50 protein-coding genes and 3 pseudogenes (1 of these 53 running past the window's edge) are annotated in these 57,671 nt (G+C 66.5%); 25 read left to right on the forward strand and 28 right to left on the reverse strand.

The window, feature by feature from the left end; translation table 11 throughout:
• Nucleotides 1-778 precede the first annotated feature (778 nt).
• Together gltB and AWC27_RS28185 are read left to right on the forward strand one after the other, a co-directional pair.
• Nucleotides 779-5,374: a glutamate synthase large subunit gene (gene gltB / locus AWC27_RS28180; protein ID WP_085674020.1), complete on the forward strand. Its 4,596-nt coding sequence runs from the start codon at nt 779-781 to the stop codon at nt 5,372-5,374.
• Complete coding sequence (locus AWC27_RS28185) at nt 5,367-6,833, forward strand: glutamate synthase subunit beta (RefSeq protein ID WP_085674022.1); 1,467 nt, start codon at nt 5,367-5,369, stop codon at nt 6,831-6,833. The genes gltB and AWC27_RS28185 overlap by 8 nt, the downstream gene beginning before the upstream one ends.
• A gap of 351 nt (nt 6,834-7,184) precedes the next feature.
• Here AWC27_RS28185 and AWC27_RS28190 read toward each other — a convergent pair whose 3' ends face one another.
• Nucleotides 7,185-8,033 (reverse strand): LLM class F420-dependent oxidoreductase, encoded by an 849-nt coding sequence (locus AWC27_RS28190; protein WP_085674024.1) that lies wholly within the window; start codon nt 8,031-8,033, stop codon nt 7,185-7,187.
• A gap of 50 nt (nt 8,034-8,083) precedes the next feature.
• Here AWC27_RS28190 and AWC27_RS28195 point away from each other — a divergent pair, with 50 nt between their 5' ends.
• The gene (locus tag AWC27_RS28195; protein WP_085674026.1) at nt 8,084-8,530 is read left to right on the forward strand and encodes a hypothetical protein; all 447 of its coding nucleotides are present in this window, start codon (nt 8,084-8,086) and stop codon (nt 8,528-8,530) included.
• Nucleotides 8,518-9,519, forward strand: a complete 1,002-nt coding sequence (locus AWC27_RS28200) for a PHP domain-containing protein (RefSeq protein WP_085674028.1) — start codon at nt 8,518-8,520, stop codon at nt 9,517-9,519. Before AWC27_RS28195 ends, AWC27_RS28200 begins: the two co-directional genes overlap by 13 nt.
• On the opposite strand, the gene dinB is transcribed toward AWC27_RS28200, so the two are convergent.
• From dinB to AWC27_RS28215, 3 genes are read right to left on the reverse strand one after another with little or no spacing between them, the layout of a single operon-like run.
• Nucleotides 9,516-10,718 (reverse strand): DNA polymerase IV, encoded by a 1,203-nt coding sequence (gene dinB / locus AWC27_RS28205; protein ID WP_085674030.1) that lies wholly within the window; start codon nt 10,716-10,718, stop codon nt 9,516-9,518. The two genes, AWC27_RS28200 and dinB, sit on opposite strands and share 4 nt — an antisense overlap.
• Before the next feature lie 33 nt (nt 10,719-10,751).
• Nucleotides 10,752-11,399, reverse strand: a complete 648-nt coding sequence (locus AWC27_RS28210; RefSeq protein WP_085674032.1) for a TetR/AcrR family transcriptional regulator — start codon at nt 11,397-11,399, stop codon at nt 10,752-10,754.
• A gap of 52 nt (nt 11,400-11,451) precedes the next feature.
• On the reverse strand, nt 11,452-14,700 hold the full coding sequence (locus AWC27_RS28215; RefSeq protein ID WP_085674240.1) for a PE family protein: 3,249 nt from the start codon (nt 14,698-14,700) through the stop codon (nt 11,452-11,454).
• Nucleotides 14,701-14,856: 156 nt separating this feature from the next.
• On the opposite strand from AWC27_RS28215, the gene AWC27_RS28220 reads away from it, so the two are divergent.
• Complete coding sequence (locus AWC27_RS28220; RefSeq protein WP_085674034.1) at nt 14,857-16,326, forward strand: flavin-containing monooxygenase; 1,470 nt, start codon at nt 14,857-14,859, stop codon at nt 16,324-16,326.
• Between the two features lie 7 nt (nt 16,327-16,333).
• On the opposite strand, the gene rraA is transcribed toward AWC27_RS28220, so the two are convergent.
• From rraA to AWC27_RS31410, 9 genes and pseudogenes are all read right to left on the reverse strand, one after another.
• Nucleotides 16,334-16,819: a ribonuclease E activity regulator RraA gene (gene rraA / locus AWC27_RS28225; protein ID WP_085674036.1), complete on the reverse strand. Its 486-nt coding sequence runs from the start codon at nt 16,817-16,819 to the stop codon at nt 16,334-16,336.
• A gap of 3 nt (nt 16,820-16,822) precedes the next feature.
• Nucleotides 16,823-17,212, reverse strand: a pseudogene (locus AWC27_RS33450) (Rv3852 family protein); the annotation flags it as partial.
• Between the two features lie 133 nt (nt 17,213-17,345).
• Nucleotides 17,346-17,570, reverse strand: a complete 225-nt coding sequence (locus AWC27_RS28235) for a hypothetical protein (protein ID WP_085674040.1) — start codon at nt 17,568-17,570, stop codon at nt 17,346-17,348.
• Between the two features lie 2 nt (nt 17,571-17,572).
• Nucleotides 17,573-18,229, reverse strand: a complete 657-nt coding sequence (locus AWC27_RS28240; RefSeq protein WP_085674042.1) for a DUF6474 family protein — start codon at nt 18,227-18,229, stop codon at nt 17,573-17,575.
• Between the two features lie 104 nt (nt 18,230-18,333).
• The gene (locus AWC27_RS28245; protein ID WP_085674242.1) at nt 18,334-18,732 is read right to left on the reverse strand and encodes a transcriptional regulator; all 399 of its coding nucleotides are present in this window, start codon (nt 18,730-18,732) and stop codon (nt 18,334-18,336) included.
• Between the two features lie 460 nt (nt 18,733-19,192).
• On the reverse strand, nt 19,193-19,900 hold the full coding sequence (locus AWC27_RS28250) for a TMEM165/GDT1 family protein (RefSeq protein ID WP_085674044.1): 708 nt from the start codon (nt 19,898-19,900) through the stop codon (nt 19,193-19,195).
• 228 nt (nt 19,901-20,128) lie between these two features.
• On the reverse strand, nt 20,129-20,662 hold the full coding sequence (locus tag AWC27_RS28255; RefSeq protein ID WP_083115027.1) for a peptidase: 534 nt from the start codon (nt 20,660-20,662) through the stop codon (nt 20,129-20,131).
• A 197-nt stretch (nt 20,663-20,859) separates the two neighbouring features.
• On the reverse strand, nt 20,860-21,483 hold the full coding sequence (locus AWC27_RS28260; RefSeq protein WP_085674046.1) for a superoxide dismutase: 624 nt from the start codon (nt 21,481-21,483) through the stop codon (nt 20,860-20,862).
• Between the two features lie 161 nt (nt 21,484-21,644).
• Entirely contained in the window at nt 21,645-21,800 is a 156-nt protein-coding gene (locus tag AWC27_RS31410; protein ID WP_169726885.1) for a hypothetical protein, read from the reverse strand.
• A gap of 506 nt (nt 21,801-22,306) precedes the next feature.
• Here AWC27_RS31410 and AWC27_RS28265 point away from each other — a divergent pair.
• The gene (locus AWC27_RS28265; protein WP_085674047.1) at nt 22,307-23,347 is read left to right on the forward strand and encodes a DUF4328 domain-containing protein; all 1,041 of its coding nucleotides are present in this window, start codon (nt 22,307-22,309) and stop codon (nt 23,345-23,347) included.
• Between the two features lie 5 nt (nt 23,348-23,352).
• Nucleotides 23,353-24,177, forward strand: coding sequence for a glycerophosphodiester phosphodiesterase (locus tag AWC27_RS28270; RefSeq protein ID WP_085674244.1), 825 nt, complete (start codon nt 23,353-23,355; stop codon nt 24,175-24,177).
• Nucleotides 24,178-24,183: 6 nt separating this feature from the next.
• Here AWC27_RS28270 and AWC27_RS28275 read toward each other — a convergent pair whose 3' ends face one another.
• The 3 genes from AWC27_RS28275 to AWC27_RS28285 all read right to left on the reverse strand — a co-directional run bounded on the left by AWC27_RS28275 (nt 24,184) and on the right by AWC27_RS28285 (nt 26,867).
• Nucleotides 24,184-24,729: a ferritin gene (locus AWC27_RS28275; protein WP_085674049.1), complete on the reverse strand. Its 546-nt coding sequence runs from the start codon at nt 24,727-24,729 to the stop codon at nt 24,184-24,186.
• Between the two features lie 114 nt (nt 24,730-24,843).
• The gene (locus tag AWC27_RS31685) at nt 24,844-26,040 is read right to left on the reverse strand and encodes an LCP family protein (protein ID WP_085674051.1); all 1,197 of its coding nucleotides are present in this window, start codon (nt 26,038-26,040) and stop codon (nt 24,844-24,846) included.
• Between the two features lie 29 nt (nt 26,041-26,069).
• The gene (locus AWC27_RS28285) at nt 26,070-26,867 is read right to left on the reverse strand and encodes a DUF2470 domain-containing protein (RefSeq protein ID WP_276075338.1); all 798 of its coding nucleotides are present in this window, start codon (nt 26,865-26,867) and stop codon (nt 26,070-26,072) included.
• Between the two features lie 81 nt (nt 26,868-26,948).
• Between AWC27_RS28285 and pheA the strand changes: the two genes are divergently transcribed.
• Complete coding sequence (gene pheA, locus AWC27_RS28290) at nt 26,949-27,890, forward strand: prephenate dehydratase (protein ID WP_139837279.1); 942 nt, start codon at nt 26,949-26,951, stop codon at nt 27,888-27,890.
• Nucleotides 27,887-28,576, forward strand: coding sequence for a histidine phosphatase family protein (locus AWC27_RS28295; RefSeq protein WP_085674055.1), 690 nt, complete (start codon nt 27,887-27,889; stop codon nt 28,574-28,576). The genes pheA and AWC27_RS28295 overlap by 4 nt, the downstream gene beginning before the upstream one ends.
• Here the strand turns inward: AWC27_RS28295 and AWC27_RS32505 are convergent.
• The 3 genes and pseudogenes from AWC27_RS32505 to AWC27_RS28310 form a co-directional block, all read right to left on the reverse strand.
• Nucleotides 28,553-28,765, reverse strand: coding sequence for a hypothetical protein (locus AWC27_RS32505; protein WP_085674057.1), 213 nt, complete (start codon nt 28,763-28,765; stop codon nt 28,553-28,555). The two genes, AWC27_RS28295 and AWC27_RS32505, sit on opposite strands and share 24 nt — an antisense overlap.
• A pseudogene (locus AWC27_RS28305) lies at nt 28,762-29,181 on the reverse strand (metallopeptidase family protein). Before AWC27_RS28305 ends, AWC27_RS32505 begins: the two are co-directional and overlap by 4 nt.
• A 4-nt stretch (nt 29,182-29,185) precedes the next feature.
• Nucleotides 29,186-30,550 (reverse strand): septum formation family protein, encoded by a 1,365-nt coding sequence (locus AWC27_RS28310; protein ID WP_139837280.1) that lies wholly within the window; start codon nt 30,548-30,550, stop codon nt 29,186-29,188.
• A 109-nt stretch (nt 30,551-30,659) separates the two neighbouring features.
• Between AWC27_RS28310 and serS the strand changes: the two genes are divergently transcribed.
• Nucleotides 30,660-31,919, forward strand: a complete 1,260-nt coding sequence (serS, locus tag AWC27_RS28315; protein WP_085674063.1) for a serine--tRNA ligase — start codon at nt 30,660-30,662, stop codon at nt 31,917-31,919.
• Here the strand turns inward: serS and AWC27_RS28320 are convergent.
• A pseudogene (locus tag AWC27_RS28320) lies at nt 31,916-32,756 on the reverse strand (AraC family transcriptional regulator). The gene serS and the pseudogene AWC27_RS28320 overlap by 4 nt on opposite strands.
• 56 nt (nt 32,757-32,812) lie before the next feature.
• Between AWC27_RS28320 and AWC27_RS28325 the strand changes: the two are divergent.
• Nucleotides 32,813-33,388 (forward strand): class I SAM-dependent methyltransferase, encoded by a 576-nt coding sequence (locus tag AWC27_RS28325; protein WP_085674066.1) that lies wholly within the window; start codon nt 32,813-32,815, stop codon nt 33,386-33,388.
• Here AWC27_RS28325 and AWC27_RS28330 read toward each other — a convergent pair.
• On the reverse strand, nt 33,385-33,864 hold the full coding sequence (locus AWC27_RS28330) for a DUF2834 domain-containing protein (protein ID WP_085674068.1): 480 nt from the start codon (nt 33,862-33,864) through the stop codon (nt 33,385-33,387). The two genes, AWC27_RS28325 and AWC27_RS28330, sit on opposite strands and share 4 nt — an antisense overlap.
• A gap of 70 nt (nt 33,865-33,934) precedes the next feature.
• On the opposite strand from AWC27_RS28330, the gene AWC27_RS28335 reads away from it, so the two are divergent.
• Nucleotides 33,935-34,561, forward strand: a complete 627-nt coding sequence (locus tag AWC27_RS28335; RefSeq protein ID WP_085674070.1) for a TetR/AcrR family transcriptional regulator — start codon at nt 33,935-33,937, stop codon at nt 34,559-34,561.
• Between the two features lie 35 nt (nt 34,562-34,596).
• Entirely contained in the window at nt 34,597-36,153 is a 1,557-nt protein-coding gene (locus tag AWC27_RS28340) for a phytoene desaturase family protein (RefSeq protein WP_085674072.1), read from the forward strand.
• 72 nt (nt 36,154-36,225) lie between these two features.
• On the opposite strand, the gene AWC27_RS28345 is transcribed toward AWC27_RS28340, so the two are convergent.
• From AWC27_RS28345 to AWC27_RS28355, 3 genes are read right to left on the reverse strand one after another with little or no spacing between them, the layout of a single operon-like run.
• Nucleotides 36,226-36,564 carry a hypothetical protein gene (locus AWC27_RS28345; protein WP_085674074.1) on the reverse strand — a complete coding sequence of 113 codons (339 nt, stop codon included), beginning with the start codon at nt 36,562-36,564 and terminating at the stop codon, nt 36,226-36,228.
• The gene (locus AWC27_RS28350; RefSeq protein WP_085674076.1) at nt 36,561-38,120 is read right to left on the reverse strand and encodes an MBL fold metallo-hydrolase; all 1,560 of its coding nucleotides are present in this window, start codon (nt 38,118-38,120) and stop codon (nt 36,561-36,563) included. Before AWC27_RS28350 ends, AWC27_RS28345 begins: the two co-directional genes overlap by 4 nt.
• A gap of 37 nt (nt 38,121-38,157) precedes the next feature.
• Complete coding sequence (locus AWC27_RS28355; RefSeq protein WP_085674078.1) at nt 38,158-38,892, reverse strand: phosphotransferase; 735 nt, start codon at nt 38,890-38,892, stop codon at nt 38,158-38,160.
• A 72-nt stretch (nt 38,893-38,964) separates the two neighbouring features.
• Here AWC27_RS28355 and AWC27_RS28360 point away from each other — a divergent pair, with 72 nt between their 5' ends.
• The 7 genes from AWC27_RS28360 to AWC27_RS28390 all read left to right on the forward strand — a co-directional run bounded on the left by AWC27_RS28360 (nt 38,965) and on the right by AWC27_RS28390 (nt 44,602).
• Nucleotides 38,965-39,744, forward strand: coding sequence for a lysophospholipid acyltransferase family protein (locus AWC27_RS28360; RefSeq protein ID WP_085674080.1), 780 nt, complete (start codon nt 38,965-38,967; stop codon nt 39,742-39,744).
• A 3-nt stretch (nt 39,745-39,747) separates the two neighbouring features.
• On the forward strand, nt 39,748-40,503 hold the full coding sequence (locus AWC27_RS28365; RefSeq protein WP_085674081.1) for a lysophospholipid acyltransferase family protein: 756 nt from the start codon (nt 39,748-39,750) through the stop codon (nt 40,501-40,503).
• Between the two features lie 20 nt (nt 40,504-40,523).
• A complete protein-coding gene (locus AWC27_RS28370) occupies nt 40,524-41,318 on the forward strand; it encodes a lysophospholipid acyltransferase family protein (RefSeq protein WP_085674083.1) in 795 nt (264 codons plus the stop codon).
• Entirely contained in the window at nt 41,311-42,147 is an 837-nt protein-coding gene (locus AWC27_RS28375; RefSeq protein ID WP_085674085.1) for a Cof-type HAD-IIB family hydrolase, read from the forward strand. The genes AWC27_RS28370 and AWC27_RS28375 overlap by 8 nt, the downstream gene beginning before the upstream one ends.
• A 76-nt stretch (nt 42,148-42,223) precedes the next feature.
• Complete coding sequence (locus AWC27_RS28380; RefSeq protein ID WP_245847565.1) at nt 42,224-42,907, forward strand: hypothetical protein; 684 nt, start codon at nt 42,224-42,226, stop codon at nt 42,905-42,907.
• Nucleotides 42,904-44,070, forward strand: a complete 1,167-nt coding sequence (locus tag AWC27_RS28385; protein WP_085674087.1) for a glutathionylspermidine synthase family protein — start codon at nt 42,904-42,906, stop codon at nt 44,068-44,070. The genes AWC27_RS28380 and AWC27_RS28385 overlap by 4 nt, the downstream gene beginning before the upstream one ends.
• 73 nt (nt 44,071-44,143) lie before the next feature.
• Nucleotides 44,144-44,602 (forward strand): DUF350 domain-containing protein, encoded by a 459-nt coding sequence (locus AWC27_RS28390; RefSeq protein WP_085674089.1) that lies wholly within the window; start codon nt 44,144-44,146, stop codon nt 44,600-44,602.
• Nucleotides 44,603-44,614: 12 nt separating this feature from the next.
• Here the strand turns inward: AWC27_RS28390 and AWC27_RS28395 are convergent, their stop codons facing one another.
• The 4 genes from AWC27_RS28395 to AWC27_RS32515 all read right to left on the reverse strand — a co-directional run bounded on the left by AWC27_RS28395 (nt 44,615) and on the right by AWC27_RS32515 (nt 51,014).
• Entirely contained in the window at nt 44,615-46,141 is a 1,527-nt protein-coding gene (locus AWC27_RS28395; RefSeq protein ID WP_085674091.1) for a PE family protein, read from the reverse strand.
• Between the two features lie 164 nt (nt 46,142-46,305).
• On the reverse strand, nt 46,306-48,225 hold the full coding sequence (locus AWC27_RS32510; protein WP_245847567.1) for a spermine/spermidine synthase domain-containing protein: 1,920 nt from the start codon (nt 48,223-48,225) through the stop codon (nt 46,306-46,308).
• 21 nt (nt 48,226-48,246) lie between these two features.
• The gene (locus tag AWC27_RS28405) at nt 48,247-49,878 is read right to left on the reverse strand and encodes an LGFP repeat-containing protein (protein ID WP_211281725.1); all 1,632 of its coding nucleotides are present in this window, start codon (nt 49,876-49,878) and stop codon (nt 48,247-48,249) included.
• A gap of 167 nt (nt 49,879-50,045) precedes the next feature.
• On the reverse strand, nt 50,046-51,014 hold the full coding sequence (locus AWC27_RS32515) for a hypothetical protein (RefSeq protein WP_085674095.1): 969 nt from the start codon (nt 51,012-51,014) through the stop codon (nt 50,046-50,048).
• Nucleotides 51,015-51,233: 219 nt separating this feature from the next.
• On the opposite strand from AWC27_RS32515, the gene glf reads away from it, so the two are divergent.
• The 5 genes in view from glf to aftB are tightly spaced (each overlapping or abutting the next) and all read left to right on the forward strand, a layout consistent with a single transcriptional unit that may run on beyond the window.
• On the forward strand, nt 51,234-52,442 hold the full coding sequence (gene glf, locus AWC27_RS28415) for a UDP-galactopyranose mutase (RefSeq protein ID WP_085674096.1): 1,209 nt from the start codon (nt 51,234-51,236) through the stop codon (nt 52,440-52,442).
• Nucleotides 52,439-54,334, forward strand: a complete 1,896-nt coding sequence (locus tag AWC27_RS28420) for a glycosyltransferase (protein ID WP_085674098.1) — start codon at nt 52,439-52,441, stop codon at nt 54,332-54,334. The genes glf and AWC27_RS28420 overlap by 4 nt, the downstream gene beginning before the upstream one ends.
• Nucleotides 54,327-54,860 (forward strand): phosphatase PAP2 family protein, encoded by a 534-nt coding sequence (locus AWC27_RS28425; protein WP_085674100.1) that lies wholly within the window; start codon nt 54,327-54,329, stop codon nt 54,858-54,860. Before AWC27_RS28420 ends, AWC27_RS28425 begins: the two co-directional genes overlap by 8 nt.
• Nucleotides 54,860-55,774 (forward strand): decaprenyl-phosphate phosphoribosyltransferase, encoded by a 915-nt coding sequence (locus AWC27_RS28430; protein ID WP_085674102.1) that lies wholly within the window; start codon nt 54,860-54,862, stop codon nt 55,772-55,774. Before AWC27_RS28425 ends, AWC27_RS28430 begins: the two co-directional genes overlap by 1 nt.
• Nucleotides 55,761-57,671, forward strand: partial view of a terminal beta-(1->2)-arabinofuranosyltransferase gene (gene aftB, locus AWC27_RS28435; RefSeq protein WP_372516867.1) — the 5' portion only. Its footprint extends 75 nt past the window's final position; the window shows 1,911 of its 1,986 coding nt (coding positions 1-1,911); the start codon lies at nt 55,761-55,763; its stop codon lies beyond the right edge, outside the window. Before AWC27_RS28430 ends, aftB begins: the two co-directional genes overlap by 14 nt.

The raw sequence follows: 57,671 nt of genomic DNA on the forward strand, positions 1-57,671 counted from the left end.
GCTGTGCCGGGGGGGGCGGTACCGGGGGGAGCGGCGGTGGTGTCGGGGAAGGGGGTGCCGGGGGAAGAGGCGGTGGTGTCGGGGAAGCCGGTGGCGGAGCTGGCCGGGGTGCTACGGGGCGCACCCTGTCCCGCAGGTATTCCTCGCGCTCGTTCATGGGCTCCTCAGCTGATGGGTGACCAGAATCTCGGAAGGTCTGAGAAGGGCTAGGCACCAGTATCGGTCAGGTCCAACTCGATTTAGAGTCCTATTAATATTGTGCAAACTCAGGTAGTCCGAAGGCTGTGGTGCTTTCGGTGCGCCCGGCGCGGCTGCACGCGCGATTCGGGCGGCAGTGCTGCCACGTCTTATCGCAGGCCGTGTTGCCGGTGTGACTGATGCACCCCACGCCGGCGATCGCCGCGGCAGACGGCCGGCCAAACTTGTAGCAAACTCGTTTAAGCGCATGGTGTGTGGCCACCCGGCCGACCGGCCCAGTGTGTGCCGCGATACCGTCGATGACCGGTAACCGCGAATTTACGTTGCTGCCAGCCCGCGGGTTAGTATTGGGAAGTTGGCATGTCAGGCGGGTTTTGTCATATCGTTTTACGACTTGTCGAGATCGGTTAAAAGGCCGCCGTTCAACGCTGCACGGACGAATCAACAACCGAACCGTCTCCGCCTGTCGAACAGCCTATCGACAGGACCGAAGGGGTCAAGCCCGCAACCTCCGGGTCGCGGCCCAGTCGGAGCCGATGATGAGGCCGTTGCAAAAGTCTGGTGAAGGGTTAGGTGGGGAATGACGCCCAAGCGCGTCGGGCTGTACAACTCCGCGTATGAACACGATTCATGCGGTGTTGCCATGGTCGTCGATATGCACGGCCGGCGTAGCCGCGACATCGTGGACAAGGCGATCACCGCGCTGCTCAACCTCGAACATCGCGGCGCTCAGGGCGCCGAGCCGCGCAGCGGTGACGGCGCCGGCATCTTGATCCAGGTCCCGGACGACTTCCTGCGCGCGGTGGTGGACTTCGAGCTGCCCGCCGCGGGCAGCTACGCCACCGGTATCGCATTCTTGCCCCAGTCATCCAAAGACGCCGCCGCGGCATGCGCGGCAGTGGAGAAGATCGCCGAAGCCGAAGGGCTGAAGGTGCTGGGCTGGCGCCACGTGCCCACCGACGACTCGTCGCTGGGTGCGTTGTCGCGGGACGCGATGCCCACCTTCCGCCAGGTGTTCATGGCCGGGGCTACCGGCATGGCGCTGGAGCGCCGCGCCTACGTCGTCCGCAAGCGCGCCGAACACGAACTCGGCACCAAGGGCCCCGGCCAGGATGGGCCGGGCCGGGAAACGGTGTACTTCCCGAGCCTGTCCGGCCAGACGCTCGTATACAAGGGCATGCTGACCACCCCGCAGCTCAAAGCGTTCTACCTTGACCTGCAGGACGACCGGATGACCAGCGCCCTGGGCATCGTGCATTCGCGGTTCTCCACGAACACCTTCCCGTCGTGGCCGTTGGCCCATCCGTTCCGCCGCGTCGCCCACAACGGCGAAATCAACACGGTCACCGGCAACGAGAACTGGATGCGGGCCCGGGAGGCGCTGATCAAGACCGACGTCTTCGGCTCGGAAGATGACGTCGAGAAGCTGTTCCCGATCTGTACCCCCGCCGCCTCCGACACTCAGCGCTTCGACGAGGTGGTCGAGCTACTGCACCTAGGCGGGCGCAGCCTGGCGCACTCGGTGCTGATGATGATCCCCGAGGCATGGGAGCGCCACGAGTCGATGGACCCCGCGCGACGGGCCTTTTACCAGTACCACGCATCGCTGATGGAGCCGTGGGACGGCCCCGCGTCGATCACCTTCACCGACGGCACCATTGTGGGCGCGGTGCTGGACCGCAACGGCCTGCGGCCGTCCCGCATCTGGGTCACCGCCGATGGCCTGGTCGTGATGGCTTCCGAAGCGGGCGTCCTGGACCTGGACCCGTCGACCGTGGTGCAGCGGATGCGGTTACAGCCCGGCCGGATGTTCCTGGTGGACACGGCCCAAGGCCGCATCGTCTCGGACGAGGAGATCAAGTCCGAACTGGCCGCCGAGCACCCGTATCAGGAATGGCTCGACAAGGGCCTGGTGCCGATCGACAAGCTGCCGGCTAACAAGTACGTTCGCATGCCGCACCACCGACTTGTCATGCGGCAGCAGACTTTTGGCTACACCTACGAGGAGCTGAACCTGCTGGTAGCGCCCATGGTGCGCACCGGCGCGGAGCCGATCGGGTCGATGGGCACCGATACCCCGATCGCGGTGTTGTCGCGGCGGCCGAAGATGCTGTACGACTACTTCCACCAGCTCTTCGCTCAGGTGACCAACCCGCCGCTGGACGCCATCCGCGAAGAAGTGGTGACCAGCCTGCAAGGCACCACCGGCGGTGAGCGCGACCTGCTCAACCCGGACGAGAACTCCTGTCACCAGATCATGCTGCCCCAGCCGATCCTGCGGAACTACGAGCTGGCCAAACTGATCAACCTCAACCCCGAGGACGAGGTCAACGGACGCCCACATGGCATGCGATCCAAGGTGATTCGCTGTCTGTACCCGGTGGCCGAGGGCGGCGCAGGACTGGCAGCCGCGCTGGACGAGGTGCGGGCCCAAGCCTCAGCGGCGATCGCCGACGGCGCCCGGATGATCATCTTGTCCGACCGTCATTCCGACGAGCAGATGGCACCGATACCGTCACTGCTCGCCGTCGGCGCGGTACACCACCACCTGGTGCGCGATCGCACCCGCACCCATGTGGGCCTGGTCGTCGAATCCGGCGATGCCCGCGAGGTGCACCACATGGCGATGCTGGTCGGTTGCGGCGCCGCCGCCGTCAATCCCTACCTGGCGTTCGAGTCGATCGAGGACATGCTCGACCGCGGCGTCTTGGAGGGTGTCGGCGACGGGATCGACCGCAACACCGCGTTGAAGAATTACGTCAAGGCGGCGGGCAAGGGCGTGCTGAAAGTTATGTCCAAGATGGGCATTTCGACGCTGGCGTCCTACACCGGGGCGCAGCTGTTCCAGGCCGTCGGCGTCTCCGAGGAGGTCCTCGACGAGTACTTCACTGGATTGAGCTGTCCCACCGGGGGAATCACCCTCGATGACATTGCCGCCGACGTCGCCACCCGGCACGCACTGGCGTACCTGGACCGGCCCGACGAACGCGCGCACCGCGAACTCGAAGTCGGCGGCGATTACCAGTGGCGCCGCGAAGGCGAATACCACCTTTTCAACCCCGAGACGGTGTTCAAACTCCAACACGCCACTCGCACCGGCCAATACAAGATCTTCAAGGAGTACACCCGTCTGGTCGACGACCAGAGCGAGCGCATGGCATCGTTGCGCGGGCTGCTCAAGTTCCGGGCCGGGGTACGTGCTCCGATTCCGATCGAAGAGGTCGAGCCGGCCAGCGAGATCGTCAAGCGCTTCTCCACGGGGGCGATGAGCTACGGCTCGATCTCGGCCGAAGCGCACGAGACCCTTGCCATCGCGATGAACCGGCTGGGTGGCCGGTCCAACAGCGGTGAGGGCGGCGAGGATGTCAAGCGATTCGAGCGCGACCCCAACGGTGACTGGCGCCGCAGCGCCATCAAGCAGGTTGCGTCCGCCCGGTTCGGCGTCACCTCGCATTACCTGACCAACTGCACCGACATTCAGATCAAGATGGCCCAGGGCGCCAAACCCGGTGAGGGCGGCCAACTTCCGGGGCACAAGGTGTACCCGTGGGTGGCTTCGGTGCGGCACTCCACCCCGGGCGTCGGCCTGATTTCGCCGCCGCCGCACCATGACATCTACTCCATCGAGGATCTGGCGCAGCTGATCCACGACCTGAAGAACGCCAACCCATCAGCACGGGTGCACGTCAAGCTGGTCTCCGAGAACGGAGTCGGTACGGTCGCGGCCGGTGTTTCCAAGGCGCACGCCGACGTGGTGCTGATTTCCGGCCACGACGGCGGCACCGGCGCCACCCCGCTGACGTCGATGAAGCACGCCGGCGCACCATGGGAGTTGGGTCTGGCCGAGACACAGCAGACGTTGCTGCTCAACGGGTTACGCGACCGGATCGTCGTCCAGGTCGATGGCCAGCTCAAAACCGGACGCGACGTCATGATCGCCACGCTGCTGGGCGCCGAGGAGTTCGGCTTTGCCACCGCCCCGCTGGTGGTGGCCGGCTGCATCATGATGCGGGTGTGTCACCTCGACACCTGCCCGGTCGGTGTCGCCACGCAGAATCCGGTGCTACGTGAACGGTTCACCGGCAAGCCTGAATTCGTGGAGAACTTCTTCCTGTTCATTGCCGAAGAAGTCCGCGAATACATGGCGCAGCTGGGTTTCCGCACCGTCAACGAAGCCGTCGGTCAGGCCGGCGCGCTGGACACGACGCTGGCGCGGGCGCACTGGAAGGCGCACCGGCTGGACCTGACGCCCGTTCTGCACGAGCCCGAGTCGGCGTTCATGAACCAGGACCTGTACTGCAGTTCCCGCCAGGACCACGGCCTGGACAAGGCGCTCGACCAGCAGTTGATCGTCATGAGCCGGGAGGCGTTGGATTCGGGTAAACCAGTGCGTTTCTCGACGACCATCAGCAACGTCAACCGCACGGTCGGCACCATGCTCGGCCACGAGGTGACCAAAGCTTATGGTGGCCAAGGGCTTCCGGACGGCACCATCGACATCACCTTCGACGGGTCGGCGGGCAACAGCTTCGGCGCCTTTGTGCCCAAAGGCATTACGCTGCGGATCTACGGTGACGCCAACGACTACGTGGGCAAGGGACTGTCGGGCGGCCGGATCGTGGTGCGCCCGTCGGACAACGCGCCCCAGGACTACGTGGCCGAGGACAACATCATCGGCGGCAACGTGATTCTGTTCGGCGCCACCAGCGGAGAGGTTTTCCTGCGCGGCGTGGTCGGCGAGCGGTTCGCGGTCCGCAACTCCGGTGCACACGCGGTCGTCGAGGGTGTGGGCGATCACGGGTGTGAATACATGACCGGTGGCCGGGTGGTGATCCTGGGCCGGACCGGACGTAACTTCGCCGCGGGTATGTCTGGAGGCGTCGCCTATGTCTACGACCCCGACGGCGAGCTAACCAACAACCTGAACATTGAGATGGTCGAGGCGGAAACCCTCGACGAGGAGGATGTGGATTACTTGCACGGCATCATTGCGGCACACGTCGATGCCACCGATTCCGCTGTGGGACAGCGGATCCTGGCAGATTGGTCCGGACAGAAACGGCACTTCGTCAAGGTGATGCCGCGCGACTACAAGCGGGTGTTGCAGGCGATCGCGGAAGCCGAGCGCGACGGTGTCGATGTCGACAAGGCGATCATGGCGGCCGCACATGGCTGATCCGAGCGGCTTCCTGAAATACACGCATCGGGAACTGCCGAAGCGCCGACCTGTCGAACTGCGCCTGCGCGACTGGAACGAGGTCTACGAGGACTTCGACGAAGAGACCTTGCGCCACCAGGCAACCCGTTGCATGGACTGCGGTATTCCCTTCTGCCACAACGGCTGTCCGCTGGGCAACTTGATCCCGGAATGGAACGACCTGGTGCGCCGGGGCCGGTTCCGTGACGCGATCGAACGGTTGCATGCCACCAATAACTTCCCGGACTTCACCGGCCGGCTGTGTCCGGCCCCGTGTGAGCCGGCGTGTGTGCTCGGCATCAACCAGGATCCGGTCACCATCAAACAGATCGAGCTGGAGATCATCGACCGGGCCTTCGATGAAGGCTGGGTCGAGCCGGTCCGGCCGCACTGCGAGACCGGGAAGACCGTCGCCGTCGTGGGCTCGGGCCCGGCAGGCCTGGCGGCCGCTCAACAGCTGACTCGCGCGGGGCACAGTGTCACCGTATTCGAGCGCGACGACCGCATCGGCGGTTTGCTGCGCTATGGCATTCCCGAGTTCAAGATGGAAAAGCGCGTCCTGGACCGGCGGCTGGAGCAGATGCGTGCCGAAGGCACCGAATTCCGGGCCGGCGTCAACGTGGGCGCCGACCTCACCGTCGAGCAACTGCGAGCTGATTTCGATGCGGTGGTATTGGCCGGCGGTGCCACCGCCGCGCGCGACCTGCCCATTCCCGGCCGGGATCTGGATGGCATCCACCAGGCGATGGAGTACCTGCCCTGGGGCAACCGGGTTCAGGAGGGCGATGACGTTTTGGGTCCCGACGGGCAGCCCCCGATCACCGCACACGGCAAGCGGGTCGTCATCATCGGCGGCGGCGACACCGGGGCCGACTGCCTGGGTACCGCACACCGCCAGGGTGCGGTCAACATCCACCAGTTCGAGATCATGCCGCGCCCGCCGGACACTCGCGCCGAATCGACACCGTGGCCGATGTACCCACTGATGTACCGGGTTTCGTCGGCGCACGAGGAAGGCGGCGAGCGGGTGTTCTCGGTAAACACCGAGGAGTTCGTCGGTAAGGATGGCCACGTAGCCGCACTCAAGGTGCACGAAGTGACCATGCAGGACGGCAAATTCGTCAAGGTCGAGGGCTCAGATTTCGAGTTGGAGGCCGACCTGGTTTTGCTGGCGATGGGGTTCGTCGGCCCGGAGCAGCCGGGGCTGCTCACCGATCTCGGGGTCAAGCTGACCGACCGCGGAAACGTCGCCCGCAACGACGACTTCGAGACCTCGGTCCCGGGTGTGTTCGTTGCCGGTGACATGGGTCGCGGCCAGTCGCTGATCGTCTGGGCGATTGCTGAGGGCAGGGCGGCGGCGGCCGGTGTGGACCGCCATTTGATGGGCGCGAGCGCGCTTCCGGCGCCGATCAAACCGACGGCCGCTCCCATACACTAGTCACATCAGTAACACCAGAAACATTTGATAAATTGCTCGGCGCGCCGTCGACCGTTTGCCAGAACCGGGGTGTCTAATAGCTCTCTGTGGGCTGGATCACATAGACGTCAGATGTGAAGCCCGGATGAGTTATCGGATCGCAGGAGTGCCACTGTGCATAGCAACCCAGTACCCCGGTCACGCATGGGGCGAATCGCCTGGTCATGGTTTCGCCACCCGGTGAAAAGCCACGAGTTTCCCGCCAAACACGAACGTCTGGTAACCGCCGAAGAGCTACTGCGCTTCGCCGTGTAGGAGTGCGGGCCCGCGTAGCCGCGGGCCCGCGATAGTTTGCTCGCCTTAATCGACGTGTTATCTGCAGAGCCCGGAGTCCCGTATCTTCTCCGCCAACGGCTCCAGGACGGCCGGATCGTGCGGAGGCGTGATGTAGACGATTCCGAGGTCCAGACCTTCGGCGGCCAGCGCGGCCGCGCCGTCGATCACCTTCGAGTAGTCGCGGTCCGGCTCCAAGCGCAGATGGGCCGACAGCGTGATCTCTTTCGGATCGCGACCTATGTCTGCGCAATGCGACGCCAGGACGGCGCGCTTGCGCGCGAATTCCTCAGGCGGACCACCGACGAAGTTCCAGTGCTGGGCATAGCGTGCGGTGATCCGTAGCGTGCGCTTCTCCCCGCTGCCGCCGATGCAGATCGGCGGGTGTGGGCGCTGCGGCCCCTTCGGTTCGTTGCGAGCACCCTTGAGCTGGTAGTACTTGCCGTCGAAGTCGGTGGTGTCCTGGCTGAGCAGGCTGGTCAGCACCTGACAGGCTTCCTCGAACCGATCGAACCGTTCCCTGATGGTGCCCAGTTCGATCCCGTAGGCGCCGGATTCCTCCTCGTTCCAGCCGGCGCCGATACCCAGCTCGAGCCGGCCGCCCGAGATGACGTCGAGTGCGGCCGCCATGTTGGCCAGCACGGCGGGATGACGGTAGTGGATGCCGGTCACCAGGGTGCCCAACCGCAGCCGTGTGGTGGCCTGGGCCAGCGCGGTCAGCGTTGTCCAGCCCTCCAGGCACGGCCCGGTGGAGTCGCTGAAAATCGGATAGAAGTGATCGAACGTCCACCCCGACTCGTAGACGTCGATGGCGTCGGCGGCTTGCCAGACGGCAAGCATGTCGGCCCAGGTGGTCTCTTGCGGTGAGGTCTTGAACGCGAATCGCATTAGTCCGACCGTAGTCGCAGTTTGTGAAGCGCAACTAAACTCGGGTAACGATGAACTTCGCCATACACATCGAACGCATCGATATTTCACTGACCCTGGCTGCGGCCGGCGTGATCTTTCTTTTGGCGCTTGTTCTCGGGGTGTGGAAGTACCGGCAGATCATGGTGTCCGACGATCACCGCGCGCACCCCTACGTGGACATCGCTCATCGGGCGGCGCTGCTCTACTCGTTTGCGACGCTGCTGATCGCGGTCTTCGTCGCATTCAGCGCCTGGCCGGTCTGGGTGAACCTCTCCGCCGCCGCGGTGGTGGTGTTCTTTTTCGTCGCGGCCATCGGAAGTTACATCGCGCACGGCGCCCGCCGGGACACCGAAAACCAGTTCAACCCTCCGGCGCGGGGAACGGGAACGGCGATGGCCCTGCTGATTCTCGGCGAAATAGGCGGCTTCGCAGTAATTTTCGCAGGATTTATCGCGGGGCAGCTGTGGACCCAGTAATTGCGCTGCGGCAAATCGCTTACTACAAAGACCGTAGCCGCCACGACGCGCGACGCGTCATGGCTTATCGCAACGCCGCCGACATCGTCGAGAAGCTGGACGACGCGCAGCGTGAGCGGCACGGCCAGGCCAACAGCTGGCAGTCGTTGCCGGGCATCGGTCCCAAGACCGCGAAGGTCATCGACCAGGCCTGGTCCGGTCGCGAACCCGATCTCCTGATCGAATTGCGTTCTGCAGCGCAAGATCTCGGCGGCGGCGATATCCGGGCCGCGTTACGCGGCGATCTGCACCTGCATTCCAATTGGTCGGACGGTTCGGCGCCGATCGGTGAGATGATGGCCACCGCGGCCTCGCTGGGGCATGAGTACTGCGCACTGACCGACCACTCGCCGCGGTTGACCATCGCTAACGGCCTTTCTCCGGACCGGCTGCGCAAGCAGCTCGACGTAATCGATGGGCTGCGTGAGCAATTCGCGCCGCTGCGCATCCTCACCGGGATCGAGGTCGACATTCTCGACGACGGCAGCCTGGACCAGGAACCCGAGCTGCTGGAGCGGCTGGACATCGTGGTGGCCAGCGTGCACTCCAAGCTCTCCATGGATGCCGCGGCAATGACCCGCCGCATGGTCAATGCGGTCGCCAACCCGCACGCCGACGTGCTTGGTCACTGCACCGGGCGGCTGGTCTCCGGCAACCGGGGTATCCGGCCGGAATCGGCATTCGATGCCGAGGCGGTGTTCACCGCATGCCGTGACCACGGCACCGCCGTGGAGATCAATTCCCGTCCGGAGCGCCGGGACCCACCGAGCCGTCTGCTGGACCTTGCGCGCGACATCGGCTGCGTATTCAGCATCGACACCGATGCGCACGCGCCCGGACAGCTGGACTTCCTGGGTTACGGTGCGCAGCGCGCACTCGACGCCGAAGTCCCGGTGGACCGCATCATCAACACCTGGCCGGCCGATCGGCTGCTGGAGTGGGCTCACTAGTCGGGAAGGCGGGGCATCTCCAGTCCGGGGTCACGCCCGACCAGTACCGCGCGCGTCACCGCGGATTTGCCGTAGCGCCGGCGGATCTGGTCGACGGCGGCGTCGATGGAATCGGGCGTCTCGCCGGGCAATGGCAGCATGAGTTGCTGGGAGCCGCTGCGGTCAATGCCCGACACCGCGAACCCGACCAGCGTCAGGCCACGCTCGGCGATCACGGGGGCGGCCGAGGCGACCAGTCGCCGGGCCGCGGCCAGGATGGGCTGTGTCGAGGACGTGGCCCACGGCAGCGTGTGAGAACGCGTTGCGCGGGTGAAGTCGTCGAACCGCAGCCGCAGCACCACGGTTCGTCCGGTGCGTCCGGCGGCGCGCATTCGGCCGGTGATGCGGTCGATCAAGGTGACAACAACGGCATCGATTTCGCCTGGTGACATGGTGTTGCCGACGCGGCCCAGTGCGCGCTGCGCGCCCACCGAGCGGCGCCGCACACTGGTCGTGACTCGGCGTTGGTCGATGTTGCGCGACAGCGCATACAGTTGGCGGCCCATGGCGCCGCCGACCATCGAGGCCAGCGTCGACTCGCCGAGTTCGGCGACTTCGGCGACGGTGGTGATGCCGTGAGCGTGCAATTTGTCGGCCGTCTTGGCGCCCACGCCCCACAGCCGGCGCACCGGCAGCGGATGCAGGAATCCCAGTTCCTGATCGGGCGGTACCAGTAGCAGCCCGTCGGGCTTGGCCTCCTGGCTGGCTACCTTCGCAAGGAACTTGGTTCGCGCGATTCCGACGGTGATGGGCAGACCCACCTGGTCGCGCACATCGGCGCGGAGCCGGGCGCCGATCTGGACCGGCGTGCCTGACACCCGCCGCAGGCCGCCGACGTCGAGAAACGCCTCGTCCACCGAAAGCGGCTCGACCAATGGCGTGCAGTGGCGAAACACCTCGAACACCGCGTCGCTGGCCTGCTGATAAGCGGACATTCGCGGGCGCACCACCACGGCATGCGGGCAAAGCCGACGCGCCTGCCCGCCGCCCATCGCGGTACGTACGCCGTAGGCCTTGGCTTCATAGCTGGCGGCCAGCACAACTCCGCCGCCGACGATCACCGGGCGGCCCTGCAACGTCGGGTCGTCCCGCTGTTCGACGGAGGCATAAAACGAGTCCAGATCCGCGTGCAGGATGGACGCCTCGCACCGCACGAACACATGTTCGCATGGCGGGGTGACAAGCCCAGGACGCTAGCGGGCCTCGCCGTAGATGCTGTTGACCCAGACATGGACCAGTGCGTCGAGGACTTGGGCTTCGGGCACCGAGGGTTCTTCCCCGGCGAACGACGCGAACAACGACCGTTCGTTCATCAGGTTGAGGACGGTGGCCAGTTCATGGCTGGGCAGGGTGTGCGGAGCGGCACCACGGTCGCGCTCGTCGTCGATCTTCGTAGCCGAGAAGGTGATCCACTTTTGCATGAACGTCGACCACAGCTCCCGCAGCTCACCGCTGGTGTCCCGGGCGGCCATGCTGGCGCGGGTTACAGCTTTGTGCGATCCGAACGCTTCGAAGAAGACGCTGATGCCGGTGCGCCACATGTTCTCGTGGTCGGCGTCGCTGGTTTCGGCCAGAGCCTGCAACGCGGAGTCTGCTTCGTTGACCACGTGGTCGAGCAGCGCCAGCAGCACCGCTTCCTTGGACGGGAAATAGAAGTAGAACGTGGGCCGCGAGATCCCGGCGCCCTTGGCCAGGTCGTCGACCGAGATGTCGGCCAGCGGACGATCCTGCAGCAGTTGCTCTGCGGTTGAAAGGATTGCCAGCTCACGTTCGTCGCCGGATGGGCGTGCGCTACGCCGGCCACCTCTGAGCGGGGTTCTGCTGGCAGGGGAAGTGGCCACGACGGCAGGTTACACCGTGTTGAGAATCTCGACATCTTGTCGAGGCTGGCCGTTACGGCAGCCCGTTGCGTCCGTCCGCACCAAGCAGCGAGCCGCCGGTTCCGCCCAGACCTGCAGTCCCGGAGCCGAGACCGCCGGTACCGGCGTTGCCGCCGTTCCCGCCGTCTTCAATCAGCACAGCGTTGCCGCCGGCACCACCATTGCCGCCCTTGCCGGTGCCGTCGGGGCTGCCCTGCCCGCCGGCGCCGCCGTTGCCGCCGTCGCCAATCTGCCCGGCCTTGCCGCCGGCACCGCCATGGCCGCCGGTGTCGACGCCGAAACCGCCGGCCCCGCCGTCGCCTCCGTCGCCCGAGAGCAGGCCCGCATCGCCGCCGGCGCCCCCCGCGCCGCCGGCCTTGCCGCTGGACCCGCCGGCGCCGCCAGCGCCGCCAGCGCCGTAGTAAGTGCCGCCATGGCCGCCGCTGCCACCGGCTCCGCCTTGACTGGTGCTGAACCCGCCCGTGCCGCCGCTACCTCCTGCGCCGAACAACCCGCCAGCCCCGCCGGTACCGCCGGCCCCGGCGGTCGTCCCGCTGCTACCTCCGGTACCGCCGGCGCCGCCGCTGGCGCCGAAGAATCCGGCGGCCCCACCGGCTCCACCGGCGCCGCCGAGTGTGGGCCCGCGACCGCCGGCTCCACCGGCGCCGCCCGAGCCGAACAAGCCACCTGCGCCGCCGGCACCGCCTGCCGCGCCCTTACTGAAGAGGCCGAATCCACCGCTGCCGCCCGCGCCACCGGCACTGAACACTCCGCCGGCACCGCCGGTGCCACCCGCGCCGCCGTTGACGCCGCCCTGACCGCCGTCGCCACCAATGCCGGCGAGGCTGAACAGCCCACCAGCTCCGCCTGTGCCTCCGGCGCCCCCGGTCCCGTTGCCGTACGCCCCGGCACCGCCGCCGCCGGCGGCCCCGAACATCCCGGCGGCTCCGCCGTGGCCACCGACACCGCCGGTGTTGGCGTAGCCGCCGTGGCCGCCGGTGCCGCCATGGTTGCCGAACAGTCCGGCGCTGCCGGCGTCCCCGCCGGCTCCGCCGATGCCTTTCGCGAAGTTGAGGCTGACCCCGCCGATCCCGCCGCTGCCGCCGTCGCCGAACAATCCGCCGGCTCCGCCGGCGCCGCCGGCCCCAGCTGCGACGGTCGCCGTGGTGCCGGCCGCCCCGCCGCCGCCCCCGACACCGCCGGTGCCGAATAACAGGCCGCCGCGACCCCCGGCGCCACCTGCCCCGCCAGCTCCGGCGGTGAGGCCGGTCGATTCCCCGCCGGCCCCGCCGGCGCCGCCGTTACCGAACAGTCCACCGGCCCCGCCGGCACCACCGGCTTGGCCGACGGTGCCGGGCGCACCGGACCCGCCCGCACCGCCGTTGCCGAACAACCACCCGCCCGGGGTGCCGTCGTGTCCGGTTCCCGCGGCGCCGTTGCTGCCGTTGCCGATCAGCGGGCGTCCGGTGAGGGCTTGGGTGGGCCCATTGACCGCGTCGAAGACCCCTTGCAGGGGTCCGCCGGATCCGGCGGCGCCGATGGTGCCGTCGGTGGCGCCGGTTCCGGGATTGCCGGCGTTCCCGCCGGTGCCGAGCAGCACGCCGTTGCCGCCGTTGCCGCCGTTGCCACCTTGGCCGCCAAGGCCGGTGATGCCCTGGCCGCCGGCGCCGCCGCTACCGGAGTCGCCGACAAACCCGGCCTTGCCGCCGTTGCCGCCGTCGCCTCCGACTTTGCCGAAGCCGCCGGCGCCGCCGGCGCCACCCGAGCCGCCGATCAGGCCGGCGTTGCCACCCGTACCGCCGGCGCCGCCCGTGGCGGCGAAGCTGACACCGCCCGCGCCGCCAGCACCGCCTGAGCCGAAGACGATGCCGCCGTTGCCGCCATTGCCGCCGCTGCCCGCCTTATCGCTGGAGACAAGCGAGGTGAGGTTCGTCCCGCCGGTTCCGCCGTTGCCTCCAGAACCGAACAGCCCGCCGTTGCCACCGTTGCCGCCTGCCCCGCCGGCAGACAGGATGCCGGTGTTGCCGCCGTTGCCGCCAGCGCCGCCGGTGGCACCGAAGTAACCGGCGGCTCCGCCGGCACCGCCGACGCCGCCGAGTGTGATGCTGTATCCGCCGTCGCCGCCCGAGCCGCCCGAGCCGAACAGGCCGCCGGCACCCCCTGCTCCACCGGTGCCTCCCTCGACGGCGCCGGCGGCGCCGGCTCCACCGGCCCCGCCCGCGCTGAACAATCCACCTGCACCGCCGGCGCCACCCGCACCGCCCACACCGGCGGCGCCGTTGGCAACGCCACCGTCGCCGCCGCTGCCCCCAGGGGTGAACAAGCCGCCTGCCCCGCCCGCGCCACCGGCGCCGCCAACGCCCGCGCCGCCGGTGGCGAGGCCACCTAAACCGCCATCGCCGGCGGCGCCCAACAGGCCGGCCGCGCCGCCGGCCCCGCCGGCACCTCCGCTGGCACCGAATCCGCCGCCACCGCCGGTGCCGCCGTGATTGCCGAAGAATCCGGCGGCGCCACCGGTACCGCCGCCGCCGCCATTAGCCGCAGCGTTTCGGGCGTATCCGCCGGTGCCACCGGCCCCGCCGTTGCCGAACAGCCCGCCGGCGCCGCCGGCCCCGCCGGCCCCGGCGGTCACGGTGGATGCGGCCCCGCTGGTCCCGCCGGTTCCGCCGGCGCCGCCAGTTCCGAACAACGCGCCGCCGGCCCCGCCGGCTCCGCCGGCTCCAGCCGTGCCGGTGGTCGATTCGCCGCCGGCTCCACCCGCGCCGCCGTTGCCGAAGAGACCGGCAGCCCCGCCGGTGCCGCCGCGTTGGCCGTCGGCGCCGGACGCGCCGGATCCGCCCGCACCGCCGTTGCCCCACAACCAGCCGCCCGGCGTGCCATTGCCGCCGGTGCCGGGAGCTCCGTTGGCGCCGTTGCCGGTCAACGGTCGCCCGGTCAGCGCCTGTACTTGCACGTTGATCGCGTTGAGCAGTTGTTGCACCGGGTTGTTGGCAGCCGCTGCGTTGATGGCCTCCGCTGAGGCATACGCCGCCGAGCCGGCAGTCAAGCCGCGTTGGAATTCGGCATGGAAGGCCGCCGCTTGTCGGCTGAGCGCCTGATATCCCTGACCGTGGGCGGAGAACAACGCTGCGACGGCCGCCGAGACCTCATCCTCGGCTGCGGCCGTAAGCCGGGTTGTTTGCGCCGCCGCGACGGTGTTTGCCGCGCTCAGCGCCGAACCGAGACCGATCAGATCGGTCGCCGCTGTTGCGAGCGAGTCCGGCAGTGCGATAAGGAACGACATCTCACCCACCTCCTGCAATTGCGGCGGACTATAACGCGGTGAGCGGGCTGCAGTGACCAGGTTCGCAATATCCATTTGCTTGGCGGTTAATTTGCCGGAAGGGCCTTATTCGACATACCGTTGGCGAACTCGACACACTGTTGATAACTTGGTTCCATGACTGAGCACCTAGACGTCGTCATTGTGGGCGCCGGCATTTCGGGGGTGAGTGCGGCCTGGCATTTGCAGGATCGCTGCCCGACCAAGCGCTACGCGATCCTGGAGAAGCGCCAAGCCATGGGCGGCACCTGGGATCTGTTCCGCTACCCGGGCATTCGCTCGGACTCCGACATGTACACGCTCGGATTCCGCTTCCGTCCCTGGACCGACCGCCAGGCCATCGCCGACGGCAAGCCGATCCTCGACTACGTCAAGAGCACGGCGGAAATGTACGGCATAGACAAGCACATCCGGCTCAACCAGAAAGTGCTCAGCGCTGATTGGTCGAGCAGGGAGAATCGCTGGACCGTCCAGATCGAATGCGACGGCGTACCGAGTTCGATCACGTGCTCATTCCTCTTTCTGTGCAGCGGCTACTACAACTACGAGGAGGGCTACTCGCCCAAGTTCCCCGGTGCCGAGGATTTCAGCGGCCCGATCATCCATCCCCAGCACTGGCCCGAGGACCTGGACTACGCCGGCAAGCGGGTGGTTGTCATCGGCAGTGGGGCCACCTCGGTCACTCTTGTTCCAGCACTGGCGAATTCGGGCGCGCAGCATGTCACCATGCTGCAGCGCTCGCCCACCTACATCGTGTCCCAACCCGAAGAGGACACCATTGCCGAGCGGCTCAACCGCTGGCTTCCGGAGAAGATGGCGTACACCGCCGTGCGGTGGAAGAACGTTCTGCGTCAGCAGGCTGTGTACGGGGCCTGTCAGAAGTGGCCGCGCCGGATGCGAAAAATGTTCATGGGCCTGGTCCAGCGCCAGCTTCCCGAGGACTTCGACGTCCGCAAACACTTCGGGCCGCACTATAACCCGTGGGAGCAGCGGTTGTGCCTGGTGCCCAACGGAGACCTGTTCCGGGCCATCCGGCACGGCAAGGTCGACGTGGTCACTGACACCATCGACCGGTTCACGGCGACCGGAATCCGGCTGAACTCGGGGCGGGAACTGCCGGCCGACATCATCATCACCGCAACGGGTTTGAACCTGCAGCTGTTCGGTGGCGCGAGCGCTACCGTCGACGGACAGCCGGTGGACCTGACCAAGACGATGGCCTATAAGGGCATGATGCTGTCCGGCATTCCGAACATGGCCTACACCGTCGGCTACACCAATGCGTCGTGGACCTTGAAGGCCGACCTGGTTTCGGAGTTCGTCTGCCGCCTGCTTAATTACATGGACGACAAGGGTTTTGACACGGTTGTGGTGGAGAATCCGCCCGCGGATGTCGACGAGCGCCCATTCATGGAGTTCACCCCGGGTTATGTATTGCGCTCACTCGACGAATTGCCCAAGCAGGGTTCGCGCACCCCGTGGCGCCTGAACCAGAACTACCTGCGCGATATCCACCTCATCCGGCGCGGCAAGATCAACGACGAGGGTCTGCGGTTTGCCAAAAAGCCTGTCCCAGTGGGAGTTTAGGGGCAGTTCAGGACCCTGCAGCGACGACGACAACGCCGTCGTCGTCGCTGTAGGCGATGTCCCCGGGAACGAATGTCACACCGCCCAAGGTGATTTCGACGCCGCGTTCGCCGGCGCCGGTTTTGGTGCTTTTGCGGGGGTTGGTGCCCAGCGCCTTGATGCCGATATCGATGCCGCGCAGTGCGGCGGAGTCGCGGACCGCGCCGTTGACCACCAGCCCGGACCAGCCGTTGGAGCGGGCCAGCTCGGCGATTACGTCACCGACCAATGCCGAGTGCAGGGAGCCGGCACCGTCGATGACAAGCACGCCGCCCGCGCCGGGCTCCGAGAGTACGGACTTCAACAACGCGTTGTCCTGGAAGCAGCGCACGGTGCTGATCGGCCCGGCGAATTCGGTGCGGCCGCCGAACTGCCGGAATTGCAGGTCGCAGCTACGCACGTCCGGCCCGATGTCGTCGACGAGATCGGCCGTCGGCCGAAATGACAAGGTCATCGATCAGCGGCGCCGCAGTTGGCGGACCAGCAGCAGCGCCAGCAGGCTGAGCGTGATGGCGACGAGCACCGGCACCGGCGACTGTAGCGGCGACGGTGCCGATGTTTCGCGGGGGAGTGGGTTGTTCGCGTGGTCAACCGTCGACTTCGCTTGTGCAGCTGCGTCTTTGGCGGCAGCGGCCAGCTGACCGTTGGTTTCGGCTCGATGTGCTACGCCGAGCACCTCGTCGGCCAGCTTCGGGGGCGCGGGTTCAGCCGCCTTGGCCGGTGCCTTCTTGGCCGGCGCCTTTTTCGCGGGTGTCTTCTTGGCGGGTGCCTTCTTTGCGGGGGCCTTTTTCGCGGGCGCTTTGGCGGCCTTCTTAGCGGGTGCCTTCTTGGCCGGGGGTGGCGGTGCGCCTTCGGGTTCGCTGTCGGGTCGATCCTGCGGGTCTGCCATGCGGCCGCTCCTTTGCAGCTTTATCGTCTTTGTCGTCGCTTACTAGGTCGGTGAACAATCGGGTCCCATCATGCCAGCCCAGCCGGCTGCGCTAAGGCTTGCGCCGCATGGCCCACAGGGCACCCGCGCCGACCGCGATGATCGTGCCCAGTGCGAACGGCCAGACCGGGACATCGTCGCCCTCGTTCGGGGGCGCGGCTACGACACCGGGGGTTGTAGCGCCGCGGGCCCACACCGGCTGCGCGGTCACGGTGGCCGTCATCGTCAGGGCGGTCAGTACCACGGCCAGCCACACGATCGGTAGTGAGCGCCTCATCGTCAGCTCAGCCCCAGACGGGCCATCAGGTCGGCCTCGACACCGTCCAATTGGGACGAGATCGCCGCGTGAGCGGTGCGGCGCCGAGCGGCCGGCATGTGCTCTGCGGCGGTGATAGCCGCCGATAGATCGGCGAGCCGATCGCTGACCGCCGCCACGAATTGTTTGGTCTCGGCGTCCTTGGGCTTCTTTTCTTGCACCGTCCGCAGCGACTGCTCGCATCCGGCGATCCGGGCCGACAGTCGCGCGCCGTGTCCGGAGAACTGGCCGACCTGAGCCAGCGGGATGCCGAGTTGGTCGGCGCGACGCTGATCCATCATCCCCCGGGCGGCGATAGCCGCGCGGTATATCACCGGCGTCAATATCGGCGCGAGCAGCCGTGAGACCGTCAGCGCGCGGCGAATTCGAGTGGGGGATAACAACTTACCTTCACGCACCGCCTTGAGTTCAGTCTCGGCGACCTTCACTGCAGCGCGATCGCTGTCGCGTTGCGCTTTGAGTTCCGCCTTGAGGGCCTTGTCCTGGGCCTTTTGGGCGGCCTTGAAGCGGCGCGCCTCGTTCTTGGCCGACAGCTTGGCTTCGAGCTTGGCGCGGGTCTTGAGAGCCCGGGCCTCGGCGCGACGGGTCGCGCGGCTCTTTCGCTTGCGGAACAGGCCCATTGCCGGCCGCCTCCCGGTATCTCGTGGACTATCGCGTGTGCGCGAGCGCTGGGCCAACCCTAATCGGAGCGGGCCGACCCCCGGCAGATGGGGCGTGGATGGGATTAGGCGTCGAGCCGCTCTGCGCGGCGCAACTCATCGATCCGGTCCACGACTTCCTGCTGTGCCTGGGCGGACAATCCCTGGGCCCGGACCGCTATGCGGCGGATGCTGTCCTCACGGCTGGTGGCCAGCCACTGCAGTTCCTTGTCGAGTTTTTCGTAGTAGTCGTCGTCGGTGAAGTAGGCGGGCTTGATCCGGAAGAAGTTGGCAAGGGCGGCCATGGTCGCTGTGGAGGGGTTCGTACGGTTGCCGGAGCGTAGCTGCGACAGGTAGGGAGCCGACATCGTGATGCCTTCCGCCTTGAGTGCCGCGATGACCTCCGCGGAGGTGTGCGGCCCTCTCCCTGGTGGATACACCGTGTCAAACAGGCGGTTAAGGCGAGCAGCGAACGTCGTGCTCATCGATATGACCTCCACTGGGCGGTAGCGCGAACACTTGTCTAGTTGTATTTGCTGATCATGGTAGCGACAGTTATGTCGCCAACCAAGTGCAAACCTACCCGGATTTGGTACCCGCGTGCCGGGCGGACGGTCGAGACCCCTCCGACGAGCATCCAAACGATTCGGCTAGGTGTCCACAAAATGAACGGATTTCACAGGTTATCCGCAGAATACACGTCGAGAACGCGCGCGACGACGGGCCCTGGCGGTCACCGCTGAAACACCGCGGTGGCCTGTGCAGGTCGCACGCACACGACCTCGGGCAACCAGCCGACGGCGCCGATTCGTCAGCAGACTCCTTTGCTGTCTGCCTTTGCTCGGCCGATCTCTGATGACCTGCGGCGCGCTTCGAAGCTCACCGGGACGGCTCCGGGGACGCCGCTCGGCGAACCCAGAAGGTTCGGCCGCCACCGGTCACCGCTCAGGTGGCATTCGGTGATCTTCCGGCGGCGAATACCGCCGCGCGCCGGCCGCGGCGAGTTTGCGCCACCTTGACCGAGACGGCAGCTGCGATCGTGGCCAGTGCGACCGCGGCGGTCACCGCGACGGCAACCCAACGCCACCCCAGCGCGTTGTCGAACAGCATCCACAGCCCGAATTCCAGGAACAGCAAGCTGGCCAGGACATGCAGCAGGTGCTCGGGGAGCCGCTGGTGCAGCAGCAGTCCGGCTGCGATGGCGAGCCCGTCGGCCAGGATCATGCCCAAGGTGGTGCCCACCCACACGCCGACCCAGTCGTGATCGCTGGCCAGGGTGACCGTCGCCAACGTCGTCTTGTCGCTGAGCTCGGCCAGCATGAACGAGGAAACCACGGTGAGCAGCGCGAATCGGGGTTGGCGGGGAGCCGAGACGTTCTCGTCGGCCGCTGCCCCCTCGCGCCACGTCCAGAGCGCGAAGATAAGAAAAGCGAAGGCGGATACAAACGCCATCGGCCGGGCCGGCAGGGCGGTGCCTAGAAAGTGTCCGATCGCAACCGAAACCCCGTGCACGGTGACCGAGGCGATCGCCACCCCGGTCAGCACCACCCACCAGCGGTAGCGCAGCGCGTAAGTCATCGTGAGCAATTGGGACCTGTCGCCGAGTTCGGCCAGGAATACCACTCCGAGGCTCAAGAGTGTGGCGGCGAGCATATGGGACGACCTTTCGACACGTATTCGACGACGTCAATCGCCGAACATCGGTCGAAGGTCTCACCCACCGTTCGAATAAACGGTTCGCCGGCCGGGCTTTCGCCAGTATGTCGACACGACGATTGGGGGCTACTCCCCTTCGCTAACGACACCAGGCTAGCGGCCGTATCGGGTGTGCGCCAGAAACCCGCGAAGTTCGGGTAGCCGTATCAATCGGTTTGAATTTCCTTATGCGGCAAGCAGCATCGCCAGAATCGCGGTGTCGGGATGGCTGATCGGGTCCACGCCGACCCGGCTCACCATCGACGTGATGGTGCCGTCGGCTTCGGCTTCGACCCACGCGGCCCGGTGCTCCAAGCCCAGGTAGGGCAGTCCCGGCAGCAGGACACACCCGGAGGCGGCGCCGGTGCATTCCGGCAGCGACGGCATCGTCTCGGAGGGCGGGTGCAGCATCAGCAATGCCGGAGGCTGGTGTTCGGCGAAATATCCTGGCTTGATTGCGGTTTCGCCGAAGACCGTGCCCTCGGCCAGGACCAGGCCGACGGTGCCCGGCTCGGGTTCGTCGGGCAGCTCCTCGCGAGCACCGAAAACGGTTGTGGTGGAGAGCAATCCCGGTAACGAGGCGACGCGGACCGCGACCATTAAAAGCTGGGCCCACTCTTTGGTGGAATCGGGCCATCTTCCGGAGATGACAAACCCTTTAAGCGCACCACGAGCATGAAATGGAGCGACACCTATAGGCCCACTTGATGCTGTATCCATCTCGCTCCTCCGCGAATGCCTCCGTCCGAAATACCGACACTGGTAACGCGAATGATTAAGCATGCGCGCGGTTTCGGCGCCTTGCAACTCGACACGGCTACTGGTGTTCGTATTCACAAAATGCCCGGAGAAACACCCGGTTAAACGCAAGGGCGCCGCGCGATCTCGCACGGCGCCCTTGCCCTGATGTCGGGGAGTCAGCCGAAAATGAGCCCCTGGGTTTTCGAGGTCGCGGCCTCGTAACGCGATTGCACATCGGCCCAGTTGACGACATTCCAGAATGCTTTGGCGAAATCCACCTTGACATTCTTGTACTGCAGATAGAAGGCGTGTTCCCACATGTCGAGCAGCAGTAACGGAACGATGCCGAGGGGGAAGTTGGTCTGGTGGTCGTAGACCTGGAAGATCAGCAGCTTGTTACCCAGTGTGTCCCATCCCAGTGCCGCCCAGCCCGAACCCTGCACGGTGGTGGCGGCGGCGTGGAACTGCGCACGGAACGTGTCGAATGAACCGAACGCGTCATCGATGGCCGCGGCCAGCTCGCCCGTTGGCTTGTCACCACCGTTGGGAGACAGATTCTTCCACCAGATGGTGTGATTGACGTGGCCGGCCAAGTTGAACGCCAGGTTCTTTTCGCTCAGCAAGATCGACGAAAAGTCCTCCTGAGCGCGCGCCTCCTCGAGTTTGGCGACAGCGTCATTGGCGCCCTTGACGTAGGTGGCGTGGTGCTTGCTGTGGTGAAGCTCGTTGATCTGGCCGGAAATGTGCGGTTCCAGTGCTCCATAGTCCCAGTCCAGATCGGGCAGGGTGTATTCAGCCACGGCATTCCTTCCTTGGTGAACGTTGGTGGTAGTCGGACGCGTCTCTCCCGCGGCTTACGCCGCGCGGCGGGGCTGCCGTCTTCAACCCTGCTCCATGACTGCGCGCGCCGCAAGGACGACCACGATGGGTGACCGGCCGCGAGTACCCCGTCGGCCCGGTTTCAAGACAACGCGATTACGGCGAGAACCGCCAACAGCGCCAGTGCGATCAGTGCGGCACGCAAGGCGGCGATCACGTAGGCGTGGTTCCACGCAGGCGAACCGGAACCCGGGTCCGACGGTCTCGTCGACCCCGGACCGTACGAATGCGTGGCCATGAGGTGCCTTTCGCCTGCACATTCACCTCAGTGAGGTGAGTCACAATGAAGTCTAGTGCCGCAGATCATATCGCCAAGTCGCGAGGTTGGGAAACCGAACGGAATCTCGCATGAGGGCGGGCCAAAATGGGTTGCTTAGCGCGACAATCCATTTCGCTCGGAGTACCCGCGAGGCTGTCGATTGACAGGTGTCGTGATCGCATCGTTATCCACAGTCGCGGTCTAACCGGGCCGATAGATACGGGTGCCAACGATGCGAAGTCCGCTCAGCGTGTTGTGGATAAAGCTGTGGAAACTGTGGATAGCCGAAGTAGCTGTGCGGCCCCGCGCTGGTTCGCCGGAGGCCGCCTGCGCCGACTCGGCAAAAAGCGCTCCGCCGACAGGGACTGCTGTTGTGGTACCGCACTTGCGCGTTGGGTGCGCCGACTCGTCGTGGTGTTGGCGTGGCTGGTGTTACTCGATGCCGTGGGGCGCCGGCGCATCGTCGCCCCGGTTAGGCTGGTGCGGTGATCCAGGTGTGCTCCCAGTGCGGCACTCGGTGGAACGTGCGCGAACGGCAGCGCCAGTGGTGTCCGCGCTGCCGCGGCGCGCTGATGGCCCCCCTGGCCGACATGCCCCAGGCCGATCCGCGCTGGCGCACTCCGGCTGCCCCGCAGCAGCCGACGGTTCCTGCAGTGCGGATCACCGCACCACGACTGCCACCGGGGTTTCGCTGGATAGCCGTGCGGCCCGGCGCCGCGCCGCCACTGCGCTCGGGGCGACGCTCGCGTGGACCCACTCCGCGGTATGCCGTCATTCCCCGGTGGGGCCTAGGCGATCGCGTCGACCAGGCCGGGCAGGCGGCGGCGCTGGCCGCACCCCCGAAATCAGGTCCATCGGCCGTGACGGTACGCACCATGTTGTTCGCCACCCTGCTGACGCTGTCCGCGGCGGCACTGGTGTTCGTGGTCCGGTATGTGCTGCTGATCATCAACCGCAACATCTTGCTGCCTTCGTGGGTGGCCGGCGCGTCGGTCTGGCTGGGATACCTGGTCAGTGTGGCGGCGCTGGTGGCGGTGGGCGCCAGCGCTGTGCTGCTGATCCAGTGGCTGATCGCGCGGCGGGCCGCCGCTTTGCACCACGCCGGCCTGCCCGAGCCGCGTTCCGTGCGCTCGTTGTGGGCCGGCTGCCTGGTGCCGCTGGCCAACCTGCTCTGGGCGCCGGTGTACGTCATCGAGCTGGCGAGCATCGAGGACCACCACCGCCGGCTGCAGCGACCGATCGTCGTGTGGTGGCTGGTGTGGGTTCTGAGCAACGCGATCTCGATCTTCGCCATCGCGACCAGCTGGGTTTCCGACGCCCAGGGGATCGCCAACAACACCGTCACGATGGTGCTGGCGTACCTGTGCGCGGCGGCTACCGTCGCCGCCGTCACGCGGGTTTTCGAGGGCTTCGAGCTCAAACCGGTCGAACGCCCGGCCCATCGGTGGCTTGTGGTTCCCGACGACCGGCCAGCCCCGGCATCTGCCCGTGCGGTTGAGCTGGAGGGGCAGGAACCGGCAGCATAGTGAACATGACGCCGGCCGACGAGGTGCTCACCGGGCATCCGTTTGTGGTTGCTCACCGCGGGGCCTCGGCCGCGCGACCGGAACATACGCTGGCCGCCTACGACCTAGCCCTCAAGGAGGGCGCCGACGGTGTGGAATGCGATGTGCGGCTGACGCGCGACGGCCATCTGGTTTGCGTGCACGACCGCCGCCTGGACCGGACCTCGACGGGCGCCGGTTTGGTCAGCACGATGACGCTGGCGCAACTGAGTGAGCTGGAATACGGGGCGTGGCACGACAGCTGGCGTCCGGACGGCGCTCACGGCGACACCAGTCTGCTGACGTTGGATGCGCTGGTTTCGCTGGTCCTGGATTGGCACCGGCCGGTGAAGATCTTCATCGAGACCAAGCACCCGGTCCGGTACGGCTCGCTGGTGGAAAGCAAGCTGCTGGCACTGCTGCACCGCTACGGCATCGCCGCGCCGGCGTCCGCCGGCCTGTCCCGGGCGGTCGTCATGTCCTTCTCGGCGGCCGCGGTGTGGCGGATCCGGCGGGCTGCGCCGCTGCTGCCCACGGTGCTGCTGGGCAAGAACGCCCGTTACCTGGCCAGCACGGCGGCGACGGCGGTCGGGGCCACCGCGGTCGGGCCCTGGATGCCGGCGTTGCGCGAGTATCCACAACTCGTCGACCGCGCCGCTGCCCAGGGCCGGGCGGTGTATTGCTGGGATGTCGACGAATACGAAGACATCGACTTCTGCCGCGAGGTCGGGGTGGCGTGGATCGCCACTAACCACCCCGGCCGCACCAAGGCCTGGCTGGAAAACGCGCGCGCGGACGAGAGCAGCGGCTGATCCCGTTTACAGCTGCCCGCCGGCCGCATGCGGCGCGCCGGAGCCGGCCGGTGCCTTGCCCACCTCGCGAGCCACGAAGTTCTCCAGCTCGAACAGGTTGGACCCGGCCCGATCGGCGACGCGCACCAGGGTGGACATCAGCGCCACCTCTTCGACCTGCTCCTGCAGGAACCACTGCATGAATTGCTCGCCGAGGAAGTCATTCTCATCGCGGGCCACCGCGGCCAGCCGGCTCACTTGTTCGGTTACCGTGCGTTCCTGGTCCAGGGCCAGCGCGAGCGCATCGCGGGGCTGGTCGAATTGGTTGCGCACCGGGTCGACGCCGGGAATTTCGACCCGCACACCGCGGTCGAGCAGATGCTGCACGAGCATCATCGCGTGATTTCTTTCCTCGACCGCCTGACCGTAAAAGTGTTTCGCTAACTGTGGCAGATCTTCGCCATCGAAATAAACTGCTATCGCAACATATTGTTGAGCCGCGGTGAATTCATTGAATATTTGTTCTTGAATTAGGGCGTGAAATTTTGTTTTAGGTCCGTCGTATTCAGTCATGAAACGCAGGCTAGCCCAGGTAGAGGCAGGTCTGCAACGAAGGTATGACTTAGTCAGGAAAGCGTTTCCTAACAACCCGGCGCCGACAAATTAGCCGAGGTTTCCCTAAGTAATTTATTGCTGCCCGTCGAGCGCGGCGGTTGGCACCGGGTTATCGGAATTCAGCGCTTCGAACAACTCGCGGGCCGCGTCGCGGTTCCACACCACGACCGATCCGGAGTCGCTTTCGGTGAACTCTCCGATGGGCACGGTCATCGAGACCGGGTGCCCGTGCAAGGCCCAGCCGAGGCGCGCCAAATCCCAGGCATGGCCACCCTGGTCGACGGTCAATGCCCCGGCGGCCGCCCGCGGCACGGTGTACCAGCGCCACGGATTGAGCCACACCGCCGGGCTCGCGGCGCGGTGCAGTAGCGCCGACATGAGCTGGCGTTGGTTGATCATCCGGTCCAGGTCTGCCCGCGGTGTGGCCCGCGTCCGGACGAATCCCAGCGCACCGCGGCCATCCAGCTGCTGGCAGCCGGCGGGCAGATCGATACCGGCGAGCGGGTCGCTGATCGGCTCCGACGGGCACACGGTCACCCCGCCCAGCGCGTCGACCAGGACGGCGAAACCGCTGAAACCCACCTCGGCGTAGTGATCCAGGCGTAGGCCGGTAGCCTGCTCGACCGTCTGCGCAAGCAACGGCGCGCCGCCCATGGCAAACGCGGCGTTGATCTTGTCGCGGCCATGGCCGGGTATCGGCACATAGGAATCGCGGGGGATCGACACCAATGTCGGTGGGGTGCTGGAACCAAAACCCGGTAGATGAACCAGCAGGATGGTGTCGGTGCGACCGTCGCCGATGTCGCCACCGGTGGCTAGTTCCTGTTGCTGTTCAGCGGTCAGGCCCTGGCGGCTATCGGAGCCGACCAGCAGCCAATTCGTGCCTCGGCCCGATGCCGGCCGATCGGCATAGTCGGTGAGCACCGGCTGGCGGCGCAAAGAGGTGTCCAGCCACAGCGCCTCACCGAGGATGCCGGCGCTGATCAAGAGAACGACGATCAGCAGACTCAGCGCCAGGATCCGCCCCCAGCGGCGCTTGCGGCGCTTCTTCGGGACAACCGGACGTGGCGGCGGCATAACCTGGCGTGGCGCTGAAGCAGGCGGTGGCGGGGGAATTGCCGGCGGCGTGCGGGAACGCAGGGCCCGCCGCGGCACTGTCTCCTCGGGCGCCGGCGGCGGTGTGGTCTCGCGGCGAATCACCTGGGAGGGTTCCGGGCCAGGTGGGATCGGTCGTCTTGGTCGCCGAAAATCCGGTGACTCGTCGTTCACCCGGATAACGTACGTGCCCGGGCGGCCGGTTACTTGCGGGCGCGCAGGCCGTTGACGAACGGGCATCCCATCAGCACCCGGATGGCTTGGCCGAGTCCGTTCATGTCGTCGACGGGCTTGTGAAACGGCAGCCGGATGTCGCGGTCGCCGTCGTTGCCCTCGACGCGGAAGCGCACGCCGTACCGGTCGAGACCAAGGGGCCGGACCTGTCCGCGTCGCAACGCCGCCGGCAGCCGGGACACCAGCCGCGCCACGACATCGTTGTGCCTGGTGGCCAGGTGCCACAGCAACGTCGACTCGATCTCGCAGAACGGATCGGGCCGGGCCGTAAGCAGATCATCGACGGTGACCGGCTCTGCGCCGGTCGCGTCGGTCACCACCACCGACGCGATCTCCAACCGCAGCAGTGTGTACCGCGCGCCGTCCTCCTCGTCGGGCGGGCTGGACCTCGGCGTCTCGACTTGCAGCAGAACAGGATTGGGATCCTCGGTCGCGATCAGGTCGAGCAGTGTGGTCACCGCTTCCGTGGGGATTCGGTGCAACCTGCCGCGCACCCACACCAGCGAGCGGACCGGCTCTCGCACCGGCAGCGGCGCGTAGTCGGTCAGCTCCAGCACCGCCTGCGACCCGCACCCCATTGCCTCGCCGCGCTCGGCCGGGACCACCACGGCAAACGTCCCGTCGTAGAGCAAGTGGTGCAGAGGCGTGGCTATCGGCTCCGCGCCCTCCACCGCCAAGAGGGCCCCGCCCGCCCGGGCGCAGGCACTGCGGATGCGCTCTGCGGTCGTCGGCGTCGGATTTGTGACCGGCAGCACAATTACCTCCATCGTGATTAGGTAAGCCTAAGTTAACTTAGATCGATGGGCGTGGCAAGGACCGATCGCCGCCGCGCCGTTAGGGTTGTCAGCGTGGCCCGCATCGCTTACCTCGGTCCGGCAGGAACGTTCACCGAGGCGGCGCTGCTCGAAATGACGGCCGCCAGACTGGTGCCGGCGCATGATCCGGTGAACCTGGACCGAGTGCCGGTGGAGAGCACGCCGGCGGCGCTGGACGCCGTCCGGGATGGGACGGCGGACTATGCGTGCGTGCCGATCGAGAACTCGATCGACGGCTCCCTGGCGCCGACTCTGGACAGCCTGGCCATTGGCGCTCCGCTGCAAGTGTTCGCGGAGACGACACTGGACGTGGCCTTCAGCATCGTCGTCCGGGCCGGCCGCAGCGCCGGCGACGTGCGCTCGGTCGCGGCCTTCCCGGTGGCCGCCGCACAGGTGCGGCGCTGGCTCATGGCCAATCTGCCCGGCGCCGAGTTGCACCCGGCCTATTCCAATGCCGACGCCGCGCGTCAGGTCGCCGACGGTCATGTCGATGCCGCGGTGACTTCGCCGCTGGCCGCCGCGCATTATGCGCTTGCCGCCCTGGCCGAAGGTGTTGTAGACGAGTCCAGCGCGCGCACCCGCTTCGTCCTGATCGGCTTGCCGGCGCCGCCGCCGGCGCGCACCGGGGCCGATCGCACTTCGGCGATATTGCGCATCGACAACGTGCCCGGCGCCCTGCTGGATGCGCTCACCGAGTTCGGTATGCGCGGCATCGATCTCACCCGGATCGAATCGCGGCCCACCCGTACCGAATTGGGCACTTACATGTTCTTCGTCGACTGCATCGGTCACATCGACGACTACGCCGTAGCCGAGGCACTCATGGCGCTGCACCGTCGTTGTGCCGATGTGAGATACCTGGGTTCCTGGCCGACCGGACAAGCTGGTGGCCTGGAGCCGCCGCCGCCGGACGAGGCTTTGCACTGGCTGGCGGGGTTGCGGGACGGAAAGCGAGTTACGGAGACGGGGGAATGAGCGGTCGTTTGGTATTGCTGAGGCACGGCCAGTCGTATGGAAATGTCGAGCGGCGATTGGACACGTTGCCGCCGGGGGCGGCGTTGACCCCGTTGGGTCACGATCAGGCCCGAGCCTTCGCGCAGGGCTGTTACAGCCGGCCGGCCATGCTGGCGCACTCGGTGGCCACCAGGGCTTCGCAGACCGCCGCGGTGATAGCCGCTGAGCTCGATCTGCCGCCCATCGAATTCGCCGGCATCCACGAGGTACAGGTCGGCGAGCTGGAGAACCGCAGCGACGACGAGGCGGTCGCCGAATTCAACGCCATCTACGAGCGCTGGCATCGCGGTGAGCTGGACGTACCGCTGCCCGGCGGCGAGACGGCCAACGAGGTCCTGGACCGTTACGTCCCAGTGCTCACCGACCTGCGGCTGCGATACCTGGACAACGACGACTGGGACGGCGACATCGTGGTGGTCAGCCATGGCGCGGCGATCCGCCTTGCGTCGGCGGTGCTGGCCGGGGTGGACAGCAGCTTTGTCCTGGACAACCACCTGGAAAATGCCGAGTCGGTGGTGCTGAGCCCGATCACCGATGGGCGATGGAGTTGTGTGCGGTGGGGCGCCCGCACGCCGCCGTTCTACCCCGAACCGGGGGCAACCCCGGTGCCGGACGCGGTGGCCTCAGGCACCGACCCGATGGGCTGACCACCGGGCCTCTTCAGCGTCGGCGCACCTGCAGCCGATGGCATTGCAGTCGATGACGAAGGTGTGCGCGAACAACTCCGGGGCGACGCAATCCGCCTCGGTGCACTCAGGACGTCCCTCGATGTGGCGAATGATGGTGCCGTGGCAGTGATCTAAGCCTGCCCGGCAGTCGCGGCAGGGGGTATTCATATGCCGTTCATAGCATTAGTCCCCGACAAATGCGGGATGCCGCGCCTGTTGCCGCCGGCCCAAAATCAGCCCCAGCCCAGTTCGTCTAGCCTGTCGTCGTCGATCCCGAAGTGGTGGGCGATCTCATGGACCACGGTGATCGCCACCTGATCGACCACCTCGTCATCGGATTCACAGACGTCCAGCAAGGCGTCGCGATAGATGGTGATGGCGTCCGGCAACGCCCCGGCGTAGTCGGAATCGCGCTCGGTCAACGCCACACCCTCATAGAGGCCGAGCAGGTCGTCGTCTTCGGGATGGCGGTCGGCGACCAGCACGACAACGTTGTCCATCGCGGCGGCCAGCTGGGGCGGGATCAGGTCGAGTGCATCGGAGACCAGCTCGTCGAATCGCTGCGGGTCCATCCCAACGGCCACCGCGTTAGCCCGCGGGCGCCGGCTCGGCGGGTGCCTGTCCTTCTGGCGCCGGCGCAGGCGCTGGCGCAGGCGCTGGCGCGGGGGCGCCGGCGCCGCCGTCCGCTGGCGGCGGGTTCTCCGCCGGCGGTTGGGTGGCCGTGGGCGCCTGGGAGGCCGGGGCTGCCGGCGCCCGCGACGGCGTGACCACCGGCTGCTGGTTGGGCAGGTGCTGGTTGCCCGGGGGAGTCGTGGGGACCTGCTGTGCCGGGGCCTGGGGCACCTGCGGAGGCAACTGGACCGGAATCGGCGGCAGGGTCAGCCGCTCTTCGGGGATGTCCGGCGGGGGGACGGGCGGCTGGCCATTGATCAGCAGCTGGCCCTTGGCGCTGCCGACCAGCGTGGCCCAGCCGCCGTTGCCGAGGGTCGCGCCGATGCTGCAGGCGACTTCGCGGCTGCCGGCCGACCAGCTGGGCAGCGAAAGTGTGGGGTAGATCAGGGTCAGCGTGGTGGTCCGCAGCTTCAGCGGCGCCAGGTACGCGTCCGTCATCCGGGTGCAGGCGTCCTTGATGAACCCGTCCTGTTCCTGTTCGGCAGGCAGGGCGTTGGGGAACTTCTCGGCCAGGTTGACCGTGCCGGTTACCTCCATGGCGTGCGGCGCCGCGCAGTCGACGGGCACGTCGACCGGTTGATTGGTGGTCGGGTCGATACCCAGGCAGGTGCCCGCCGGCCACACCTTGGACTGGTCGATGTCGGCGACCTTGCCCTTGAACGCGAGCTGCTGGTTGTTCGGGCCGGGCAGCTGCAGGCCGCACAGCATGCGGCGTTCGCCGGCCTGGCGCCAAGCGCGGTCGCCCGACCACAGCATGCTGACGGTGAACTTGCTGTTCGGATCGAACTTGGGTCCCAGGTAGCGGCGTACAGCGGGATCGCACTGCTCCTGGCTGATCTGCTGGATGCGCGCCGGCGAGGGCGGGGCGGCGTTGGGGCCATACTCCGAGCCGGGGAAGGTCCGCATGTCGATGGATTCGGCGACTTCGAAGCGGTGGTCGTCACTGCAGTTGACGATGGTCGCCGACTCCGGGGTGCCATCCGGCCAGTTCAGGCAGTTGCCACTGGTGGCGCGGTTGAAGGCGGCGTTGCTCTTGGCGCCGGTACTGGGCACCGGATTGCTGTCGATGTAGCCGGCCAGCCGGCCCGGTCCGGTGCCGACGGTGGGCAACGCCGTCACCAGCCCGGCGATCAATAGGCCACCCAGGGCGGTTAGCAGCAGCCCGCGCCGGGTCGCCGAGGCCTGTAGGCCGCGCGGCCACCTCAGCTTGCGCGCCGGCTGTGCTGCCCCGTCGGTTTCGGGGTCGGCCGGTAGCAGTTCCGTCTCGGGCGCATCCAACATCCGCTCCATTCTGACAGGCCCTACACAGGGGCGTTACAAATGTTGCCGATGTGAGACCCGGTACGGGTGCTGTGCCGTGACGGCGCCGTCAAAAAGTAGTCTGGCGCCCGTGATCGACCTGAAGCTGCTCCGGGAAGACCCCGACGCCGTCCGCCGTTCTCAACTCAGCCGTGGCGAAGACCCGGCGTTGGTCGATGCGCTGTTGACGGCTGACGCCGCCCGCCGCGCCGCGATCTCCTCGGCCGACACGCTGCGCGCCGAGCAGAAGACCGCCAGTAAGAGCGTGGGCGCCGCGTCTGCCGAGCAGCGACCGGCGTTGCTGGCGCGGGCCAAGGACCTCGCCGAGCAGGTGAAGGCCGCCGAAGCGGGCCAGGCCGAAGCGGAGGCGGCGCTTACCGCGGCACACATGGCGATCTCCAACGTGGTGATCGACGGGGTCCCCGCCGGTGGCGAGGACGACTACGCGGTGCTCGACGTCGTCGGTGAGCCCGCTGCGCTGGATCACCCGAAGGACCATCTGGAACTCGGCGAGTCGCTGGGTTTGATCGACATGACGCGCGGCGCGAAGGTATCCGGCTCGCGGTTCTACTTTCTGACCGGACGGGGCGCGCTACTGCAGCTGGGGCTGCTGCAGCTGGCGCTGGGGGTGGCCGTCGACAACGGCTTTACGCCGATGATTCCGCCGGTGCTGGTGCGTCCCGAAATCATGGCCGGCACCGGATTTCTGGGTGCCCACGCCGACGAGGTGTACCGGGTGGAGGGCGACGACCTCTATCTGGTGGGCACCTCCGAGGTTCCGCTGGCCGGATATCACTCCGACGAGATCCTCGACCTGTCCAATGGGCCGCTGCGCTACGCGGGCTGGTCGTCATGTTTCCGGCGCGAAGCCGGCAGCTACGGCAAGGACACCCGCGGCATCATCCGGGTGCACCAGTTCGACAAGGTCGAGGCCTTCATCTATTGCCAGCCTGGTGACGCTGAAGCCGAGCACCAGCGGCTGCTGGGCTGGCAGCGCGAGATGCTGGCCCGCATCGAGGTGCCGTATCGGGTGATCGACGTGGCCGCGGGCGACCTGGGCTCCTCGGCCGCGCGCAAGTTCGACTGCGAAGCCTGGGTTCCGACGCAGGGCGCCTACCGCGAGCTGACCTCGACCTCGAACTGCACCACGTTTCAGGCGCGCCGCCTGTCGACGCGCTACCGGGACACGGCAGGCAAACCGCAGATCGCGGCCACGCTGAATGGCACGCTGGGCACCACCCGCTGGCTGGTTGCGATCCTGGAGAACCACCAGCAGCCCGACGGCAGTGTCAGGGTTCCCAGTGCGCTGGTTCCGTTCGTCGGTGCCGAGGTGCTGGAGCCGGTTGGTTAGTGGCGATCGCGAGCGCGGCGGAGCCGGGCGAAGCGGGTCGTCACCATCGGGCCGTGGCGATCGCGAGCGCGGCGGAGCGGGCGAAGCGGGTCACCATCGGGCAGCGGCGTGACCCGGCGTGTGTCCGAAGGCGCGCCGGTAGGTGTCGATGAAGGCGCTCGGGCTGGACCAGCCGCATTGCGCGGCCACCGAAGTGACGTCGCGTCGCTCGGCGAGCAGCATCAGCGCGTGTTGCAGGCGCAGCTGAGTCCGCCATTGCGGGAACGTCATCGCCATCTCGTCGCTGAACAGCCGGCTCAGCGTGCGCTGGCTGACGCCGATTCGATTGCCGATCTGTTGCAAGGTCAACGGCTCGGTCAGGTTGTCGGCGATCAATGCGCACGCTTGGCGTAGCCGGCTATCGGCCGGAGTGGGAATCCAGAACGACTCGCGGATGCTGGTTGTTCGCAATTGATCGTGCAGCACGGCCAGCATCCGGTGATGCTCGTCGGTGTCGGTTCCATCGGTTTGCGAACACGCGACGATCAATTCGCGCATCAAGGGTGTGATCGCAAGGACCGCCGGTGCGGTGGGTCCCGCTCGGTAGCGCCCCGGATCCAGTGCCACGCCATGGAATTGGGTGTGGCCGTGGAACTTGTGTTCGTGCCAATAGCCCGCCGGTATCCAGATCGCTCGATTGGCCGGCGTGATCCAGGTTCCCGCGGGAGTGGTTACCGACACCGCACCCGCCGACGGATAGACGATCTGGTGTAGCGGATGTCGGTGCCGTTCGATCCGCGCGCCCGGCGCGAGCGCCTGCGAAGAGGTCGCTCGCCCATGGTGGCTGTTTTCCGACATAATGAGGCAGAATATCGGAAGCCTGCCGCGACGGTAGCCGCCTAGTCTTCTGCGGTATGAGTATGAATCTCCTCCACCGCCGCCGGTGCAGCTCGGCGGGATGGGCCACCATGGTGGCCGACCAACTGTTGCCCTGGTCCTTACGTCACGTCGAATTAGGCTCGCGCACACTGGAAATCGGCCCCGGCTACGGCGCGACATTACAGGCACTCCTGGGCCGGACCGACTCGCTTACCGCCGTCGAGGTCGACAGCTCAATGGCCGACCGCTTGGACCGGTTGTACGGCGAGCGGGCACACATCATCCACGGCGACGGCGCCAACACCGGACTGCCCGACCGCCACTTCTCCTCGGTGGTGTGCTTCACGATGCTGCACCATGTGCCCAGCACCGAGCTGCAGGACCAACTGTTCGCCGAGGCGTTTCGAGTGCTGCAACCGGGCGGCGTTTTCGCCGGCAGCGACGGTGTGCCGACACTGCCGTTTCGGCTGATCCACATCGCCGACACCTACAACCCGATTGCCCCGAAGGACCTGCCTGGCCGGCTTCGAAGCGCAGGGTTCACCGACGTCCACATCGATGTGGCAGGCGGCCGACAGCGCTGGCGGGCCACCAAACCCGGTGCCGTTTAAGCGTTTATCGCCTGGCGGGATTGTTCGTGGCGGCGTTGCCGCTCGATGGTCGCGAAGTAGAAGGCAAACGGGAAAGCGAAGCTGGTGAAAAAGCTGGACAGAAAGAACAGCCACGGACGCCGCAAACCACGCCGGTAGCCGTCGATGATGGTGAACACCGGCATCAGAATGACATTGGCGATCATGTAGTCCTGGTTACCCGAGCCGCACGCCGGGGTGGCGAACTGCCCCTTGATGAAATTCGGGTAGCTGGCGGGGCCCGAGATGATGTTGCCTTGCCCGTGCGCGTCGAGCACGAAGTGGATGTTGAAGTAGTAGCCCAGCGCGATCGACGCGATGCCGGCAGCGTAAAACACGCATTCCAGCGGCGATAGCCACGGCCCGTTGGCCGGCTTGGCGTAGACCTTCGGGTTGGACGCGATGATCCATCCGATGCAAGCCAGCCCGAGCAGAAAGTGGACGATGATGGAGACCATGGCCGCAGTTTGGCTCGCTGCTTAAAGTTTTGTCAATAGTGACAGAACTTGTGCTGGTACCTTAACTGCCATGGTCCGGCCGGCTCAGACGGTGCGCAGTGAACGCACCCGGGAGGCATTGCGACAAGCTGCGCTGGTGCGATTTCTGGCCCAGGGGGTTGAGGACACCTCGGCCGAACAGATCGCCGCCGACGCCGGCGTTTCGCTGCGTACCTTCTATCGCCACTTCGGCTCCAAGCACGATCTGTTGTTTGCCGACTACACCGGGCTGCACTGGTTTCGCGCGGCGCTGGATGCCAGGCCTGCCGACGAGCCCGTCATCGATTCGGTGCAGGCGGCTATCTTCGCCTTCCCCTATGACGTTGAGGCCGTGACCAAAATCGCCGCGTTACGGGGTGGCGAGCTCGACCAGGGCCGCATCGTCCGCCATATCCGCGACGTGCAGGCCGACCTCGCCGAAGCTATCGAGGCACAACTGCACAAGCGTAGCTGCGCGGCCAACCCCGCGCCGGATGCGCGACTGCGCACCACAGTGATCGGCCGCTGCATCGCGGCCGCGGTGTTCGGTGCCATGGAGGCCTGGATGGTCGGCGACGACCGATCACTCGGTGAGCTGGCCAGGATGTCGCACGTGGCGCTGGAGTCGCTGCGGGCCGGCATCAGCGACAGCTGGGTGAGCCACCAAGTTTCGTCATAATTGACAAAACTTTGGGCTCGTGCCAGCCTCCGAACATGGCCGATTACGACGCGATCGTCATAGGTGCCGGACACAACGGGTTGACCGCGGCGGTGCTGTTGCAGCGGGCGGGACTGCGAACCCTGTGCCTGGACGGCAAGCTGTACGCCGGCGGTATGGCCTCGACTGTGGAGCTGTTCGACGGCTATCGGTTCGAGATCGCCGGTTCGGTGCAGTTCCCGACGTCCGCGGAGGTAATCAACGAGCTGGGCCTGGACACCCTGCCGACCGTCGACCTGGACGTGATGGCGGTGGCGCTGCGTGGCGTCGGCGACGTCCCGCTGGTCCAGTACACCGACCCGATGAAGATGTTCGGCCACCTCAACGAGGTGCACGGGGCCGACGCCGTCACTGGTATGGCGGGGCTACTGGCGTGGAGCCAAGCGCCGACCCGGGCGCTGGGCAGGTTCGAGGCCGCCACGCTGCCGAAGACCTTCGACGAGATGTATGCCTGCGCCACAAATGAATTCGAGCGCGCTGCGATCGACGACATGCTGTTCGGCTCGGTCACCGACGTCCTGGACCGCTACTTTCCCGACCGTGAGAAGCACGGCGCGCTGCGGGGTTCGATGACCGTGCTGGCGGTCAACACCCTGTACCGCGGGCCGGCGACGCCGGGCAGTGCCGCCGCGCTCGCCTTCGGGCTGGGCATGCCCGAGGGCGATTTCGTGCAGATGAAGAAGCTGCGTGGCGGCATCGGCGCGCTTACCGCCCATCTGGCCCAACTGCTGGAAAGCAGCGGCGGCGAAATCAGGCTGCGGACCAAGGTGACCGAGATCCTCGTCGCCGATGGCCGGGTGACCGGGGTGCGCACCGAAGCCGGTGACACCCTGAGCGCCCCGGTCGTCGTCTCGGCGATCGCGCCGGACGCCACGCTCAATGACCTGATCGATCCCGCGGCGCTGCCGTCTGAAATCCGGGACCGCTATGCGCGCATCGACCACCGCGGCAGCTACCTGCAGATGCACTTCGCGCTGGAGGAAGCCCCGGAGTTCGCCGCGCCGTACGAGGCCCTCAACGACCCGAGCATGCAGGCGTCGATCGGCATCTTCTGCACGCCCGAGGAAGTCCAGCAGCAGTGGGAGGACTGCCGGCGCGGGATCGTGCCGGCCGATCCGACGGTGGTGTTGCAGATCCCGTCGGTGCACGACCCGGACCTGGCTCCGCCGGGCAAGCACGCCGCGTCGGCGTTCGCGCTGTGGTTCCCGATCGAAGGCGGCGCAGATTATGGCGAGGCGAAAGTCGAGATGGGACAACGGGTTATCGACAAGATCACCCGCCTGGCCCCCAACTTCGAGAAAAGCATCATCCGGCACACCACCTTCACCCCGAAGCACATGGGCGTGATGTTCGGTGCTCCCGGCGGCGACTACTGTCACGGGCTGTTGCACTCGGATCAGATCGGGCAGAATCGGCCCGGCCCGAAAGGCTATATCGGCCAGCCGATTCCGATTCAAGGCCTGTATCTGGGCAGCGCGGGATGCCATGGCGGGCCCGGCATCACCTTCATACCCGGCTACAACGCCGGCCTGGCGGCGCTGCAAGACCGCTAGCCCTTCGCCGAGTGTGTGCTCAGCGCGAAAAAACGCGCTGGATTTGACAGCCAGTGCACGCTCGGCGCGGGTCTAATCGCGCTTGGCGAGCAGATCGTCGAGCAGCGCGATGAAATCGTGCGGACGCGCCGGGGTACACGCGGGCACCGGTCGCAGGCCGGGCACGTCGAGGGTGATCAGCGTCGACTTGAGTGGACGGTACACGTCCAGCGGCAACCAGCGCCGAAGGTCGAGGTCTGGACTGCCCCAGATGTTGAACCGGGCCATGATCAGCCCCAGCGACTCGGCCTGGTAGCCCTGGACCTGGTCGAGTGCGATGACCTTCGACGTGCCGGACGGAAAGTGATAGCGCCGCAACGTGATCGCTTGGCGATCGAGCTGGATCACGCCGTCGTCGTAAAACTGCATCATGTGTCCGAACCCCGCGAACTCCGTAGTTGATGTCCTCGGGTGGTGAGGCACCGGCCGTCGTCCAGCCGCCACTGCCACCCATGCAGGTTGCAGGTCAACGTGTTGCCTTCCACCACACCGAATTTCGACAGGTCGGCCTTCAGGTGCGGGCAGCGGCGCTGAATCTCCCAGCCGTCCAGCGTGATCGATGCGGAGTCGTCATGGGTTTCGGCGAACCAGCCGTCGGCGTAGGCGATTCGTTCGTCGGTCAGGCACTTGAAGAACGTGTACAGATATTCGTTGTATCCGCCTACCCGCCACGCCGTGAACCGGGTGGACAGGAAGACGGTGTTGACCCAGTCCGGCTCGTGATCGCGCAGCACGGTGCGCACCAGCTCCGGCGCGACGGCGAACCCGTAGCGTACCTTCTCGTCGGGAATGCGTTCTCGCACCGAACGTTTCGGGAAGTCCAGGATAACCGTCTCCGGGCCCATCACCAGTTCGACCGGATACCCGATGCCGTCGCAGATCTCGTTGCTCTGCAGCATGATCGGCTCGAACAGCGCGCGCAGCGGCTCCAGCAGCGGCTCACCGGTGGCGGGGGCCCAGGTGGCCTTCTCCGCGGCCAGTACCGGGGCCATCCGCTCGGCGTACTCGGCGATGTAGTCGGCCTTACCGGTGGTGAAGATCGCCTCGGCCTGATCGACGGACATCGGGTGCTGTAGCGAATTCAGTTCGGAGCCGGTGAAATCGGCGGTCGACCCGGGAATCATCAGCAACCCGCGGTCGTGGCCGTGGGTGCGCATCTGGTCCAGGAACACCATCTGATCGGGGAAGATGTTGGCCGGGTCGCTGCGGTCGTCATTGAGGTGACGCAGTTCGGCGTCCAGAAAGCACGGCGGCCCGGCCGACGGCACTACCCAGGTCGCCCCCACCTGGGCGATGTACTGGCGGGCGCGGTCCATCCCTCGCTGTCGCTTCTGGGTGCCGAACGCCTCCTTGGCGCGCTCCGGCATGTCGTAGACCATCGGATACCAGATCGCGCCCGAGTACTGCAGCATGTGGACGTCGATGTGACCGAACTCCGACGCCAGCATGTCCAGATCGACCGGCCGGGCGTCGTTCATGTTGAAAGCCGTTGTCTGGCCGTCGGAAACGACCAGTGCCGAGTCGCCGATCGGGCCGTCGGCGGGGGCGCGCAGCGCGACGATCATGATGTCCAGCTCGCCGCGCGGGCTTGACAGCCGGTGCTTGACCGAGTCGGTGGTCTCGAAGAATCGGTGAAACCCTAACTTCTCCAATTCATTTCGCAGATCCGGTACCGGAAAGTCGGGCAGCAGAACCACCGCGTCCTTATTGACGTGCGCATCGAGCAGCTTGGCGTCGAAGTGGTCCTTGTGCAGGTGCGAGACGTACAGATAGTCGCAGCGCCCCAAGGCGTTCCAGTCCAGCGTGCTGTTGTCGGGAAACGGGAACCAGGATGCGAAGTAGGCCGGGTTGACCCAGGGGTCACACAGTATGCTGCCCGCCTGGGTCTGGATCAGAAAGCCGGCGTGGCCGACGCTTGTGACCTGCACATATACCTTTCAAGAGTCAGTTCGAGTGGTCTCGAGCTTAGCTTGAGTCCACATCTTCGGCTTGCCACAGCCGCCGGTAGTAGTCGATGCGCGATGGATCCGGATCCACACCGTAGGCCGCGAAGAACTCCGCTTCCCAGCTTCGGCCAGGGTAGTTCCAGCTCAACGACAATGTGGCCACCGCCAGGTCGGCCCACCGATCGGCCACGCCGAGATCGCCGAAGTCGACATGTCCGCAACAGCGCCCGTCATCGCCGATCAGGGTGTTGGGTGAGCACGGGTCGCCGTGGCAGACCACCAGTCGGTCGACCGGCGGTGGCTCGTCCAGACCGGCGCGCTGGGCCGTGGTCAACAGCGCCAGCCGGCTCGGCACCGACCAGTCGAACGGGCACGACTGCACCGGCAGCCGGTCGTGCAGGGCGCGCAACCCCGCACCGATCGCCGGCACCGCCAGCTGCGGTGCCGCCGTCCACCGCGGGTGCACCGCACAGAGCCCGGCCAGGCCACGAGTCCGCAGCCACGTCCAATCGCGGTCGGCGCCGACGTCGAGCACCTCCGGCACCGTCAGGTACTGCGCCGCCCAGCGCAGGCGGCGTGCCTCGTCGGCGAAGTCGGCCGAGCCTGCGCTGGCCACCTTGATGTACTCGGCCCCCGAGTCGACCCGGAAGGTGACGCCGCCCAGCTCGTTGATCCAGACGGCGTGCACGGGTCTGGCGCCGGCAAGCCGCCGCACGACCGCGGGCACCTCGGGCGGTGACGGTGGGAAAGTCACTGCTCACCTTTCTGGCCGGGGTTTTTAACCACTCCAGCAAACTGGCAGCTGGGAGCACTAGGCTAAATAGCTGTGGAACCGGTATACGGGACGGTCATTCAGCTTGCCCGCTTGATGTGGCGCATACAGGGATTGCGGATCACCGTGACCGGTGTGGAGAACATTCCGGCCAGCGGCGGTGGCGTCGTCGCCATCAACCACACCGGCTATCTGGACTTCACCTTCGGCGGTTTGCCTGCCTACAAGCAGGGTCTGGGCCGCAAGGTGCGCTTCATGGCCAAGCAGGAGGTATTCGACCACAAGATCACCGGCCCGATCATGCGGTCCCTGCGACATATCCCGGTGGACCGGCAAAGCGGCGCTGCCTCCTATGACGCGGCGGTGACCATGCTGAAGGCCGGTGAGTTGGTGGGGGTGTACCCCGAGGCCACGATCAGCCGCAGCTTCGAGATCAAGGAGTTCAAGACCGGAGCGGCCCGGATGGCCGTCGACGCCGGGGTGCCGATCATTCCCCACATCGTGTGGGGGGCGCAGCGAATCTGGACCAAGGGCTACCCCAAGAAGATCGTTCGCCCGAAGGTGCCGATCGCGATCGTCGTCGGCGAGCCGATCGAACCGACGCTGCCCACGCCCGAGCTGAGCGGGCTGCTGCACTCACGGATGCAGCATTTGCTGATCCAGGCGCAAGAGCAGTACGGACCGCATCCCGCGGGTGAGTTCTGGGTGCCGCACCGCCTCGGTGGTGGTGCCCCTTCGCTGGCCGAGGCAAGCCGGATGGATGCCCAGGAGGCGGCCGAGAAGGCCGCCCGCCGCGCGCAAGGTACTCACCCGGCCGGGGCGCCGGAGCAGTGATCGATGGCCGAGCCCACCTACCGCGCCTGCGAGATCCTGGCCAAGCTCTTGGTCCGGGCCACCCGAACCCAGATCTCCTACCTCGGCGAGGAGAACATCCCCGAGCAGGGCGGGGCCGTGATCGCCATCAACCACACCAGCTACGTCGACTGGCTGCCGGCCGCACTGGCGATGAACCGGCGGCGGCGCCGGCTGCGCTTCATGATCAAAGCCGAGATGCAGAGGGTGAAGATCGTCAACTTCTTGATCAAGCAGAACGGAGCGATTCCGGTAGACCGAAGCTCCGGGCACGGGGCCTATGCCGCCGCAGTGGAGGCGTTGCGCCACGGCGAGGTGGTCGCCGTCTACCCGGAGGCCACCATCAGCCGCAGCTTCGAGTTGAAGGAGTTCAAGTCGGGTGCCGCCCGGATGGCCGTGGAGGCCGACGTCCCGATCGTCCCGTTGATTGTGTGGGGCTCCCAGCGGATCTGGACAAAGGGCCATCCAAGACAGCTGGGGCGCAAGAAGATACCGGTCGTCGTGGCGGCCGGTCCGCCGATACATGCCACCGCGGACATCGCGGCGACCGACGAGGTGCTGCGCGAAACGATGACCACGCTGCTGCACAAGGTGCAGCAGGACTATCCCCAGCCCGCGGGGGCTCACTGGCTGCCGCGGCGCCTCGGTGGCGGTGCACCGACGCTCGACGAGGCAGCACAAATGGACGCTGAAGACGCCGCGGCGAAAGCCGCGAACCGGAACCCGCATCAGTCCGGGTAGGCGGAAGGAGTATCTACACGATGGCAGAGCCGTTTTTCCGATTCATGGAATTCTTCGTTCCGTCGGTAGTCGCGCTGAACGGGAACAAGATCACCTACCGGGGCCTGGAGAACATTCCCGCCCGCGGTGGCGCTCTGATTGCGCTGAACCACACCAGCTATGTCGACTGGATTCCCGCTTCGATCGCCGCCAAGGAACGCCGTCGGCGGCTGCGGTTCATGATCAAGGCCGAAATGCAGGACGTGAAAGCGGTCAACTACGTCATCAAGCACACCCAGCTGATTCCGGTGGACCGCACGGTAGGAGCCGAGGCTTTCGCGGTGGCCGTGCAGCGGCTCAAGGAGGGCGAACTCGTAGGGTTGCACCCCGAGGCGACCATCAGCCGCAGCTACGAACTAAGGGAGTTCAAGACCGGGGCGGCCCGGATGGCGCTGGAGGCCCGGGTGCCGATCATTCCCATGATCGTGTGGGGTGCGCACCGGATCTGGCCGAAGGACCACCCAAAGAATCTGTTCCGCAACAAGATTCCGATCGCGGTGGCGATTGGAACGCCGATGTGGCCGCAGGGCGACGTCGAGCAGTTCAACAGTGCGCTGCGCCAAGTCATGAACACGATGCTTTACCGGGTGCAGGAGGAGTATCCGCATCCGGAAGGGGAGTACTGGGTACCGCGGCGGCTCGGCGGCGGCGCACCGACGCCGGACGAGTCGAAGGAGTTCCGGTTGGCCGAATTGGCCGAGCGGATGCAGAAGCAGGGATACGACGGCGTGACGGCACGGCGCCCGGAGGAAGGCAGACGACGCCTCGGTGACTGAGTCGACCGTCAGCCCAACGCCGCCGGCCCTCATCGCATGCGATGTCGACGGCACCTTGTTCGACGACGACGAGAGCCTCACCCCGCGCACCCGGGATGCGGTCCGGGCAGCGGTTGCCGGCGGTGCGCAATTCATCCTGGCCACCGGCCGGCCACCGCGATGGATCCGGCCGGTGGTGGAGGCGCTCGGGTTCGCACCGATGGCGGTGTGTGCCAACGGCGCGGTGATCTACAACCCCGCGACCGACCGGGTGGTGTCGGCGCGCACCCTGGGCGTCGATGCCCTGGCCAGGCTGGCCCAGGTTGCCCTGCGCGTCATCCCGAACGCGGGCCTGGCGGTCGAGCGGATCGGCGAGCGCGCGCACGACACGGTGACCCCGCAGTTCGTCAGCTCACCTGGCTACGAGCACGCCTGGCTCAACCCCGACAACACCGAGGTGTCGATCGAAGACCTGCTCAGCACGCCGGCGATCAAACTGCTGATCCGAAGCGCCGGTTCCCGCAGCGCCGACATGGCGGCCGAACTGGCCAAATACGTCAACAGCGAGGGCGATCTCACCTACTCCACCAACAACGGTCTGGTGGAGATCGTGCCCCGGGGCGTCAGCAAAGCCACCGGCGTCGCGGAGATCGCCCGACCGCTGGGGATCGCCGATGCGCAGGTGGTGGCATTCGGCGATATGCCCAACGACGTGCCGATGCTGCTGCAGGCCGGGCTGGGCGTCGCGATGGGCAACGCCCATCCCGACGCCGTGGCTGCCGCCAATGAGGTGACCGCTCCCAACAACGAGGACGGCGTCGCGCGGGTGCTGGAGCGGTGGTGGTCTTAGCCTCAGGCGCCTCGGACTGGAGCGCGATGTGGGACACTGCCCGCGTGCCTGCGTTTAGCCGACCGGAGGACCGCTAGTGGGTTCCGAAGAAGACCCACCGGTAACCGGCGCGCCCGGGGACGGCGAGCCGAGTACTGGCGAGCCCGAGTCCCGGGCCGTGTTCGAGGACGAGCAGGACAAGCAGGACGAGCAGGACAAGCAGGACGAGCAGGACAAGCAGGGCGAGCCGCCCAAGAAGCGGCCCGGCAGCGTCAAGTATCAGGACGCCGCGACCACCAAGCCACGGCCGCCCACCCCCGCCGAGTTGCGCGCACGCCAGAAATTCGAAGACAAGCAGCGCGAGCTCGAAGAGGCCCGGCAGGAGGCAGAAGCCAAGCGCCGCAAGCAGAAGCGGGTGCTGATGGGCGCCGCCGCCGGCGTCGGGATAGTGGGTCTGGTGGCCGGCCTCGGGTATTGGCTGCTGACGCCCGACACCGTCACCGCCCAGTGCGTTCAGGAGGATCCGAACGGCCAGCCGGTCATCGTCCCGGACAGCTATTGCACCGGCCACACCGCGGGCCTCAACGGCTTTTTCTTCTACGGCGGCCATCAGTACCGCTATTACTACGGCAGCTCGGGGTCCGTCGGATCGCGGCCGATCGGCGGATCCACCACCGCACCCAAGGGCGCGACCGTCAAGACGAAGTCGGGTACCACGATTTCGCGCGGCGGCCTCGGTGGCAGCGGCGGCAAGGGCGGCGGCGGGAGCGGCGGCTCGTGAAACGCGGCAGGATTGCGCCGCGGCCGAATTGGCAATCGATCGTCGAATCGCAGGGATTGGTGTACGGGACACCGGCGCGCGATGCCCGCGGCGCGGACCGGCCGTACTGGGACGAGTCGGTGTACTACGAGTTCGAGATGGACGAGATCCTGGCCATCGAAGCCGACGTCGAGCTGCTGCACTCGATGTGCCTGAACGCCGTCGAACAGGTCGTCTTGATGGAGCGGTACGCGGATTTCGGTCTGCCCGAATGGAGTTGGCCCTTCATCGCCGAATCGTGGCGCCGCAGTGACCCGCATGTATACGGCCGCTTCGACATTCGCTATGACGGGCGACGGCCCGCGGTGCTGCTGGAGTACAACGCCGATACACCCACCACATTGCTGGAAGCCGCGATCCTGCAATGGTATTGGCTCAAAGACAAGTTCCCCGGCGACGATCAGTGGAATTCGCTGCACGAGCAGCTGGTCGAACGGTGGAAGGTGGTGGGCGATCTGCTGCCCAGCAATCAGCTGCACTTCGCCTGGTCGGGCGTGGAAGCCACTGGCGAGGACCAGATTACGACGACGTACATGCAGGAGACCGCGGCCGAGGCGGGGTTTGAGACCATCGGCCTGACGATCGAGGACGTCGGCTGGGACTCCGCGCTGCAGCGGTTCGTCGATCTGGAAGAAGATCGGATCGACGCGATCTTCAAGCTGCACCCGTGGGAGTGGGTGCTCGACGACCAGTTCGGCCGGAATGTGGTGTCCAGCCTGCCGCAGACAATGTGGATCGAGCCGCTGTGGAAGACGCTGCTATCCAATAAGGCAATCCTGGCCGTGCTGTGGGAGATGTATCCGGGTCATCCAAACCTGTTGCCGGCCTACATCGATGACCCGCACGAGCTCACCGAATACGTTCGCAAACCCAAATTGGGTCGCGAGGGTGCCAACGTCACCGTCGTGGGTGCCGGGTTGGAGACGGCCACCGGCGGGGTCTACGGCGAAGAGGGATTCGTCTACCAATTGCTCGATCCGCTACCGGAATTCGACGGCATGCGGCCGGCGCTGGGGGCGTGGATCGTCGGCGATTCGTCGGCCGGCCTGGGCATCCGGGAAACCGCCGGGCTGATCACCGACGACGGCGCGGCCTTCGTCCCACACCGGATCCCGCAGCAGTGACTTCCACCGACACGACTTCCACCGACACGACTTCCACCGACACGACTTCCACCGACACGAACGGAGATCTTCGATGACGACAACCATTGTGGCGGCCGCGCATTCGGACTATTGGAGTTACCTCGGCCGGGGATCCGGAGCCATCGTCCTCTACTCCATCCTCGGTTTGGTGTTGATGATCATCGGTTTTTACGCCATCGACCTGACCACGCCGGGCCCGCTGCGCAGGATGGTGAACGCGGGCAAGCCGAATGCGATCATCGTGGCGGCCGCCGGAATGGTGAGCATGGCGCTCATCGTGGTGCTGGCGATCTACTCCTCGATGGGAAACCTCAGCGAGGGGCTGCTGTCGTCGGCGGTTTTCGGGCTCATCGGGATTGCCGCGCAGGTGGTGATGATGCGGATCGCAGCGCTGGTGATCGGTATCGACATTCACGCGCTGTTCGACTCCGACGACTACAGCTATGACTCGCTGATGGTGGCCGCCGCGCAGTTCGCGCTCGGCATCGTGGTGGCGGTCGCGATTCTGTAAATAGCGCCGCGCTTACGCGGCGGGTGCGATTGCCAGGGCGAGCTGTTGGGGAAGGTAATTGATCAGCAGCGGAGCCAGTCCCATGAATGGTGTGCCGTAGATGGTTGCGCCGAATGGGATACCGGGAATGGGGATTTGACTATTCGTGTCTACCGTTGCCGTGAGGTTGGCGGGAGGCACCAGAATCCCGTCGAAGGGCAAGTGCAGCGTGACCAATATTTGTGTCGGCAAAGGTGGCGCCAGGAACGACGGAAGACCCGATGGCACCGATATCAGCACATCTTTGATGACGTGGCCATTGAGGAAGCTGTCCGCGACGACGGCCGGGGCATCACCGATTGCGCCTAGCGCTCCGACGAAATTACCGGCCGCGAGGGCTTGCTGAACCGCGGTGGCGCTGGTGGCCAGCCCGGTCAGGGTGGTGATCGGCGGCCCCAGTGCCGAATAGGTGAGGACTTCGGGCAACGCGAAGAAGCCGCTCAGTGATCCGGTGGCGCTGGGGGCGAGTACGTCGATCGATAACGTGGCGACCGCCGTGATGTTCGGGTTAGTAAGCGTATTGAGCACATTGGTGAAGTTCTGGGAGATCTGTCTTGGAACCGATCCCGCGGGCATCAGGTTGGTGATGTACTGCGCGTCTTGGCCGAAAACGCCGACGGCGGTGAAGAAATCCGGCAGCGGGCCAAGTGCCACCGGATACGCCGTGGCAGTGATGTCAACGACTGGGAAACCACTCACGGCGACCGTGTAGTTGCTGGTGTTGAACCCGGTGACCAACAGATTGGCCAGAGCCGTCCCCGCATCTTCCACCGCGCCGTAATAGTCGCCCGCGAGAAGCGCTTGGAAGGCCACCTGAAGCCCCGAGCCGAAAGCGGGCAGCCCGGCGACGATGCCGGTTGCCGCACTGTTGAGTGCGGTGAAGAAGGTTTGGGCGAAGCCGATCTGGGTGCTGACGAACTGTTGCGTGTAATACGCCCATGGGAAGGTCGAAAGCTCTCGGATGCCGGCTTGGACGGTGGCAGGCAAGTTGGCTAGGGCGTTGGGGATGTTCTGGATGGAACTGACGATCTCGGTGCCGATCTGCTGCCAGTACCGCTGCTGGTTGGCGAGGACCTGGCTCAACAACGGGAAGGGGTGCGCGGCCCAGGTGCGCCCGAGGAGTTGCAGATTGGTCGTCGTGTTTACGAAGAGTCGTTCGTATGCGCCACCCGGCGCCGCCGGGGCGGCAGCCGGCGGGCTCAGCAGATTCTGTTCGGCGTTGGCGATTTCGGCGCTCAGGTACGCTGCGGCGCCACCGTTGAGCAGGCGGACGAACTCGCCGTGAAAAGCCGCCGCTTGCGCGCTGACGGCTTGAAATTCGTTTCCGAAGCTGCCGAACAGTCGCGAGATCGCCAGCGACACCTCGTCGGCGGCCGCGGGCGCGACCCCGGTCGTCGACCCTGCGGCCGCCCAAGCTGCGTCCTCTACTGCCGAACCGATCGCGGCCAGATTCCCAGCCGCGGTCGTCACTAGCTCCGGCGTGGTGACCACGTACGACATGGCCGTCCCTCCCGACTGAACTCCTGCTGATCGGTGTGATCAGAAAGACCAATCGAGCGTAATCCCACCCGACCCCGGTGTGCTCCGGATTTGGCGTGTCGCTTTCTCCGGCCTGCTGGGTCGTTCGGCAAGCAGGGCCCTTGGTTGCCCGGTAATCGCGCCCGCTAGCCGCGCAGTGCCTTTGGCGGGATCGTGGCCGCCGCGATCGTCAAGGCGTCGATGGTGCGCGGCCGGTAGGCCAGCGCCGGTAGCCGGGCTGACATGATGGCGACGGCGTCTTGGTATGTCGTGTCCGATCTCGACAGGCCAGTCAGGAAAGCCCACTCGTGCTCATCGCTGCCGAAATAGACGACGGTGCCGAAGATTTTGTGAAAGCGCTGCCAGGACGAACGCAGCGATTTGTTGCGCCACAGTGTCGGGCAGCCGGCCTGGGCTACGACCACCCGCGCAATCTTGTGACAGCGCTGCAGGAACTCGGCCTCGTAGAGCCGGTTGTGCTGTGCGGGGTCGGATCGCTCGTCGGGCAGGTCGATCACGGCCAGGTCGTAGGTCATGGACGATTGGCTGACAAAGTCCCAGCCGTCGCGGTAATGGACATGAACCGGGCCCAAACCTCCTTCGGCCCTGAGCAATTCGTCCATTGCGTAGCCGTAGGGCAAGTGTTCGGCGCACAATCGAACGGCGTCACGGTCGATATCGACGTGGTCGACATGCGTCGCCCCGGCCGCTACCGCCAGCTGACTCACCACACCTTCGCCCGACCCGATGACCAGTACCCGCTCGACCGTGCCGGCCAGCAGCAGCGCCGGCACCAGCAGTGCCTCGTGATAGACGAGCTGACTGAACTCGGTGCTCTGCCGTTCGCCGTCGCTGAACAATGCGACACCCTGTTCGGTCCGGCCGATCATCAGCTCCTGGTACGGAGTGCGCACATCGCAGATGACTTCGGCGACGCGCCAGTGCCGGGTAAGTCCCGGCGCCAGTGGCTCAACGATCACCGCATCTGTACTCCGCCCGTCGAAATACGTTGGCAGCGGCGGGAACCCGTTGAACGCGGTAGAGGCGTAGCTGGCAGTGTAGGCACCGGCATCGGCGAACTCGACCCGATCGCCGGGCCGCAGGGTGACCGGCAGCGGATAGCTTTGGTAGAGCACGTCGTCGCCGTCGCAGGTCGGACCGGCGATCACGGCTTCGGCCACCGGGTCGCCGTCGCGGTCGGTGCGCAGCCGGTAGCGGATGTACTCGTTTTCGGTTTCGGCCAGACCGCTGTAGCGGCCGATGTCGAGATACACCCAGCGTCGGCCATCGGTCCCGGTTCGAACGGAGACCACCTCGCTTCCGATGGTGCCGGCAGTACCCACAATCAGCCGGCCGGGCTCGACCACGAGTTGGGGATGCGTGGCGCCGAAGTGACGGTCCAGTGCCGAGCCGATCACGTCGGCGATGGCCTCGAGTTTCGGTGCGCCGGCCGCATAGTCGATCGGGAACCCGCCTCCGAGGTTGAGCGTGGTGAGATCGCCGAGGGCGTCGAATATCGTTGCGGCACAGCGAATCCCCAGTTCCCAAGCCATAGCGTCGAGCTGCTGTGAGCCGACGTGAAAGCAGACGCCTTCGGGTCGCAGCCCGAGTTGCCGGGCCCGGTTCAGCAGGACGGTGGCGTCGGCGGGCGGGCAGCCGAATTTGTGCCCGAACGGCGTCACCGACGACGGAAACCATGGCGCCACACGGCATTCCACGCCCGCGCCAGGGGCGTGCTCGGCCATGGCGGCGGCATCGTGTTCGGTATCGAACGCAAACCGCCGCACCCCCTGCGCATACGCGGTTGCCACGGCGGAGGGCTTCTTGATGGTGTTGCCGAATGTCAGCAGTTCCCCGCCGATGCCGGCAGCCCGACATGCTTGGATCTCGCCGACGGAGGCGACGTCGAACGCGGCCCCTTCGGCGGCCAGCAACCGCAAGACCGGTTCGGCCGGATTTGCCTTGACCGCGTAGCGGATCTGCGCGTCGGGCAAACAGGCGTGCAGGGCACCCAAGTTGTCGCGCACGCGACCGAGATCCATCCGCAGATACGGTGTGTCGGCCACACCGGGCAGAGTAACTCGACGTCAGTTGGGCGGATGCGTGGGCAGCGAGAAGTGTTCGGGGGGCACCGTCGGTCCACTGGCGGTCTGGGTGGACAGCGGCGTCCTGATCCCGTCGACCACTTCGGTTATGATGCCGGTGAGCCGTTCGAAGTTGAGGGTGCCGTGCTGGAAGTTCTGCGCGATATACAGCGGCTCTTGGATTTCCGCGCTGGTCGGCAACCCCAGCGGGCCGCGTTCATAGCTCAGCGAGGCCCAGGCGTCGTAGATCGCGCCGGTGACCGGCTGGGCACCAGTCGCCGGCGACCAGTACATCGCGCCCTTGGCGAACGTTGCATACCGCGCCCCGTTGTCGGCGTCCAGCTCCGGTGACGTCGGTGCACCCAGCACGCTGTTCATCCCACCCAGCGCCTGCCAATGCTCGTAGATCGCGCCACCTTCCAGCGCCTTGATCAGTTCCTCGGGCGGATCGTTGAAATGCGATGCGATGTCGCGGATTTCGTCCATCAGTGCATAGGCGGCATTGCCCGGACAGTCGGTGTTCCCGACGTCGCGATGGGTGAAGATGGTCGGCAGTTTCGCGACGGCGGCGGCCGGGAAGTTGGTGTAGGAGCCGCCCGCGGACTCCAGTTCGACGCTGCCCTTGGGGTCGACGTCGTCCATGCCGAGTCGCCAGCCGAGCAGCCGGCCGACGGTCCGCAGCTGAATCGGCGTGGGCGGTACGTCATCGAAATTGCCCAGCATGGCCACGCCCCAGGTGTCGCGGTTGAAACCACCGGTGTGGAAGCCTTCGACGGGTTTGGTCAGCCCGCCCGCGCTGCCCTCGAACACCTGGCCGTACTTGTCGACCAGTGCGTTGTAGGCGATGTCGCACCAGCCCAGGGTTTTGCTGTGGTAGGTGTAGATGGCTTTGACGATCCCGGCCGATTCCAGCGGCGAATAGTCGTTGCTGCCTGCGGTGTGGTGCACGACTCCGGCCCGAACTCTGGTGTCGTACTGGGGCTTACCGCACCGCAGCGACTCGTCGGCGCCCCACTCCGCGCGGCTGATGATCGCCGGCGCCTGGCCCGGCATGATGACCCCGGCCGGCGGGGTCCAATGTGTTTCGGCCGGCGCCTGGGGCGGGGAGATGAGGATCGCTGAAATGTTTTGCCCGAACGGCTGTTCCTTGGTGGCCGGACGGTAGCCGAGGCCGGCCTCGGCGGGCTTGTCGCCGGGCGGGGCCATGGTCACCGGCGCATCCATCGGCCGGGTGACGGCGATCTGCACCGACGTGGTGGTGCCGACGAATACCGGATCGGTACTGCGCGGGCTCCCGGACGGCCCGGAAGTGCCGGGGTCGGGTGCGGCGGTTTCATACTCCGTCTGGTACCACGGACCCCACGTCCCGTCTGGGCGCTTGGCGCGCACCCGCGTCGAAGTGCCGGCTAGGTCGCCGGTCATGGCGACCAAGGAGAACGGGGTGTTCTGGCTGAGTTCGCGGACCGTCACGCCACCGCCGAGACCGACCAGCGGCTGCTCGCTGAGTTGGGTATCGCGGTCGGGCTTGGTCTGGTGGTTGCTCTCCGGTGGACGGTGCAGTACCCACGCGACAATCACCACCGTCACCGCGATAGCGGTGAGCAACATGGTGGGTGCGCGACTGCGGGACGGCACCAGCTGATGTTACGTGTGTGTCTAATGTTTCTAATGAGGCGACACGGGTTAAACGCTGGAAAACCTGTCGACGACACCGCAGAGGGTCGGTTGCTGGGTGGGTTGCCGGGTGTCGGGCCCAGTGCCGCTCTGCGGTGTCGTCAGGTGGCAGGTTTTCGGAAGCCTCGCTAGGTGACGGGTATCAGCGCCGGGGCGGCCGCCGCCGCGGCCGGGGCGGCCGCCGCCGGTACGCCGGGCACTGCCGGCACCGCCGGCACGGCCGGTACTGCCCCCGCCGCTGCACCTGCGGCTGCCGGTAATGCGGCCGCGGGGGCGCCCGGCACCCCGGGCAGGGCGGGCGTGGCGCCGGCCGCACCCGCGCCGCCGTTCTGTACGCCCTGCATGATCGCCGGCATCACCAGGCCTTTGAGCAGGTCGATGGCCTGCGCGGCGCCCAGTTGGTTGGCCGCCTGCATCAGGTCGTTGACCAGGCCGCCGCCCCCGCTGCTGCCGCCGGTGCCGGTGGCCGCCGGGCTGACCGGTGACAAGCCGGTGCCGCCGCCCAGCGACGGATCACCCAGGATCGGGTAGGTGCCGTCTGCGCCCGGGTCGAGCCCGGCCGGGGAGGTGATCGGAACCTCTCCGGTGCCGGCGGCCGGGCTCAGCCCGGTCGGGCTGGTCAGCCCCGGCGCTACTCCGGTCGGGCTGGTCAGCCCGGGGTTGGTCAGCGCCGGGTTGGCTCCGGCGCCGGTTGTCGGCGACAGCGTGGTACCGGGCAGGGCCAGGGATCCGGGAGTCGACGGCGTCAGACCGGGACTGGTCAGGCCTGGACTCGTCAGACTTGGACTGGTTCCCAGGCCGGGCGTGGCGCCCAGGCCGGGCGTAGCCCCCAGCCCGGTGCCTCCGGTGCTGGTACCGCCGAGGGCCGGCACGGGTGGAATGTTGACCCCGAACTGCGACAACCCCTGCGTCAAGGCGCCGATCAGCTCATTGGGCAGGTCGGCGATGCTGGCCGCCTGCTTGAATTCGTGATGTTCGGTCGGCTTGGGGCTTGCGGTCGATTCGTAGACAAGAAAGTAAGCACACGGACTCGCGACTGCCAGGGCGGCGACCGCGCTGATGGCTGTCGAAAGCTTGCGTCGGCGTCGGTTCGGCACGGAAGTCTCCTCAGTCTGGACTATTCAGGTATGGAGTGCTGCCTCGCGCTTTCCGAGCAACAACCCCACACGCTTGATGGTACGAGTGAGGTTCGTGTGACTAGAGTGGTTATATCGAATCGTGAGGCAATCGCTACCTTGAGAGCTGCTGAAGTGTGATGTTCGACTAACCGCGCGAAATCGGGTTTTGGCAGCAAGGTCAGATACCCTAGGCAACCGATGATCTCCCGTTTCGATGCCGCCCGTTTCGACCTGTTTGTTGTCGGCTCCGGATTTTTCGGCCTGACGATCGCCGAGCGCGTGGCCACCCAACTCGACAAGCGCGTGCTCGTCGTCGACAGGCGCCCGCATATCGGCGGCAATGCCTATTCCGAACCCGAGCCGCAAACCGGGATCGAGGTCCACAAGTACGGCGCGCACTTGTTCCACACCTCTAATAAGAAGGTGTGGGACTACGTGCGCCAGTTCACCGACTTCACCGACTACCGGCATCGCGTCTTCGCCATGCACAACGGGCAGGCCTACCAATTCCCGATGGGGCTGGGCCTGGTCTCGCAATTCTTCGGTAAGTACTTCACGCCTGACCAGGCGCGCCAGCTGATCGCCGAACAGGCCGCTGAAATCAAGACCGAAGACGCGCAGAACCTCGAAGAGAAGGCCATCTCGCTGATCGGCCGGCCGCTCTACGAAGCGTTCGTCAAGGGCTACACCGCCAAGCAGTGGCAGACCGACCCCGCCGAGCTGCCCGCCGCCGTCATCAGCCGGCTTCCGGTGCGCTACACCTTCGACAACAGGTATTTCAGCGACACTTACGAGGGCCTGCCGGTAGACGGTTACACGGCGTGGCTGAAGAACATGGCACTCGATGACCGCATCGAAGTCCGGCTGGACACCGACTGGTTCGACGTGCGCGACGAGCTGCGCGCGGCCAATCCGGAGGCCCCTGTCGTCTATACGGGCCCGCTGGACCGCTACTTCGACTACGCCGAGGGGCGGCTGGGCTGGCGCACCCTGGACTTCGAGGTGGAAGTGCTGCCGATCGGCGACTTTCAGGGCACCCCGGTGATGAACTACAACGACCCAGATGTCCCGCACACGCGTATTCATGAGTTCCGGCACTTCCATCCCGAGCGTGACTACCCGACGGACAAGACGGTGATCATGCGGGAGTACTCCCGCTTCGCCGAAGACGACGACGAGCCTTACTATCCGATCAATACCGAGGCCGACCGCGCCCTGTTGGCCGCCTACCGGGCCAGGGCGAAGTCCGAGACCGCGTCAGCGAAGGTGCTTTTCGGCGGGCGCTTGGGCACCTACCAATATCTGGATATGCATATGGCCATTGCCAGCGCTTTGAACATGTACGAGAACGTCCTCGCACCGCACTTGCGCGACGGCACGCCCTTAATAGAGGAAACCCCCGCATGACCGCCGTGAGCCTGCTTTCCCGGATCATCCTGCCGCGCCCGGGCGAACCCCTCGACGTGCGCAAGCTGTACCTGGAGGAGTCGACCACCAACTCGCGCCGAGCCCACGCGACGAGCCGTACCTCGCTGCAGATCGGCAAAGAGTCCGAGGTGTCCTTCGCCACCTACTTCAATGCGTTCCCGGCCAGCTACTGGCGGCGCTGGTCGATCTGCAAGTCGGTGGTGCTGCGCGTCGAGCTGGCCGGATCAGGGCGCGTCGACGTCTACCGGACCAAGGCCACTGGAGCACGGATCTTCATCGAGGGCCGTGAATTCGCCGGCAGCGATGACACTCCGGAGACGCTGGAGATCGAGGTCGGGCTGCAGCCCTTCGAGGACGGCGGCTGGATCTGGTTCGACATCACCACCGACTCCGCGGTCACCCTGGTCAGCGGCGGCTGGTACGCGACCACCCCCGCGCCGGGGAGGGCCAATATCGCCGTCGGCATCCCGACGTTCAACCGCCCGGCGGACTGCGCCAACGCACTGCGCGAACTGACCGCCGATCCGTTGGTGGACGAGGTGATCGGCGCGGTGATCGTGCCCGATCAAGGCATCCGCAAAGTCCGCGACCACCCTGACTTCCCCGCCGCCGCCCAGCGTCTGGGCGGCCGGCTGTCCATCCACGACCAGCCCAACCTGGGCGGATCCGGCGGCTACAGCCGGGTGATGTACGAGGCGCTGAAGAACACCGACTGCCAGCAGATTCTGTTCATGGATGACGACATCCGCATCGAGCCGGACTCGATCTTGCGCGTGCTGGCCATGCACCGCTTCGCCAAGTCACCGATGCTGGTCGGCGGGCAGATGCTCAACCTGCAGGAGCCGTCGCACCTGCACATCATGGGTGAAGTCGTCAATCGCGCGAACTTCATGTGGACTGCCGCGCCGCATGCCGAGTACGACCATGACTTCGCCGAGTACCCGTTGAACGACAACGAGGACAAGAGCAAGCTGCTGCACCGGCGCATCGACGTCGACTACAACGGCTGGTGGACGTGCATGATCCCGCGACAGGTCGCCGAGGAGCTGGGCCAGCCGCTGCCGCTATTCATCAAGTGGGACGATGCCGACTACGGCCTGCGTGCCGCCGAGCACGGCTACCCGACCGTCACCCTGCCCGGCGCCGCGATCTGGCACATGGCCTGGAGCGACAAGGACGACGCCATCGACTGGCAGGCCTACTTCCACCTGCGCAACCGGCTGGTGGTCGCCGCGATGCACTGGAACGGTGACGTCACCGGGCTGGTCCGCAGCCACCTCAAGGCGACCCTGAAACACCTTGCCTGCCTTGAATATTCGACGGTGGCTATCCAGAACAAGGCCATCGACGACTTCCTGGCCGGGCCCGAGCACATCTTCTCCATCCTGGAATCGGCGCTGCCGGAAGTGCATCGCATCCGCAAGGAGTATCCCGACGCGGTCGTGCTGCCCGCGGCCAGCGAGCTGCCGCCGCCCCTGCACAAGAACCAGGTGAACAAGCCGCCGGTGAACCCGGTGGTGATCGGCTACCGACTGGCCCGCGGGATCCTGCACAACCTCAAGGTGGCCGACCCGGCCCACCATGTGCGTCCGGAGTTCAATGTCCCGACGCAGGACGCGCGCTGGTTCCGGTTGTGCACGGTCGACGGTGTCACCGTCACCACCGCCGACGGCTGCGGTGTGGTCTACCGGCAGCGTGATCGGGCCAAGATGTTCGCGCTGTTGATGCAGTCGTTGCGCCGGCAGCGCCAGCTGGCGCGCCGTTTCGATGAGATGCGCCGGGTCTACCGCGAGGCACTGCCCGTGCTCTCCAGCAAGCAGAAGTGGGAGACGGCGCTACTGCCGGCAAGCAACGAGCCCGAGCATGCCTGAAACCTCCCCGGAAGGGGCGCCACGCGGCGAAGTCGCCGCAATGGTGGCCGTTCAGTCCGCGCTGGGCGACCGTCCCGGCGTGCTGACCGCGGCGCGCGCGCTGTCCTACTTCGGCGAACACAGCCTGGGCTGGCTGGTGGTGTCGCTGCTGGGTGCCGTCTTGGTGCCACGCCGGCGCCGCGACTGGCTGGTGGCCGGCGTCGGTAGTTTTGCGGCACACGCCGCAGCTGTGCTGGTCAAGCGAGTGGTACGACGCCAGCGACCGCACCATTCGGCGGTCACCGTGAACGTCAGCGTGCCCAGCGCGCTGAGTTTTCCGTCGGCCCATGCCACCTCGACGACGACCGCCGCCATCCTGATCGGCCGGGCGACCGGGCTGCCGGTGCTGCCGGCGGTACTGGTGCCCCCGATGGCACTGTCCCGGATACTCGCCGGGGTGCACTATCCCAGCGACGTTGCGGTAGGCGTTCTGCTCGGTGCCGTCGTCGCTCGCGTCGCGATCCGGCTGGAAGGTGGTGTGACCTGATGAGCGACGACGTGGCCGCTGTGACCGGGCCGCCGGCGAATTTGGTCGCCGGGGTGATCAAGGCGATCCGCCCGCGTCAGTGGGTGAAGAACGTGCTGGTGCTGGCCGCGCCGATGGCCGCCGCGGGACGCGGTGTCCGCTACGACTACACCGAGGTTGCGACCAAGGCGGGCGTGGCGTTCGTGGTCTTCAGCCTGGCCGCCTCGGCGGTGTATCTGGTCAATGACGTGCGCGATGTCGAGGCCGACCGCGAACACCCCACCAAGAGGTTCCGGCCGATCGCCGCCGGTGTGGTGCCCGAATGGCTTGCCTATGCCCTGGCGACGGCGTTGGGCGCGGCGTCCCTGATCATTGCCTGGCTGCTCACGCCGAACCTGGCCGTGGTGATGATCGTCTACCTCGCCATGCAGCTGGGGTACTGCTTCGGCCTCAAACATCAAGCGGTGATCGACATCTGCATCGTGTCGTCGGCGTACTTGATCCGCGCCATCGCCGGCGGCGCGGCCACCGATATCCCGCTGTCCCAGTGGTTCCTGCTGACGGCGGCGTTCGGATCGCTATTCATGGTGGCCGGCAAACGCTACGCCGAGCTGCAGCTAGCTGAACGCACCGGCGCGGCGATCCGCAAGTCGCTGGAAAGCTACACCAGCACCTATCTGCGGTTCGTCTGGACACTGTCGGCCACGGCGGTGGTGATGAGCTACGGCCTGTGGGCGTTCGAGCGGGACCGGTTCTCCGCGTCCTGGTTCACCGTGTCAATGGTCCCGTTCACCATCGCGATCCTGCGTTATGCCGTGGACGTCGACGGCGGACTGGCGGGAGAGCCGGAAGACATCGCCCTGCGGGACCGGGTGTTGCAGTTGCTGGCACTGGCGTGGATCGGAACTGTTGGTGCCGCTGTTGCTTTCGGCTAGCGAGAGGTTCAAGGCTCTGCAAGTCGCCGCATCGTCGCGCCGGCCAGCGGCGCGGCGGGCCAGCCGGCCGGTGTTTCCCTTCGATCCGGTGGTCCGGATCAGTCTGTGGGTCAGCGTCGCCGTCGTCGCGGTGCTGTTCGGCTGGGGCGCCTGGCAGCGTCGCTGGATCGCCGACGACGGGCTGATCGTGCTGCGCACGGTGCGCAATCTGCTGGCCGGTAACGGGCCAGTGTTCAACATGGGCGAGCGGGTCGAGGCGAACACCTCGACGCTGTGGACCTACCTGCTGTATGTGTGCAGCTGGATTGGCGGCCCGATGCGCCTGGAGTATGTGGCGCTGGCGGTGGCATTGACGCTTTCGGTGCTGGGCGTGGTGTTCCTCATGCTGGGCGCGGGCCGGTTGTATGCGCCCAGCCTGCGGGGCCGCCGGGCCATCATGCTGCCCGCCGGAGCGCTGGTCTATATCGCCGTCCCGCCGGCGCGTGACTTCGCCACCTCCGGGCTGGAGAGCGGACTGGTGCTGGCCTATCTGGGTTTGCTGTGGTGGATGATGGTCTGCTGGTCGCAGGCGCTGCGGGTCCGCCCGGACAGCCGGTTGTTCCTGGGTGTGCTGGCGTTTGTCGCCGGGTGCAGTGTGCTGGTACGACCGGAGCTGGCGCTGATCGGCGGCGGCGCGCTGATCATGATGCTGATTGCCGCCCGCACCTGGCAGCGACGGGTGCTGATCGTGGTGGCCGGGGGTCTTCTGCCGGTCGCCTATCAGATCTTCCGGATGGGCTACTACGGGCTGCTGGTGCCGGGTACCGCCCTGGCAAAGGACGCCGCCGGGGACAAGTGGACGCAGGGTGCGATCTATCTGGCGAACTTCAACCGGCCATACCTGCTGTGGATTCCGGTTTTGTTGTTAGTGCCGCTGGGCGTGCTGCTCGTACTGGGACGGCGCCGGCCGTCGTTCCTGCGTCCGGTGGCGGCACCCAATTACGGCCGGGTAGCCCGGGCCGTGCAAAGCCCGCCGGCCGTGGTGGTCTTCATCCTGGTCAGCGGCGTGTTGCAGGCGCTCTACTGGATCCGCCAGGGCGGCGACTTCATGCACGGCCGGGTCCTGCTGGCACCGCTCTTCTGTTTGCTTGCGCCGGTCGCGGTAATTCCGGTGCTGGTTCCCGACGGCAAGGACTTCTCCAGGGAGACCGGTTACTGGCTGGCCGGTGCCGTCAGCCTGCTTTGGCTGGGTGTGGCCGGCTGGTCGCTGTGGGCGGCAAACTCGCCGGGGATGGGTGACGACGCCACCCACGTCACCTACTCCGGGATCGTCGACGAGCGCCGCTTCTATGCACAAGCCACCGGGCGCGCGCACCCGCTGACCGCCGCGGACTACCTCGACTACCCGCGGATGGCCGCCGTCCTGGTGGCGCTCAACAACACCCCCGACGGCGCATTGCTGCTCCCGTCCGGCAACTACACCCAGTGGGATCTGGTGCCGATGATCCAGCCGCCCCCGCCGGCCCCGGCAGGCCAGAAGCCGTACGTAACGGGCGAACATGCGGTGTTCTTCACCAACCTGGGCATGCTCGGCATGAACGTTGGGCTTGACGTGCGAGTCATCGACCAGATCGGGCTGGCGAATCCCCTGGCGCAACATACCGACCGGCTCAAGCACGGCCGGATCGGCCACGACAAGAACCTGTTCCCGGATTGGGTGATCGCCGACGGCCCGTGGGTCAAGTGGTATCCGGGCATTCCCGCCTACCTTGACCAGGCCTGGGTGGCTCAGGCCGAAGCAGCGCTGCGGTGCCCGGCCACCAGTGCGGTGCTCAATTCGGTGCGCGCGCCGATGACCTGGCACCGGTTCGTGTCCAACCTGGTGCACTCCTTCGAATTCACCCGATACCGCATCGAT

The organism is Mycobacterium szulgai (assembly GCF_002116635.1).
In the GTDB taxonomy this organism is placed as follows: Bacteria; Actinomycetota; Actinomycetes; order Mycobacteriales; family Mycobacteriaceae; genus Mycobacterium; species Mycobacterium szulgai.

Bases quoted from the DNA above. Each gene is read 5' to 3' on its own strand.
- gltB (WP_085674020.1), top strand. From the start codon at position 779: ATGACGCCCAAGCGCGTCGGGCTGTACAACTCCGCGTATGAACACGAT.
- AWC27_RS28185 (WP_085674022.1), top strand. From the start codon at position 5,367: ATGGCTGATCCGAGCGGCTTCCTGAAATACACGCATCGGGAACTGCCG.
- AWC27_RS28190 (WP_085674024.1), bottom strand. From the start codon at position 8,033: ATGCGATTCGCGTTCAAGACCTCACCGCAAGAGACCACCTGGGCCGAC.
- AWC27_RS28195 (WP_085674026.1), top strand. From the start codon at position 8,084: ATGAACTTCGCCATACACATCGAACGCATCGATATTTCACTGACCCTG.
- AWC27_RS28215 (WP_085674240.1), bottom strand. From the start codon at position 14,700: ATGTCGTTCCTTATCGCACTGCCGGACTCGCTCGCAACAGCGGCGACC.
- AWC27_RS28220 (WP_085674034.1), top strand. From the start codon at position 14,857: ATGACTGAGCACCTAGACGTCGTCATTGTGGGCGCCGGCATTTCGGGG.
- rraA (WP_085674036.1), bottom strand. From the start codon at position 16,819: ATGACCTTGTCATTTCGGCCGACGGCCGATCTCGTCGACGACATCGGG.
- AWC27_RS28235 (WP_085674040.1), bottom strand. From the start codon at position 17,570: ATGAGGCGCTCACTACCGATCGTGTGGCTGGCCGTGGTACTGACCGCC.
- AWC27_RS28240 (WP_085674042.1), bottom strand. From the start codon at position 18,229: ATGGGCCTGTTCCGCAAGCGAAAGAGCCGCGCGACCCGTCGCGCCGAG.
- AWC27_RS28245 (WP_085674242.1), bottom strand. From the start codon at position 18,732: ATGAGCACGACGTTCGCTGCTCGCCTTAACCGCCTGTTTGACACGGTG.
- AWC27_RS28250 (WP_085674044.1), bottom strand. From the start codon at position 19,900: ATGCTCGCCGCCACACTCTTGAGCCTCGGAGTGGTATTCCTGGCCGAA.
- AWC27_RS28255 (WP_083115027.1), bottom strand. From the start codon at position 20,662: ATGGATACAGCATCAAGTGGGCCTATAGGTGTCGCTCCATTTCATGCT.
- AWC27_RS31410 (WP_169726885.1), bottom strand. From the start codon at position 21,800: ATGGCCACGCATTCGTACGGTCCGGGGTCGACGAGACCGTCGGACCCG.
- AWC27_RS28270 (WP_085674244.1), top strand. From the start codon at position 23,353: ATGACGCCGGCCGACGAGGTGCTCACCGGGCATCCGTTTGTGGTTGCT.
- AWC27_RS28275 (WP_085674049.1), bottom strand. From the start codon at position 24,729: ATGACTGAATACGACGGACCTAAAACAAAATTTCACGCCCTAATTCAA.
- AWC27_RS28285 (WP_276075338.1), bottom strand. From the start codon at position 26,867: ATGGAGGTAATTGTGCTGCCGGTCACAAATCCGACGCCGACGACCGCA.
- AWC27_RS28295 (WP_085674055.1), top strand. From the start codon at position 27,887: ATGAGCGGTCGTTTGGTATTGCTGAGGCACGGCCAGTCGTATGGAAAT.
- AWC27_RS32505 (WP_085674057.1), bottom strand. From the start codon at position 28,765: ATGAATACCCCCTGCCGCGACTGCCGGGCAGGCTTAGATCACTGCCAC.
- AWC27_RS28310 (WP_139837280.1), bottom strand. From the start codon at position 30,550: ATGTTGGATGCGCCCGAGACGGAACTGCTACCGGCCGACCCCGAAACC.
- AWC27_RS28325 (WP_085674066.1), top strand. From the start codon at position 32,813: ATGAGTATGAATCTCCTCCACCGCCGCCGGTGCAGCTCGGCGGGATGG.
- AWC27_RS28330 (WP_085674068.1), bottom strand. From the start codon at position 33,864: ATGGTCTCCATCATCGTCCACTTTCTGCTCGGGCTGGCTTGCATCGGA.
- AWC27_RS28335 (WP_085674070.1), top strand. From the start codon at position 33,935: ATGGTCCGGCCGGCTCAGACGGTGCGCAGTGAACGCACCCGGGAGGCA.
- AWC27_RS28340 (WP_085674072.1), top strand. From the start codon at position 34,597: ATGGCCGATTACGACGCGATCGTCATAGGTGCCGGACACAACGGGTTG.
- AWC27_RS28345 (WP_085674074.1), bottom strand. From the start codon at position 36,564: ATGATGCAGTTTTACGACGACGGCGTGATCCAGCTCGATCGCCAAGCG.
- AWC27_RS28365 (WP_085674081.1), top strand. From the start codon at position 39,748: ATGGCCGAGCCCACCTACCGCGCCTGCGAGATCCTGGCCAAGCTCTTG.
- AWC27_RS28370 (WP_085674083.1), top strand. From the start codon at position 40,524: ATGGCAGAGCCGTTTTTCCGATTCATGGAATTCTTCGTTCCGTCGGTA.
- AWC27_RS28390 (WP_085674089.1), top strand. From the start codon at position 44,144: ATGACGACAACCATTGTGGCGGCCGCGCATTCGGACTATTGGAGTTAC.
- AWC27_RS28395 (WP_085674091.1), bottom strand. From the start codon at position 46,141: ATGTCGTACGTGGTCACCACGCCGGAGCTAGTGACGACCGCGGCTGGG.
- glf (WP_085674096.1), top strand. From the start codon at position 51,234: ATGATCTCCCGTTTCGATGCCGCCCGTTTCGACCTGTTTGTTGTCGGC.
- AWC27_RS28420 (WP_085674098.1), top strand. From the start codon at position 52,439: ATGACCGCCGTGAGCCTGCTTTCCCGGATCATCCTGCCGCGCCCGGGC.
- AWC27_RS28425 (WP_085674100.1), top strand. From the start codon at position 54,327: ATGCCTGAAACCTCCCCGGAAGGGGCGCCACGCGGCGAAGTCGCCGCA.
- AWC27_RS28430 (WP_085674102.1), top strand. From the start codon at position 54,860: ATGAGCGACGACGTGGCCGCTGTGACCGGGCCGCCGGCGAATTTGGTC.